The 57,671-nt window shown below is 41.9% G+C and carries 59 protein-coding genes and 1 pseudogene (2 of these 60 cut by a window edge); 16 read left to right on the forward strand and 44 right to left on the reverse strand.

Annotated features, from left to right (window positions below; genetic code table 11):
- The 4 genes from essC to ID12_RS00660 all read right to left on the reverse strand — a co-directional run.
- Positions 1–3,585, reverse strand: the 5' portion of a protein-coding gene (essC, locus tag ID12_RS00645; RefSeq protein WP_050826569.1) for a type VII secretion protein EssC. It extends 891 nt beyond the left edge of the window; only the first 3,585 of its 4,476 coding nucleotides appear in the window; its start codon is at positions 3,583–3,585; the stop codon falls past the left edge of the window.
- Positions 3,586–3,636: 51 nt separating this feature from the next.
- Positions 3,637–4,950: a type VII secretion protein EssB gene (gene essB, locus ID12_RS00650; RefSeq protein WP_007500453.1), complete on the reverse strand. Its 1,314-nt coding sequence runs from the start codon at positions 4,948–4,950 to the stop codon at positions 3,637–3,639.
- Positions 4,951–4,964: 14 nt separating this feature from the next.
- Complete coding sequence (gene yukD / locus ID12_RS00655; RefSeq protein WP_008345897.1) at positions 4,965–5,204, reverse strand: ESX secretion system protein YukD; 240 nt, start codon at positions 5,202–5,204, stop codon at positions 4,965–4,967.
- Between the two features lie 95 nt (positions 5,205–5,299).
- Entirely contained in the window at positions 5,300–5,593 is a 294-nt protein-coding gene (locus ID12_RS00660) for a WXG100 family type VII secretion target (RefSeq protein ID WP_003213769.1), read from the reverse strand.
- A 407-nt stretch (positions 5,594–6,000) separates the two neighbouring features.
- On the opposite strand from ID12_RS00660, the gene ID12_RS00665 reads away from it, so the two are divergent.
- The 3 genes from ID12_RS00665 (at position 6,001) to ID12_RS00675 (ending at position 9,190) form a co-directional block, all read left to right on the forward strand.
- Positions 6,001–7,230 (forward strand): sporulation transcriptional activator AdeR, encoded by a 1,230-nt coding sequence (locus ID12_RS00665; protein ID WP_008345900.1) that lies wholly within the window; start codon positions 6,001–6,003, stop codon positions 7,228–7,230.
- 110 nt (positions 7,231–7,340) lie between these two features.
- Positions 7,341–8,477: an alanine dehydrogenase gene (gene ald / locus ID12_RS00670; RefSeq protein WP_050826570.1), complete on the forward strand. Its 1,137-nt coding sequence runs from the start codon at positions 7,341–7,343 to the stop codon at positions 8,475–8,477.
- A 116-nt stretch (positions 8,478–8,593) separates the two neighbouring features.
- Positions 8,594–9,190 carry a biotin transporter BioY gene (locus ID12_RS00675; protein ID WP_008345905.1) on the forward strand — a complete coding sequence of 199 codons (597 nt, stop codon included), beginning with the start codon at positions 8,594–8,596 and terminating at the stop codon, positions 9,188–9,190.
- A gap of 47 nt (positions 9,191–9,237) precedes the next feature.
- On the opposite strand, the gene ID12_RS00680 is transcribed toward ID12_RS00675, so the two are convergent.
- Positions 9,238–10,566, reverse strand: coding sequence for a Na+/H+ antiporter family protein (locus ID12_RS00680; RefSeq protein WP_008345907.1), 1,329 nt, complete (start codon positions 10,564–10,566; stop codon positions 9,238–9,240).
- A 139-nt stretch (positions 10,567–10,705) separates the two neighbouring features.
- Positions 10,706–12,196 (reverse strand): leucyl aminopeptidase, encoded by a 1,491-nt coding sequence (locus ID12_RS00685; protein WP_008346787.1) that lies wholly within the window; start codon positions 12,194–12,196, stop codon positions 10,706–10,708.
- Between the two features lie 326 nt (positions 12,197–12,522).
- Here ID12_RS00685 and ID12_RS00690 point away from each other — a divergent pair, with 326 nt between their 5' ends.
- Positions 12,523–12,999: a divergent PAP2 family protein gene (locus ID12_RS00690; RefSeq protein WP_008346791.1), complete on the forward strand. Its 477-nt coding sequence runs from the start codon at positions 12,523–12,525 to the stop codon at positions 12,997–12,999.
- Positions 13,000–13,039: 40 nt separating this feature from the next.
- On the opposite strand, the gene ID12_RS00695 is transcribed toward ID12_RS00690, so the two are convergent.
- From ID12_RS00695 to ID12_RS00705, 4 genes are all read right to left on the reverse strand, one after another.
- Entirely contained in the window at positions 13,040–13,684 is a 645-nt protein-coding gene (locus tag ID12_RS00695) for a 3D domain-containing protein (RefSeq protein WP_046526543.1), read from the reverse strand.
- Between the two features lie 99 nt (positions 13,685–13,783).
- Positions 13,784–14,104, reverse strand: a complete 321-nt coding sequence (locus ID12_RS00700; protein WP_003212933.1) for a YuiB family protein — start codon at positions 14,102–14,104, stop codon at positions 13,784–13,786.
- An 81-nt stretch (positions 14,105–14,185) separates the two neighbouring features.
- Entirely contained in the window at positions 14,186–14,311 is a 126-nt protein-coding gene (locus tag ID12_RS19300; protein WP_008346797.1) for a YuiA family protein, read from the reverse strand.
- A gap of 135 nt (positions 14,312–14,446) precedes the next feature.
- The gene (locus tag ID12_RS00705) at positions 14,447–15,664 is read right to left on the reverse strand and encodes an NAD(P)/FAD-dependent oxidoreductase (protein ID WP_162149727.1); all 1,218 of its coding nucleotides are present in this window, start codon (positions 15,662–15,664) and stop codon (positions 14,447–14,449) included.
- A 390-nt stretch (positions 15,665–16,054) separates the two neighbouring features.
- Between ID12_RS00705 and yumC the strand changes: the two genes are divergently transcribed.
- Complete coding sequence (gene yumC / locus ID12_RS00710) at positions 16,055–17,053, forward strand: ferredoxin--NADP reductase 2 (protein ID WP_007500433.1); 999 nt, start codon at positions 16,055–16,057, stop codon at positions 17,051–17,053.
- A 46-nt stretch (positions 17,054–17,099) separates the two neighbouring features.
- Here the strand turns inward: yumC and ID12_RS00715 are convergent, their stop codons facing one another.
- Positions 17,100–17,306, reverse strand: coding sequence for a hypothetical protein (locus ID12_RS00715; protein WP_008346803.1), 207 nt, complete (start codon positions 17,304–17,306; stop codon positions 17,100–17,102).
- Positions 17,307–17,508: 202 nt separating this feature from the next.
- Here ID12_RS00715 and ID12_RS00720 point away from each other — a divergent pair, with 202 nt between their 5' ends.
- Complete coding sequence (locus tag ID12_RS00720) at positions 17,509–17,928, forward strand: hypothetical protein (RefSeq protein WP_046526542.1); 420 nt, start codon at positions 17,509–17,511, stop codon at positions 17,926–17,928.
- 102 nt (positions 17,929–18,030) lie between these two features.
- Here the strand turns inward: ID12_RS00720 and erpA are convergent, their stop codons facing one another.
- The 3 genes from erpA to ID12_RS00735 form a co-directional block, all read right to left on the reverse strand.
- A complete protein-coding gene (gene erpA / locus ID12_RS00725; protein WP_008357254.1) occupies positions 18,031–18,393 on the reverse strand; it encodes an iron-sulfur cluster insertion protein ErpA in 363 nt (120 codons plus the stop codon).
- A gap of 73 nt (positions 18,394–18,466) precedes the next feature.
- Complete coding sequence (dapF, locus tag ID12_RS00730) at positions 18,467–19,321, reverse strand: diaminopimelate epimerase (protein ID WP_008346809.1); 855 nt, start codon at positions 19,319–19,321, stop codon at positions 18,467–18,469.
- Positions 19,322–19,591: 270 nt separating this feature from the next.
- Positions 19,592–19,828 carry a YuzB family protein gene (locus tag ID12_RS00735; RefSeq protein WP_008346813.1) on the reverse strand — a complete coding sequence of 79 codons (237 nt, stop codon included), beginning with the start codon at positions 19,826–19,828 and terminating at the stop codon, positions 19,592–19,594.
- Positions 19,829–20,083: 255 nt separating this feature from the next.
- Between ID12_RS00735 and ID12_RS00740 the strand changes: the two genes are divergently transcribed.
- On the forward strand, positions 20,084–21,151 hold the full coding sequence (locus ID12_RS00740; RefSeq protein ID WP_017367978.1) for an NAD(P)/FAD-dependent oxidoreductase: 1,068 nt from the start codon (positions 20,084–20,086) through the stop codon (positions 21,149–21,151).
- Positions 21,152–21,199: 48 nt separating this feature from the next.
- Here ID12_RS00740 and ID12_RS00745 read toward each other — a convergent pair whose 3' ends face one another.
- Positions 21,200–21,430 (reverse strand): WYL domain-containing protein, encoded by a 231-nt coding sequence (locus ID12_RS00745; RefSeq protein ID WP_017358919.1) that lies wholly within the window; start codon positions 21,428–21,430, stop codon positions 21,200–21,202.
- Positions 21,431–21,530: 100 nt separating this feature from the next.
- The gene (locus ID12_RS00750) at positions 21,531–21,860 is read right to left on the reverse strand and encodes a YuzD family protein (protein ID WP_008346819.1); all 330 of its coding nucleotides are present in this window, start codon (positions 21,858–21,860) and stop codon (positions 21,531–21,533) included.
- Positions 21,861–21,981: 121 nt separating this feature from the next.
- Here ID12_RS00750 and ID12_RS00755 point away from each other — a divergent pair.
- Positions 21,982–22,281: pseudogene (locus ID12_RS00755) on the forward strand (NifU family protein).
- Between the two features lie 232 nt (positions 22,282–22,513).
- On the opposite strand, the gene ID12_RS00760 reads toward ID12_RS00755, so the two are convergent.
- From ID12_RS00760 to yutH, 6 genes are all read right to left on the reverse strand, one after another.
- Entirely contained in the window at positions 22,514–24,484 is a 1,971-nt protein-coding gene (locus ID12_RS00760; protein WP_050826571.1) for a S9 family peptidase, read from the reverse strand.
- A gap of 102 nt (positions 24,485–24,586) precedes the next feature.
- The gene (gene thrB, locus ID12_RS00765) at positions 24,587–25,519 is read right to left on the reverse strand and encodes a homoserine kinase (RefSeq protein WP_017358917.1); all 933 of its coding nucleotides are present in this window, start codon (positions 25,517–25,519) and stop codon (positions 24,587–24,589) included.
- A complete protein-coding gene (gene thrC, locus ID12_RS00770; protein WP_008346825.1) occupies positions 25,516–26,577 on the reverse strand; it encodes a threonine synthase in 1,062 nt (353 codons plus the stop codon). Before thrC ends, thrB begins: the two co-directional genes overlap by 4 nt.
- Complete coding sequence (locus tag ID12_RS00775; RefSeq protein ID WP_019743822.1) at positions 26,577–27,878, reverse strand: homoserine dehydrogenase; 1,302 nt, start codon at positions 27,876–27,878, stop codon at positions 26,577–26,579. The genes thrC and ID12_RS00775 overlap by 1 nt, the downstream gene beginning before the upstream one ends.
- A gap of 222 nt (positions 27,879–28,100) precedes the next feature.
- Positions 28,101–29,069 carry a 2-hydroxyacid dehydrogenase gene (locus tag ID12_RS00780; RefSeq protein WP_050826572.1) on the reverse strand — a complete coding sequence of 323 codons (969 nt, stop codon included), beginning with the start codon at positions 29,067–29,069 and terminating at the stop codon, positions 28,101–28,103.
- Between the two features lie 74 nt (positions 29,070–29,143).
- Positions 29,144–30,184 carry a spore coat putative kinase YutH gene (yutH, locus tag ID12_RS00785; RefSeq protein WP_050826573.1) on the reverse strand — a complete coding sequence of 347 codons (1,041 nt, stop codon included), beginning with the start codon at positions 30,182–30,184 and terminating at the stop codon, positions 29,144–29,146.
- Positions 30,185–30,297: 113 nt separating this feature from the next.
- On the opposite strand from yutH, the gene ID12_RS00790 reads away from it, so the two are divergent.
- The gene (locus ID12_RS00790; RefSeq protein WP_029575457.1) at positions 30,298–30,798 is read left to right on the forward strand and encodes a phosphatidylglycerophosphatase A family protein; all 501 of its coding nucleotides are present in this window, start codon (positions 30,298–30,300) and stop codon (positions 30,796–30,798) included.
- A gap of 42 nt (positions 30,799–30,840) precedes the next feature.
- Here ID12_RS00790 and ID12_RS00795 read toward each other — a convergent pair whose 3' ends face one another.
- The 3 genes from ID12_RS00795 to ID12_RS00805 are packed head-to-tail and all read right to left on the reverse strand — an operon-like array spanning position 30,841 to position 32,362.
- Complete coding sequence (locus tag ID12_RS00795; RefSeq protein ID WP_050826574.1) at positions 30,841–31,611, reverse strand: TIGR01457 family HAD-type hydrolase; 771 nt, start codon at positions 31,609–31,611, stop codon at positions 30,841–30,843.
- Positions 31,612–31,632: 21 nt separating this feature from the next.
- Positions 31,633–32,067, reverse strand: a complete 435-nt coding sequence (locus ID12_RS00800) for a DUF86 domain-containing protein (RefSeq protein WP_050826575.1) — start codon at positions 32,065–32,067, stop codon at positions 31,633–31,635.
- 19 nt (positions 32,068–32,086) lie between these two features.
- Positions 32,087–32,362 carry a YutD family protein gene (locus tag ID12_RS00805; RefSeq protein ID WP_003213192.1) on the reverse strand — a complete coding sequence of 92 codons (276 nt, stop codon included), beginning with the start codon at positions 32,360–32,362 and terminating at the stop codon, positions 32,087–32,089.
- A 120-nt stretch (positions 32,363–32,482) separates the two neighbouring features.
- Here ID12_RS00805 and ID12_RS00810 point away from each other — a divergent pair, with 120 nt between their 5' ends.
- Positions 32,483–33,118, forward strand: a complete 636-nt coding sequence (locus ID12_RS00810) for a YhcN/YlaJ family sporulation lipoprotein (protein ID WP_008346841.1) — start codon at positions 32,483–32,485, stop codon at positions 33,116–33,118.
- A 39-nt stretch (positions 33,119–33,157) separates the two neighbouring features.
- On the opposite strand, the gene lipA is transcribed toward ID12_RS00810, so the two are convergent.
- Complete coding sequence (gene lipA / locus ID12_RS00815; RefSeq protein ID WP_008360456.1) at positions 33,158–34,054, reverse strand: lipoyl synthase; 897 nt, start codon at positions 34,052–34,054, stop codon at positions 33,158–33,160.
- 323 nt (positions 34,055–34,377) lie between these two features.
- Between lipA and ID12_RS00820 the strand changes: the two genes are divergently transcribed.
- On the forward strand, positions 34,378–35,322 hold the full coding sequence (locus tag ID12_RS00820) for a M23 family metallopeptidase (RefSeq protein WP_231583249.1): 945 nt from the start codon (positions 34,378–34,380) through the stop codon (positions 35,320–35,322).
- Between the two features lie 70 nt (positions 35,323–35,392).
- Here ID12_RS00820 and ID12_RS00825 read toward each other — a convergent pair whose 3' ends face one another.
- Positions 35,393–35,623 carry a hypothetical protein gene (locus ID12_RS00825; protein ID WP_050826576.1) on the reverse strand — a complete coding sequence of 77 codons (231 nt, stop codon included), beginning with the start codon at positions 35,621–35,623 and terminating at the stop codon, positions 35,393–35,395.
- 223 nt (positions 35,624–35,846) lie between these two features.
- On the opposite strand from ID12_RS00825, the gene ID12_RS00830 reads away from it, so the two are divergent.
- On the forward strand, positions 35,847–36,311 hold the full coding sequence (locus tag ID12_RS00830; RefSeq protein ID WP_050826577.1) for a DUF2691 family protein: 465 nt from the start codon (positions 35,847–35,849) through the stop codon (positions 36,309–36,311).
- 78 nt (positions 36,312–36,389) lie between these two features.
- On the opposite strand, the gene yunB is transcribed toward ID12_RS00830, so the two are convergent.
- The 4 genes from yunB to ID12_RS00850 all read right to left on the reverse strand — a co-directional run bounded on the left by yunB (position 36,390) and on the right by ID12_RS00850 (position 39,891).
- On the reverse strand, positions 36,390–37,160 hold the full coding sequence (yunB, locus tag ID12_RS00835; RefSeq protein WP_007500406.1) for a sporulation protein YunB: 771 nt from the start codon (positions 37,158–37,160) through the stop codon (positions 36,390–36,392).
- Between the two features lie 69 nt (positions 37,161–37,229).
- Positions 37,230–37,535, reverse strand: a complete 306-nt coding sequence (locus ID12_RS00840; protein ID WP_007500404.1) for a YunC family protein — start codon at positions 37,533–37,535, stop codon at positions 37,230–37,232.
- A gap of 67 nt (positions 37,536–37,602) precedes the next feature.
- Positions 37,603–38,976, reverse strand: a complete 1,374-nt coding sequence (locus ID12_RS00845; RefSeq protein ID WP_050826578.1) for a bifunctional metallophosphatase/5'-nucleotidase — start codon at positions 38,974–38,976, stop codon at positions 37,603–37,605.
- A gap of 63 nt (positions 38,977–39,039) precedes the next feature.
- The gene (locus ID12_RS00850) at positions 39,040–39,891 is read right to left on the reverse strand and encodes a DUF72 domain-containing protein (protein WP_050826579.1); all 852 of its coding nucleotides are present in this window, start codon (positions 39,889–39,891) and stop codon (positions 39,040–39,042) included.
- Between the two features lie 317 nt (positions 39,892–40,208).
- Here ID12_RS00850 and ID12_RS00855 point away from each other — a divergent pair, with 317 nt between their 5' ends.
- Positions 40,209–41,381, forward strand: a complete 1,173-nt coding sequence (locus ID12_RS00855) for a PucR family transcriptional regulator (RefSeq protein ID WP_050826580.1) — start codon at positions 40,209–40,211, stop codon at positions 41,379–41,381.
- Between the two features lie 64 nt (positions 41,382–41,445).
- On the forward strand, positions 41,446–42,603 hold the full coding sequence (locus tag ID12_RS00860; protein ID WP_050826581.1) for an oxalate decarboxylase family bicupin: 1,158 nt from the start codon (positions 41,446–41,448) through the stop codon (positions 42,601–42,603).
- A 48-nt stretch (positions 42,604–42,651) separates the two neighbouring features.
- Here ID12_RS00860 and ID12_RS00865 read toward each other — a convergent pair whose 3' ends face one another.
- Both ID12_RS00865 and ID12_RS00870 read right to left on the reverse strand, forming a co-directional pair.
- Complete coding sequence (locus ID12_RS00865; protein WP_050826582.1) at positions 42,652–43,845, reverse strand: MFS transporter; 1,194 nt, start codon at positions 43,843–43,845, stop codon at positions 42,652–42,654.
- 163 nt (positions 43,846–44,008) lie between these two features.
- Positions 44,009–45,244 carry a pyridoxal-phosphate-dependent aminotransferase family protein gene (locus ID12_RS00870; protein ID WP_050827627.1) on the reverse strand — a complete coding sequence of 412 codons (1,236 nt, stop codon included), beginning with the start codon at positions 45,242–45,244 and terminating at the stop codon, positions 44,009–44,011.
- Positions 45,245–45,417: 173 nt separating this feature from the next.
- Between ID12_RS00870 and ID12_RS00875 the strand changes: the two genes are divergently transcribed.
- On the forward strand, positions 45,418–46,296 hold the full coding sequence (locus ID12_RS00875; RefSeq protein ID WP_048002229.1) for an endonuclease I family protein: 879 nt from the start codon (positions 45,418–45,420) through the stop codon (positions 46,294–46,296).
- Positions 46,297–46,416: 120 nt separating this feature from the next.
- On the opposite strand, the gene ID12_RS00880 is transcribed toward ID12_RS00875, so the two are convergent.
- The 10 genes from ID12_RS00880 to ID12_RS00925 form a co-directional block, all read right to left on the reverse strand.
- Positions 46,417–46,875, reverse strand: a complete 459-nt coding sequence (locus ID12_RS00880) for a hypothetical protein (RefSeq protein WP_050826583.1) — start codon at positions 46,873–46,875, stop codon at positions 46,417–46,419.
- A gap of 124 nt (positions 46,876–46,999) precedes the next feature.
- Positions 47,000–47,719 (reverse strand): IucA/IucC family C-terminal-domain containing protein, encoded by a 720-nt coding sequence (locus tag ID12_RS00885; protein ID WP_050826584.1) that lies wholly within the window; start codon positions 47,717–47,719, stop codon positions 47,000–47,002.
- 21 nt (positions 47,720–47,740) lie between these two features.
- Positions 47,741–48,778, reverse strand: a complete 1,038-nt coding sequence (locus ID12_RS00890) for a FecCD family ABC transporter permease (RefSeq protein ID WP_039963820.1) — start codon at positions 48,776–48,778, stop codon at positions 47,741–47,743.
- Complete coding sequence (locus ID12_RS00895; protein WP_048002542.1) at positions 48,771–49,787, reverse strand: FecCD family ABC transporter permease; 1,017 nt, start codon at positions 49,785–49,787, stop codon at positions 48,771–48,773. The genes ID12_RS00890 and ID12_RS00895 overlap by 8 nt, the downstream gene beginning before the upstream one ends.
- Positions 49,788–49,859: 72 nt before the next feature.
- Positions 49,860–50,813, reverse strand: coding sequence for an ABC transporter substrate-binding protein (locus ID12_RS00900; protein ID WP_050826585.1), 954 nt, complete (start codon positions 50,811–50,813; stop codon positions 49,860–49,862).
- 139 nt (positions 50,814–50,952) lie between these two features.
- Positions 50,953–51,855 (reverse strand): alpha/beta hydrolase, encoded by a 903-nt coding sequence (locus ID12_RS00905; RefSeq protein ID WP_050826586.1) that lies wholly within the window; start codon positions 51,853–51,855, stop codon positions 50,953–50,955.
- Positions 51,856–51,926: 71 nt separating this feature from the next.
- Positions 51,927–52,838: an alpha/beta hydrolase gene (locus ID12_RS00910; protein ID WP_050826587.1), complete on the reverse strand. Its 912-nt coding sequence runs from the start codon at positions 52,836–52,838 to the stop codon at positions 51,927–51,929.
- 483 nt (positions 52,839–53,321) lie between these two features.
- Entirely contained in the window at positions 53,322–53,750 is a 429-nt protein-coding gene (gene psiE / locus ID12_RS00915; protein WP_008346998.1) for a phosphate-starvation-inducible protein PsiE, read from the reverse strand.
- Positions 53,751–53,788: 38 nt separating this feature from the next.
- Positions 53,789–55,096 (reverse strand): HAMP domain-containing sensor histidine kinase, encoded by a 1,308-nt coding sequence (locus tag ID12_RS00920; RefSeq protein WP_050826588.1) that lies wholly within the window; start codon positions 55,094–55,096, stop codon positions 53,789–53,791.
- The gene (locus ID12_RS00925; protein ID WP_046526621.1) at positions 55,083–55,778 is read right to left on the reverse strand and encodes a response regulator transcription factor; all 696 of its coding nucleotides are present in this window, start codon (positions 55,776–55,778) and stop codon (positions 55,083–55,085) included. Before ID12_RS00925 ends, ID12_RS00920 begins: the two co-directional genes overlap by 14 nt.
- Positions 55,779–56,014: 236 nt before the next feature.
- Here ID12_RS00925 and ID12_RS00930 point away from each other — a divergent pair, with 236 nt between their 5' ends.
- Positions 56,015–57,220 carry a DUF418 domain-containing protein gene (locus ID12_RS00930; protein WP_050826589.1) on the forward strand — a complete coding sequence of 402 codons (1,206 nt, stop codon included), beginning with the start codon at positions 56,015–56,017 and terminating at the stop codon, positions 57,218–57,220.
- An 80-nt stretch (positions 57,221–57,300) separates the two neighbouring features.
- Here ID12_RS00930 and ID12_RS00935 read toward each other — a convergent pair whose 3' ends face one another.
- A protein-coding gene (locus ID12_RS00935; RefSeq protein WP_050826590.1) for a helix-turn-helix transcriptional regulator crosses the window boundary here: on the reverse strand, positions 57,301–57,671 show its end. 562 nt of this gene lie beyond the right edge of the window; the window shows 371 of its 933 coding nt (coding positions 563–933); the start codon falls outside the window, past its right edge — the gene reads right to left on this strand; it ends in the stop codon at positions 57,301–57,303.

The raw sequence follows: 57,671 nt of genomic DNA on the forward strand, positions 1-57,671 counted from the left end.
TTCTTTGTTGATAATGACTCGTCCTGGAACTGGCTCTAAGCTGAATTTCGGTCTGCCAATAATGGAGTATGCCTCTCCTTGATCCATTAAGTAATGGACAATCTTTGTTTTCAAGTTGTTCATAAGAGATTGACGGACTGCGTTGACACGAGTCGCTGTGATTAAGAAATAAATGCCTAACGATTGTCCATCACGGCTTAACTGAATAAATTCAGATTCGAGCTCATGCATTTCGTCTTTCACAATGTCAAAGTTGTCAATCACGATAAATATGAATGGAAGCTTTTTCTCATTTAACGCATTGTACATTTTGATATGACTCATTTCCTGCTGTCTAAATAAACGCTTGCGATATTCAACCTCTTCACGAAGACGCTTCATCGACTTTTGAATCTTTCTCATTTGATCCATTAAGAAATAATCAGCCGTATGCGGAAGTTTGGCAAGCGGTAGCAAGGTGCCGTTACCGAAGTCATAAATATATGCATGCCATTCTTCAGGTGAATATCTTTCTGCGAAGCTCATGAGCAGTGTTGTTGCAGCAAGTGATTTGCCGTAGCCGGATGAACCGAAGATGCCAATATTTCCATCCTCCATCATTTGATAAGAAAGTGGATGCTGGCTTTGCTGATCTGGCTCATCGACAAGAGCGAAATGGAAGACGTGCTCTTCACTTGATGCATAACGTGTTTTTGGAATACGCTCTTCAAGCGGTGGAAGCCATGGACTCGGAAGCTTTTCAATTCCAAGCTCCTGCTGCATACGTTCAATTTCATCCACAACAGCGGAAATTTCCGTCACTGTCTCTTTTTTCACAGCTGGCTCTGTACTTACCCCTGATAATGGGATCAGTCCAGTGTCCGTTACAATGGCGATGTCATCTTCTGATCCGTAGCCATCTTCCATATACGGTGCACCACTCCAAGCCGATTGGAATAATTCATAGATTTCATTGTTCCCCACTTGTAAATATCCACGACCTGTCACGGTAATCGACGCGGCATCACTATTTTTCAAAATTTCCTTACTGTCTGATGCATCTTGTACCTTTAATGCGACTTTAAAGCGGGAGTTACTCCAAATTTGATCATCAATGACCCCGCCGGGCTTTTGTGTCGCCAAAATGAGATGGACACCGAGACTCCGTCCAATCCGCGCGGCACTGACAAGCTCTCTAATAAAATCTGGCTCTTCACTTTTTAATTCAGCAAACTCATCAGAGATTAAGAACAAATGAGGCATCGCCTGTTCCGCCTTTTTCTCTTTATAGAGTTTCGTATAGTCATTGATATGATTCACATGATACTGATCAAACAAGCGCTGTCTTTTCTTCAGTTCACTTTTAATAGAGGCAAGCGCTCTTTCACTAAAGTTTTTGCTGCCTTCAATGTTTGTGATCGTACCAAGTAAGTGCGGAATATTTCGGAACGGCTGCGCCATTCCGCCCCCTTTGTAATCAATGAGCAGGAACGCCACTTCATGCGGGTGAAAGTGTACAGCCAAGGATAAAATATACGTCTGTAAAAACTCACTTTTTCCTGATCCCGTTGTTCCTGCTAATAGACCATGTGGGCCATGTGCTTTTTCATGCAGATTCAGATCGACAATATCGTTTTTTCCTTTATAACCGATAGGCACAGATAATGACTTTGCTGTTTCAGATGTCAGCCATTTTTCGCGAATGCCAATGTCATCTACCTGTTTGGCATGAAACAGATCAAGGAAGGAAACCGTTTCTGGAATCGAGTTGGTCATCCCGACTTGATGATCTAATGTTCTTAAGGTTCTGGCAAACAGCTCATTGTCCGCTCGCTCATGTGCATCCAGCTGAAATGGAATTCGTACGGCCTTCTTATGCTGAATGAGAATATCTCCTTCTTCTTCGTTAATGTAACGAACAAGCGTTGAAATATTTTCAGCCAAGCTTTCCTTTGTTTCTGCCGCAAAGATAATTGAGATGCCTAAATCCGTCCGGCTGCCTTCTAGGTATTCTAAAATCACATGTTCCGCAATGAGTTCATGGTTTGTCACGATAAACACGAAGTGAGGCGTAAAGATTTTTTTCTCTTTTTCCTCTTCCAGATCACGCTCTCGTAAAATTTCATAAATAGAAGACAAAAGCTGATCACGTGTTTGTTCGTTGTATATAAACCCTTTCCCGTATGTATGAGGAAGTTGGAAGTGCGGCAGCCATTTCATCCATTCCCAGTTCTCATACTCCTGTTCATTAAAGATAAAAACAAATCTCAAATCATGATAGCTGTGTGAGAAAGCAAGCTGACCGACAAGCTGGTGAAGTTCATTTTTGACAATTGCCGGTTTTCCTATTAATCCGGTTGGACCGTCCGCAAGACCGAACGTAATCGGTACATCTTTTACCTCGCGATAGACGTTTTGCATATGCTGGGTTTGTTCCATTAAGTCATCGATGTCACGATTGGCCATATCGCCGCCGCTCGTCGATAATTCATAACTTGAAGGAACTGCACCTGTCCCTAGACGCAGCTGTAAAAAATCATCACTGACAAGCGTCTTTTCCCAAATACGCCCGCTGATTTCTGACGTCAAATATTTCATTTGTTCAAAGGACGGATAATGATACGTTAAAATAAATTGTTGACGGTCATACAGCTCTTGCAGCTCTTTCCGCTTATTTTCTAAGTAAAGAGAGTAAACGCGTTGCCGCTTCTCTTCTCGTCTTTTGCGCTGTGATTTCTCTTTAAAATATTGAACGGACGAAGTAATTAACGTCATAATAAACATCGCCATCGACACGACAATAAAGATACCTCGCGGCTGTACAAGGGCCACGATCCCCATGACAATCAGCATGACAAGCGGCGGAAGAACCACGAGCCAAAGTCCTCTGCCGTTATTTTCACTCTCCTGTGAAGGAAAGCTGAAAGACACCCGGTCATCTGGCAGATCGTAAATCAAACGTGGTGTTCGTCTATATAAAGGATATTTTTGTTTCGTTTCGGTACTCGGCGGCCTTGTTTTTTCTAAACGTGTTTGAAATGGTTCAAATGCTGTTATTTGCAATAAATCATCATCTTTCAATGACAGCGTCAAAAAGTTCCAAAACAGCTCATCTCCAGCAAGAAGTTGCTGTGGACCGTGCAGCTGTTTCCCGTTCACATAGATCGTTTCATCTTGGGGAATGACATACCAAGTGCCTTCTATTTTTTCCAACGTGAAGGATTTGGCATCTTGAAACATTGAATGGGCTTGTTCCTTCCACACATCCGCTTCATCTATTTCTTCACTTGAAATAGTCACTTCGACTCTATTTCCTAGGTAATAAATGATTTGATCATGATGTGAATCCATCAACATGAGTGTGAGTGAACCAACCTGATATGGTTCATGTGGAAGTAAGTGACCTTTCTTTTTTTCGCCCTGATAAAGAGAAAAGCCGTCATTCGTTTCATCTGGAGATAAACGAATCAATCCTTCATCAAACGAAAGGGAAGGAATCGTTACTGTATGCTCTATTTCAGGTCCAATCACAGCTTCCCGGTTGAACTGCTCATCTAAACGGACGGTTTGATAATCTTCCTCATAAAAAACCCATAGAAGACTCAAACGCTCCACCTCCTCATCGGACAGCACCAACTGTCAGTTGTATCGAAAGAATTATTTTTTCTCATCTTTTTTCGTCTGAGAGGTTTTCTTTTTTGCATCAGATTCTTTCTCTTTTTTCTCCTGATCGGCTTTTGACTGCTCTTTTTGTTCAGCTGTTTCATCTGTTTGGCTTGCATCTGAGGAGTCATTGGTGCTCGTCTCCGTTGTTTCTTTTTCTTCATACTTCGCCATTTCCTTAATGATTGGGTCTAGCTGTTTTTGTTTTTCTTCAGCAGATAGGCTGTCGTCATTTTGAATTTCATTGCGGTAGGCGACGAGTGCTGTAAATATGTATCGGTCGTCCCCGAGCACCCTTGCAATATCCAGAGCTTCCTTGCTATTGCCTTGTCCAATATGAATCCAGAACAGGAAGTATTGCGGGTCTGTCTGCAATGTGTACGTATCCGTGATTTCTTTTTTGTGCTGGTCAAGCAATAGATTCCCTTGATTCGTTTGCACATACGAAATGGCCAGTTCATATTGAAGAGAGACTGGCATTTGATCGGCTTTGTATTTTTCGAGCGTATCCACCACTTGGCTGTACTGTTTGTTGAGATAATATTTGTTCGCTTCCACATACGCTTCTTGTTTCGGCATGGCGAAAAAGAACGTGTAAATGGTATACACCAATGCAGGAATCAAAAGAACAAGGAGACCAAGTCCAATGTATCGTTCAATCTTCCATTTCTTTTTTGGAATGGTTAAGAGCGTCTTTTCTTTTGCTTCGATGGCTTCTATTTTTTGTTGAATCAAAGCAGACAATTCTTCCAGCGACTGTGTATCACTTATTTCCTTTGCCTGCTCAGATAATTTCAACGTATCATGATAAGCCAAATATTCTTGAAACTGATATTCATGGTCCACCACTCGAAGAATGACGGCTTTGACCTCTTTTAACAAACGTTGTTGGTCGGTTTCATATGGCGGGATGCTTTCTTTGACCCCGTAATGCAAAAATGCAGGCGCTAAGCCTTGATGAAAAACAATGTTTTCAGGAGAAACAATAGGATGCAGCCGCTTCACGTCGTGTTTGCACACTGCATCGACAAGCTGGTATGAAAAAATCCATTTGCTTTTTTCATCCTTTGCATGGATGAAACGAAATTCCTGATAGGCAGGAGGCGGTTGAATCGAAATGATGACCTCACCTTCGGTTAATTGGATCTCTTTTTTAAATGAAGGATTGATGTCTTTAATCGGTGCCGCTTCTAAACCGTCTAAGAGTTTAATTGTCTCTCTTTGAAAAATGAAGGTGTAAGTGCCTTCCTCTTTTTTCATGACTGCTTCTAATTGTTCTTCTAAATAGGAACTCTTTTTATCTGCCATTTACAAAAGTCCTTTCATAGTATTTCCAGCCTGTCTCCTGTGGTGATTCCACAGTCTGACAGCTTATATTCGCCTGAAAACACAGCTTTCTTATTGACTACACGCACCCATCCGCCATCTCGTTTAGGTAGTGAGATTTGTTTTGCCTGCCAGGCGATATGGATGACTTGTTTAATATGTAAATAATTTGATAGTCTCAAATCAAACACACTGCCATCATAGTTTTTTAAGTCGATGGTAATATCGATATACACAAATTTCCACCTCACAAAATAGAAAGAGCGCCGGCATCAACTGACAGACTCGGCGCTTTTTCTGCTTTTCACACTTAGAAAGGAAATCCCTTTGATTAGCCGCGGATTTGGCTAGCGATGTCTTGGTCAGTGCTTTCAAGTGTATTTGCAGTTTGATCAAGCTGATTGCTGACATCTGTTAATAGATCAGACATTTTGATGAATGAAGGTTTTAGCTGTTCGTATTGATCAGCGAATGCTTCACTAGAAGCACCTTCCCACATTCCTTTTAGGTCAGAGATCATTCTATTTAGACGATCAACTTGGTTTAACACTTCTTGACTTTCAACACCATATTGCTTAGCGGTCGCTCTTAGTTCTTCTGGGGTTACGCGAATAATTCCTGACATATTCCTCATTACCTCCCGTGCATAGCCGCCATATAATGGGCTAATCCACTTATTTTTTGACGTTATTATTATAAAAACAGAAATGATACACAGTCAAACAAATCTGTTTTTATTTTACAAAATGAGTCTATAGAATTACTGTTTTTTCGCTCTTTATCTAGTATTTAACAATTTTTTGGTCATATATTCTTAATAAAAGGGCGTGCACTTCGATGAACCTTTCCGCCTATTGATTTTTTACTACATTATTATTGTACTATTTCTTTTTGTGATAAACGCATGACCAATGTGCTCATTTCTCAAGCTTTTTGTTTTTTTAATGATTATGGCATTTTCTTGTTGATTTACGTACCTGATTCTCTTCATAATGTAAGTACGTGAAATATTCGAAAAAGCAGGGGTTTTTTATGACAAAAAAGACAGATCCATTTAAGTATAGCCTTGATCGTTTAGAGGATGTGGCAGACCAAATTAGTGATGTGCTCAATTGCCCTATTACTATAGAAGATACTCATCATCGATTATTAGCCTATAGCACACATAATGATTTCACTGATCCCGCCAGAACTTCAACCATTATCTCCCGCCGTGTACCGGAAAAAGTCATTAATCGGCTTTGGAAAGACGGTATCATTCCTACACTCCTTAAAACAGATGAACCGCTTCGCGTACCTCAAATTGCAGAAGTCGGTCTATCCAGCAGGGTTGCCATTTCCATATGGAAAGACAAAGAGGTGCTCGGTTTTATCTGGGCAATTGAATCCACGCAGCCTTTTTCAGATGAAGAAATGGACCTTCTCAAGATGGCAGCACATGCTGTGAAAAACAAATTACTCAATTTACAAATTCGAAAAACGAAAACAGAAGAACGCAATCAGGAGCTATTTTGGAAGATGCTCACAGGACATATTCATGAAAAGGATGAGATGCTTGATCTCTTCTTGAGGCTTGGGATGAGGTGTCCAGACACGTATGCGATTATTATTTTTCGCCTTCGTGATGAACTGACAGAAGATACGGAAAAGAAGCTCTCCTATCTGCTTGAAACAACGCAGCAAGTGCAGGTGCTGTTAACGACTGTTGATTTTAACGAATTCATTATTCTTGTCTCGCCAAAAACAGAACATCCGCTTCAAGATATTAAACAATTCACAAGCGGCATGCTAAAGCAGTTGTCTGATCGGTATCAGCTCCATGACGTTCAAGCGGCCATTGGTGGAATTTACGATCACATTACTCATATTCAGCCATCCTATAAAGAAGCACTGGCCGTCTTAAAAACAAAAGAACGCTTTCCTGTGGAAACAGAACAATTAAACAGCTTTTCTGAACTGGGTATTTATCAATACTTAGATGTGCTTGCTGAAAAACGAAAGGGATCGTCTTATTCCAGTTACTCTTTATCAAAGCTTGAGGATTACGACCTCAGGCATCATTCCAACCTCGTCGAGACCCTTGAACGATTTATTGATTGTGACAGCAACGCCAATATCGCCGCAAAGCAGTTAAATATTCATATCAACACACTGAATTACAGACTGAAGCGGATTACGGACATTGCAGAAATTGATTTAAAAAACATGAATGAGAAAATGACCATTTATCTTGATATGAAGCTAAAAAACGTCCCTTTGTGAAATTTCACAAAGAGGCGTTTTTTAATTTTTTCATTCAACCGAAGAATTTTCTAAACTTTCAGGATACACTAGACATACAATATCAATAGATAAGCATAGGAGGAATTGATATGATCATCGGCATTCCGAAAGAGATTAAGAACAATGAAAACCGGGTCGCATTAACACCAGGAGCAGCATCTCAATTGCTTTCAGCTGGACACCAGATTTTAATTGAAACGAACGCTGGTTTTGGAAGCGGATTCACTGATGACGATTATGTATCTGTTGGTGCAGAGATTCTTGATCAAGCGAAAGATGTGTGGGCATCTTCTGATATGATTATGAAGGTAAAAGAACCATTACCAGAAGAATATTCATATTTCAGAGAAGGTCTGATCTTATTTACGTACCTGCATCTTGCAGCAGAGCCCTCCTTGGCTGAAGCATTAAAACAAAAAGGTGTGACAGCCATTGCTTATGAAACGGTAACGGACGGAAAATCACTCCCTCTATTAACGCCAATGTCTGAAGTTGCAGGTAGAATGGCTGCTCAAATTGGTGCTCAATTTTTAGAAAAGCCAAAAGGCGGAAAAGGCATTCTGCTCGCAGGCGTGCCAGGAGTATCGAGAGGGAAAGTCACCATTATTGGCGGCGGTGTCGTTGGAACAAATGCAGCGAAAATGGCGATCGGACTTGGCGCAGATGTCACTCTTATTGATGTAAATGCGGAACGATTACGCCAGCTGGACGATCAGTTTGGTCATCAAATGAAAACGTTAATGTCTAATCCTGTTAACATTGCAGATTCAGTGAGCGAGGCAGACCTGCTCATTTGTGCGGTTCTCATCCCAGGTGCCAAAGCTCCAACCCTTGTCACAGAAGAAATGGTGAAACAAATGAAGCCTGGTTCTGTCATTGTCGATGTAGCCATTGACCAAGGCGGGATTGTGGAAACAATCGATCATATCACAACACATGATCAGCCTACTTATGAAAAGCACGGCATTTTACATTATGCTGTTGCCAATATGCCAGGAGCGGTTCCGAGAACATCGACAGTTGCTTTAACAAACGTCACGGTCCCATACGCACTGCAGATTGCAAATAAAGGCGCTGCAAAAGCGATCAAAGAAAACAAGGCGATTGCTGAAGGCGTCAATGTGATGAACGGACATATCACCTATGAAGCTGTCGCTCGTGATCTCGGCTATGATTATGTGCCTGTTAGTAAAGCCCTTCAAACCTCTTCCATGACCGAAGCTTAATATCTAGCCCGCCCTTTTCAGGGGCGGGCTTTATTGTTAACCTAAAATAAAAATGAGTTGACAAAAGAACCTCTTCCCCTTAATCTATTTGTACAGATAAGACAGGGGGAAATATCATGCAAAAGAAGACAAGAACAGCTGACTTTGTGCTCGTCGGGATGTTTGCTGCACTCATGGCTATCGGAGCCAATATCACATCCATTGTGCCATTTTTACAGGTCGGCGGAATCCCACTTACGATGCAGCCGTTTTTTTGTGTGCTTGCTGGTCTTTTGTTGGGCAGACGACTTGGCGCATTGGCCATGATTGTCTATGCTCTTGTTGGGATCGCTGGTGCACCTGTATTCGCACAGTTCTCGGCGGGTCTCGGCGTTATTTTAGGAAAAAGCGGTGGCTTTGTGTTATCATACATTCCTGCTGCTTGGCTTGCCGGATTCATTCTTGAAAAAAGACAAAACCCTGGTTTTGGCCGCTTTTTATTTGCAGCCATTGCAGGAACGACCGTGATGTATGTGATCGGGACAACTTATACATACATCGCATTAAATGTATGGCTGAACGCACCAATCTCTTATCAAACTACATGGTTCTTCATGATTTGGTTTATGGTAAAAGACTATGCGCTGACCATCCTCCTTGCGATGCTGGCACCTAAAATTTATCGATCGGTTTCAAAAGCCACATCCTTTCGAAAAGAACAAACAGCTTCCTAATATCAGAAAAGGTTCCTTTACTCTATGAGTAAGGAACCTTTTTTCATTTATAGCATAATTGCCGCAAGCCAGCCGAACAAGACGAGCGGGATATTATAAAAAGCGAATGTTGGGACACATGTACCCCAAATGTGGTGATGCTGTCCATCCATATTCAGTCCAGATGTTGGTCCGAGTGTACTGTCGCTTGCAGGTGAACCTGCATCTCCTACCGCCGCAGCTGAACCAATAATCGCAATAGTCGCCATCGGGCTGAATCCTAAGTGTAAACAAAGCGGGACAAAGATCGTCGTAATAATCGGAATCGTTGCAAATGATGAGCCAATGCCCATTGTCACTAGCAGACCCACCAGTAGCATTAAAATAGCCGCTAAGCTTTGGCTGTTTCCGATAAATTGAGAAGACGCCTTGACGAGAGATTCAATATCTCCTGTTTTCGTTAAAACATTGGCAAATCCAGCTGCAACAAGCATGACAAATCCGATAAATGCCATCATGTTCATGCCAGATGTAATCAGCGCATCTGCTTCATCGCGTTTCATCATTCCCGTTACAAACAAGACAAGCAAGCCTGCAAGCGCACCGAAGATCATCCCTTCGACTCCAAGGCTTTGAGAGAGATATAACTGAACAATAAGTGATACAAGGATCGCAAGTCCAGCAAAGAATAAGCTCTTTTTTGTATATGCTGATTTTTCTACATCCGTAATGTCACGATTCTCATATGTTTTTGGCTTACGATAGACAAAGAGTGAAACGATCAAGCCAAGAACCATGCCGCCTACAGGAATCAGCATCGCATACGGAATGTCTGCTAAATTCACTGTTAAACCTGCATCTTTCATGTTGTCACGAAGCATTCCGTGAAAAATCTGTCCAAAACCGACCGGAAGCAAAATATATGGTGCAGTAAGTCCGAAAGTCATCACACATGCTAGCAGTCTGCGGTCAATTTGAAGCTCGTTAAACACCTTTAATAATGGCGGGATTAAGACCGGAATAAAGGCAATATGAACAGGAACAACGTTTTGAGAAAAACAAGATACGATCAAAATGACCAGAATAATGAGCACTTTTGATAATGTTTTTCTTCTTGAATCGCCTTCTTTTCCAAGAAGCTTCACAGCTCCTTCGACCATGGCATCAGGAAGACCCGTTTTCGTCAGTGCGGCTGCGAATGCACCTAATAGTGCGTAACTAATCGCCACTGTCGCATTTCCGCCAAGACCGTCAGTGAACGCTTGAACTGTTCCCCCTAGACCTAATCCACCTGCAAGTCCGCCCGCTAAAGCGCCAAGTGCCAGCGCAATCACGACATTGACCCGCAGCAAGCTTAATATCAACATTAAAACAACCGCTAAAACAACTGCATTCATGGTGAAACCTCCGAAATCCTTTAGTTTACTAATGTAGTAGATAATTAAAGTACCAACGTATGTTACCATAGAAAATTTACTTCGTCAAATGGCGTATGTCCTACATAAAAAGCTCTGCCAGTTGGCAGAGCTTCCGTCGTTATTTCTTCGGTTCAAATCGTTCCACAAATGTTGCTAATGATCTGACCATCACACCTGTTGCTCCTGTTGGACCAAAGCATGAAGGCTTTTCTGTCGTGGCTGTTCCTGCAATATCTAAGTGAACCCAAGGGGTGTCTTCAGCGAATTCCCCAATGAATGCACCTGCCATGATCGCATGACCATCACGACCTGGTGAGTTATTCAGATCAGCCATTTTGCTGTTTCTTACTCGTTTTTTATCTTTTTCGGTGATTGGCAGCTGCCAAATCATTTCCCCACATTCTTCTGATGCCTCTTTAAACTGGGCATACAGTTCATCGTTATTGGTCATCACGCCTGTTGTTTCATTCCCAAGTGCCACAATGACACCGCCTGTTAATGTCGCAACATCCACAAGCACAGAGGCACCATGCTGCTTCGCATAGGTCACACCATCTGCTAAAACAAGACGACCTTCTGCATCCGTGTTAAGCACTTCGATTGTTTTGCCGCTTAGTGAGACAATGACGTCATCTGGCTTCATCGCATCTGCTGAGACCATATTATCTGTTGAGGCGATGACCGCAATGACATTCTGCTCTGGACGAAGTTCACCGATGATTTCCATTGCGCCTAAAACAGAGGCTGAACCGCCCATATCTGTTTTCATCCCCACCATACTTGCTCTTGGCTTTAAGGAATACCCACCTGTATCATACGTAATGCCTTTACCGACAAGGCCGATGACGTCTGTCCATTCTTCCTTGCCTTGATATTTCAATACAATCAGCTTCGGTGGTTCTGTTGAGCCTCTATTAACGGCTAGAATACCGCCCATTCCGAGCTCTTCCATTTGTTCTTTATCTAAAATTTCAATCTCGAATTCATATTTATAAGCAAGCTCTGCCGCATAGGATGCAAGATCAGAGGACGTGAGCATGTTCGGCGGCATATTCACAAGTGTACGAGCCGAATTGACCGATTGTCCGTAGACTTCGCCCACTTTCAGACTTGCCTGAATTTCGGCAGCATCATGATCCGTTGTTGCATAAACAAATTCGATAAAGCGATCCGGTTCATTCGTTTTATGTTTAAAATCTTGTAATTCATATGTAGCTAAAAGGCAGCTTTCAGAAAGGGCATGGGCTGCATCTTGAACAGGCAGATCCTTTCCTGTAAATGTATCAAGCAAAACCGAAACTGCTTGCTTTTTATCTTGATGAAGCTTTTTAAATAAATGCGCAAACACTTCCTTTGCCTCTTCAAACGTGTAATCTGACTCCTTCCCAAGCCCGACAAAATAAATGCGTTTAATGCCGGTTTCAGGGGATGGGAAAAATTTCGAAAGCTGATTTCGTTTAGATGAAATATCGCCTTCTTTTAGTAATTCAGTGATTCTTCCTCCATGTAATTCATCCATTTCTTTTGCTTTTCCTGATAGTTGGCTCTTTTGAAAAAGTCCGATGGCCAGTGTATCTTTATGTTGCAACTCATTTGTCGAGAAAAACATATTTATCACACGCTCCTTCAATGAACTCCATATTTCACATTGGAACTTCTATTATATCAAAATTTATGTGCTGATACGATCATTGCCAGCCTGTCTTCCCTTGAAGAACATTTATATTTTGGCATGCGGAAGGGCATCATGAAAAAGCGGCAGCGATCCATAGCAGCCTGTCCATGGTCTCCTCGTTCCACATCTACTTTCTTTAATGTTATAATGAACATGGACTTGGCAACAGTTCTTACTGCCATCATTTTTTTATCTTACTAGGGTAAATACTTTATCATTTCGCACGTTATTTTTTCTTAAAGAGAGGATGTTTCTTGTTCATGAGCGTACTGACGAATTTTCCGCTGCTTGCCAGCCTTGCAGCCATCTTTTTTGCACAATTTGTAAAAGTACCGATTCAATTTATCATTTCTAGACGACTAGATTGGTCGCTCATTACAAGCACAGGCGGAATGCCAAGTTCACACTCCGCAGCAGTAACAGCACTCTCAACAGCAGTTGCTTTAGAGCACGGGCTAGGAACATCTATTTTTGCCATTTCCGCCATCTTTGCCATTATTACGATGTTTGATGCGACAGGTGTTCGCAGACAGGCAGGAGAACAGGCAACTGTCCTGAACAAACTGGTCACAGATTTTAACCGGTTTGTTGCCGAGGCAAAGAACTTCCCAAATGCGGAAGAAAAAGAGAAGCAAAAGAAATTGAAAGAGCTTCTTGGGCATAAGCCGATTGAAGTCTTCTTCGGCGGCTTAACAGGAATCTTGCTCACACTCATCTTAGATTATTACTTCATGTAGAAACGAAAAAGCTTTGGACCTTTTGAGATCCAAAGCTTTTTTATTCTTTATTGGCTTGAAACTGCTGCCGGAACACTTGCATCGATTCTGCTTCATTCAACTGATTTAAGTCTTTTTCTGTCAGCGTTCCTTCACCCTTTTTAATCACATAAACGTCCAGCACTTTTTTACCCCATTCTCTATACACATCATCAACCGTTTCATAATATAAATCAAGCTTATGACCTTTAATCGCTTTCCCAGTATCTGCGACTACACCATAGCCATAATTGGGGATAAACAGGACAGTTCCAATCGGAAAGACAGATGGGTCCGCTGCCACGGTTGAATATAAGTCACGTTTTACTTTGACGCCTGAATATGTAATGCCATATGCACGATGTTCTTTCGTCTTGCCTGTTGATTCTACTCCTGCTGTATAACCTGTGGCGACAACCTTTTGCTTCGGATAATCGTTCCAATTAAATGCTTCTTCGAGAGAAACAGCACGCAAATCGTCACTTTTCACCGCCATCGTCTGCCTTTTTGGATGCTTTAAAAAAGAAGATACGTGCTTACCGGCATCGTTCTCTTTCACCCATGCAGCTAAATCACTTGGTTCTACGCCAGATATGCCCGTAAAGCTTGTCATCAAGGCAAGCATAAACAGAACTGTCATGAACAATCGTTTCATCCATGTTTTCATTTCTATTTGTCACTCCTCTACCCATCTATTTGTTTCCAAACAAAATGGAAACTATGCAAAGGAGAAACAAAAAAACCCACTTGCGTGTAGACAAGTGAGTTAAAACATTTGATAGCCTCTTTTACGAAGGGCATTGATGACAAAACCTGAGGCAATGGCACCAATCAGACCGCTTAATAAAATGATGATATCTGCCGCAGCAAGAGAAACGATGCGGTCTCCTATCCCGGAAAAAGCAATGCCTGGTTCTCTTACATAAGCGATCATCTTTTGATTATTGATAATGAAAAGGCATACAATTGGATATAAAATTGCCATAATCCATGACATTCTCAGCAGCATATTCAGCAAAAAGCCAATGCCGAAGAATAACACGAAAAATAAAATAACTGAAATGATAACGACTGGTAAACTGATCACTTCATCTCCACCCCCAAATATCCCATCATTAGTTTAACTTGGAAATAGAGATGAAGTCAATCAATGGAAAAAGCCGTAAGATTAATGCTTCTTTCCTGTCCCTTTACATTCCTCACATGTTTCTGATCCGCCGAGCAATAACTGAAAATATCCTTTTCCTGAACAATACTGACAAGTTGACTTTTTTTCTTTCGTTTGTGCATTCATATTGCCCACTCCTTAATCTAAATTTTCTGATAATTCATCATAACATATTTTTCTGTCCAGTACCAAGTGAGAAAATATTCCGTAAAACATGAAAAAACGTGTACCACAGGGATACACGTTTTTGTCTATATCGGTTTAGAAGAACTTGAATTTTCCTTTTTTCAGAACAAGTCCTGGTCCGCCAACCATGAATAATGAACGGTTGTCGATGATTTTTTTCATTGCAGAAGCTTTTGTTCCTTGAAGTTTTTTACCAAACGCAACACCTACAGCGTCGTGTTCACCAAGAGAAGCAACTGTTCCTTTGATGTCTGGCTTAAAGCTTTCAAGCGTGCCACCTTTTACTAGTGCTGCAAGGTTTTTCGCTACTGTTTCACCTTGCTGCATCGCAATTTGTGCAGTAGGTGGGTATGGACGATTAATTTCTTCATTGATGATTAATGAGCAGTCACCGATTATGAATACATCTTCATTTTCTGGTACACGAAGATCTGGAGACACTTTTACGCGGCCGCGCATGTTTTCAAATCCAGCTTCTTCAACGATTGGGTTACCACGTACACCAGCAGCCCATACAACAGTTTCAGCTTTGATTTCTTCTGTATCATCGTCTTTTCCAACAATGATGCCTTCAGGCGTACATTCTTTGATCGCTGTACCGATTTTGAACTCAACACCTTTACCTTGAAGGTAGTTCATCGCATAGTCGATCAATTCAGGATCAAATCCTGGAAGAGCTGTTGGTGCAGCTTCTACACAGATAATACGCACGTCTTTTTGATCAATATCATACTCTTTGCAAAGCTCAGGTACACGGTTTCCAAGCTCACCAAGGAACTCAATACCTGTGAAGCCTGCACCGCCGACAACGATTGTCAGACGCTCTGGACGCTTTTCAGCATCTGTATTATAAGTCGCAAATTGAAGCTCAATATGCTCACGAAGCTGACGAGCAGAGTTAATGTTAGAGATTGAGAATGCATATTCTTTCAGTCCTGCAATACCAAATGTTTCAGGAACAGCACCAAGCGCAACAACAAGGTAGTCATAAGAAAGTTCGCCATCTGATGTCACAACTTTCTTCTCTTCCTTATTAATGCTTTCAACTGTTGCTTGTACAAAGTTGACACGGGAACTGTTAATCACATCTTTGATTTGATAACGACAACGGTCATGATGAAGAGTACCTGCACTTGCTTCATGTAACCATGTTGTTTCGTAATGATAATTATGCTTGTTCACAAGAGTAATGTCCGCATCATTTGTGCCAAGCTGTTTTGTTAATCTTGTTACAGTCATTAATCCGCCATAACCTGCACCTAATACAACGATTTTCGGTTTATTCACTGGAATCACATCCACCTTTTTTAAATTTGCTGTAAAACGGATAAAGAATTACATATCGTTATTCTCAACCGCTTTGCGGCATTTTATGAAATTTAAACAAAAAAATAAGTATGTGAAAATCTGAACTTTCACCTACAAAAAACGAAAGCATTTGACCGTATCCGACAAAAATTCATAAAAAATTAATATTTAGTTCCCTTAACAATAATAGCGAGTTCTGCTCCTTTTTTCAAGGCTTTAAACTGAAAATCCTTAGGATAAACGGTCTTTCTCTCTTTTTTCCCCTTTTCACAGCATCGGCATCAAAAAACGACAAGTTTTTCAAAACAAGTCAAACGACGATATGTGGTATGATATGATATAGTGATAACAATTTTCATTTGGGAGGATTAAGGAATGCAAGAAGATTCTAAGGTATATGACATTACCGTTATCGGGGGCGGCCCAGTCGGATTGTTTACTGCGTTTTACGGAGGCATGAGACAGGCAAGTGTGAAAATCATTGAAAGCCTTCCTCAGCTCGGCGGTCAACTATCCGCTCTTTACCCTGAAAAATACATTTATGATGTGGCTGGTTTCCCAAAAATCCGCGCACAAGAATTAATTGATAATTTAAAGGAACAAATGGATAAATTTGATCAAACCATTTGCTTAGAGCAAGCTGTGGAAACGGTTGAAAAACAAGCAGACGGTATCTTCAAACTCGTTACGAATCAAGAGGTTCATTATTCAAAAACGATCATCATTACAGCTGGTAACGGTGCATTCCAACCGAGAAAGCTTGAGCTAGATGCAGCAGAATCATTTGAAGGAAGCAACCTGCATTACTTCATCAATGACCTGAACCAATTCGCTGGCAGACGTGTCGCTGTTCTTGGCGGTGGAGACTCTGCGGTCGACTGGGCACTGATGCTTGAGCCAATCGCAAAAGAAGTATCGATTATTCACCGTCGTGATAAATTCCGTGCACATGAGCACAGTGTAGAAAACTTGCACAACTCGAAAGTCAATGTGCTGACACCATTTGTCCCAACGGAGCTCATTGGGGAAGACCGCATTGAACAAATTGTGCTTGAAGAAGTCAAAGGCGATAAAAAACAAGTACTAGATGTGGACGACGTGATCGTCAACTTCGGTTTTGTTTCCTCCCTTGGACCAATCAAACAATGGGGCCTTGAAATCGAAAAGAACTCTATCGTGGTCAAATCCACAATGGAAACCAACATCGAAGGCTTCTATGCGGCAGGAGACATCTGTACGTATGAAGGAAAAGTCAAATTAATCGCAAGCGGATTTGGTGAAGCACCAACTGCTGTGAACAACGCCAAAGCTTACATGGACCCGAAAGCCCGTGTACAGCCGCTTCATTCCACAAGCTTATTTGAAAATAAATAAGAACGGATCAAAAAAAGGAGTCCCATCTGCGGAACTCCTTTTTTGTTTATTTAAAAATCCCAATATAGGCATTCGCCATTCCAAGTACCATTGCAGCAAGTAGCACCACAACAATTCCTGCCACAACCAAAATCACCCGATCCTTCACACGTTCCTTTTTCGGAAGCGGCTTGTCTATCCCGCAAGATGGACATGTTTTTGAACGATACGGAATCAGTTCATGACAGTTCCTGCAATTGATTTGTTCACTCAAACCTCAGCAACCTCTTTTCTGATGACAGTTTATGTTTGGTTCTCATGATACTCTTTTCGAGTAGAAATAGCCAGTTGTGAGGACAAGCTGTAACAAAATTGAGCGATTTACAAATTGTTTAAGAAGGAATGGAATGAATGAAGGTTTGATTGGTTCAACCGATATAAGAAGTAGAAGATTGTCATGAAGGATAGGTGGAAAGATGATAAAGCGTTTCATGATTAGTTTGAGCTTGTTACTGATGATTGGCGGCTCAGTAGAAGTGTTCGCAAAAGATTATAACAAACATTATGCTCAATTCGCTGCCGGATCGAATATGGATGTTGATCAGCTAGAACCTTTTTTAACACATGTGTCCACTTCGATTTTAGATGCTGGTCTGAGTGATCAAGAAATCAAACAGATACTCACCAACGTTCAAAAAATGAATAAAAACAACGAAACAAAAAGAATGAGCACTTTTAAAGTAATGTATCTTGGAGAACCAGCCAATATGAAAATTGAGGTTGAAGTTCATGTGGAAGATGGCAATAAAGAAGTGGTGATCTATTTGTTTAGCACCGAAGAGTTGGTAGATGTCTTGGATAAAGAACTATTGAAAATAGAAGAAGCAATGGAATAAGAGATGCTGAACGAGCATCTCTTTTATATTTGTCTTTAAAAAAAGCCTTCTTGTTCATAAAGCAAACAAACAAGAAGGCTTATCTTTATCCATGATCAGATATTAACACTCTTCCGGCGTACCGGTATTCGTGGCTGTTCTGAACGAAGAACCGCATCCGCATGATGCGATCGCGTTCGGATTGTCAATCGTGAAACCGCCGCCCATTAGTGATTGTTTGAAATCAATGATGGTGCCGTTCATGATGTCAAGGCTTTCGGAGTCGACAAGAACCTTGATGCCGTGCTGTTCGAACTGCGTGTCTTTCTCTGAGACTTCATGGTCAAAGCCCATCCCGTATGAAAGACCGCTGCAGCCGCCACCTTTTACGCCAACTCGCAGGAACGCATTTTCTTCTTCATGTTCTTTCATCATATCTTTAATCTGCAATGCAGCAGCTTCTGTAATCGTTACTGGTGTACTCACGATCATCCCTCCTTTTGACTGGATGTTTCTTTTCAATTATAAACGTGATGTTGCCTTTTCTCAAATAAATGGTTTAGAGATAGAATGTGCCGTCACAAATTGTTTCAGCAGGTCCTGTCATCAGCACATGGTCATTGTCTTTCCAGCGAATGATGAGGTCTCCGCCAGCTAGATGAACGGTCATATCCGTTTCTTTTTTCGCATGTCCATTCACAATCGTTGATACAGCCGCAGCACATGCTCCTGTTCCGCACGCTTGCGTAATCCCTGATCCTCTTTCCCACACGCGAAAATGCAGTTCCGTTTCACTGACACGTTCCACAAATTCTACATTGACGCCTTCTGGAAACATGTCATGCTTTTCAATAATTGGCCCAACTGAATCAAGCGGCGCCTGTTCAATGTCTTCTAAATAGAAAACGATATGGGGATTCCCCATTGAAACAGCTGTTCCATTTAAGGTCGTCGTGCCAAAATCAAGCGGTTCATTGATCGTTGTACTGGCCGGTTCACCAAGCATTGGCATCGCTTCTTTTTCAAAACGAGGTTTACCCATATCAACTGTCACTAACTGAACGTGACCATCCTGCACATGAACGGTCGCCTCAACGAGTCCTGACAATGTCTCAATCTGGAACGTTGTGTCTGTTACGATTTGATGCTCATACACATATTTTGCCACGCAACGCAGACCGTTACCGCAGTTTTTCCCCTCTGATCCATCATTGTTGAAAATGCGCATCTTCACAGGCGCAACATCTGATGGGCAAATGAGGATCATTCCGTCTGAACCGATACCTGTATAAACAGAAGAAACGCGGATCGCTATCTCTGACAGCTGCTCTTCTGGAAGCTGTTCCTTCATCTGATTGACGTATATATAATTGTTTCCTAGTCCGTGCATTTTCGTGAATTGAAATGATGTCATGAGCGTCCTCCAAAAATGTTGTTTCTTTATAGTATAAAAGGAGTCGATTCAGGAGACAATCTTATCATCCCCCGTTTTTCATACATAGAAGCTCTTTGCTGCCATGGCAAAGGGCTTTTATTATGCATATGCCTCTTTTTCTCTCGTGTGATGCTTCATTTTGATGATATTTTATTAGCATAACATATTGGATGCGCTTTCTACATTTTTTCCTGAAAAATGGAAACTTAATATATGAAAAAAATGCACCTCATGACCCATGTGGTGCATTTAAAACATGTCGTTTTCCTCTATAAAAGCATAAATACGCTCGACTAGCTGCTCTGCATTTTCTCCAGAAACAAATTCTCCATTCACAAGAGCAAATGGGGAGTCCATACATTTGCCGCAGTAGCTTAAACAGCCGTATTCCATTACATCTAAGTTTGGGTCTTTTTCTAGCTTCTCTTTTGCTTCTTGAGACCCTTGTGCAAGATTACTTACACAAAATTCGATCAGTGGAAACACTGTGCTTCACCTCACATTTGCCTTACTATCCTACCGAAATTCCTTCTATTAGTCAAAACATGAGCTTCAATAAATCGTTACGCCTATTCCCCGTAAAATGTTTTACTATTTAGGACTAAGTAATGAATATGTAGGTTATTTTGAAACAATTATTGTGGTTTCACAGTAAATTCGATATAATTTTATTTGGTATTTTAACTTAAAGTTTTTTAGTATAAGTGTTTTTCAATGTCTAGGGGGAAAAGGAGAATCGTCATGAAAAATTTAGTCTTGATCGGCGGAGGTTACGGGAATATGCGGGTTCTCCACCGCTTATTGCCAAATCAATTACCTGATGATGTTACTATCACATTAATTGATCGAAATCCTTACCACTGTTTAAAAACAGAATATTATGCACTTGCTGCTGGAACGATCTCTGATCATCACATTCGAGTATCTTTTCCAGAGCATCCGAAGCTGGATATTCAATACGGGGAAGTAGAAAAAATTGATATTGAAAACAAACAGATCTTATTTAGCGACCGTGAACCGATTCCATATGATGATACGGTAATCGGACTCGGCTGTGAGGACAAGTATCACAATGTCCCTGGGGCGAAAGAACATACATACAGCATTCAAACCATTGATCAGTCAAGGCTTGCGTATAACAAATTAAACAATTTGAGTGCAGGTGCAACGGTTGGTATCGTCGGTGCTGGACTTAGCGGGGTAGAGCTGGCCAGTGAACTGCGTGAAAGCCGTTCTGATTTAAACATCATTCTTTTTGACCGCGGAGAACTGATTCTTTCCAGTTTCCCAAAAAGATTAAGTTTATATGTACAAAAATGGTTTGAAGAAAACGATGTAAAGATCATTAACTGCGCCAATATTACGAAGGTTGAAGAAGGAGTTGTGTACAACCATGACGATGCCATTGAAGCAGATGTCATCGTGTGGACAGCAGGAATTCAGCCAAGTAAAGTCGTGCGAGATATGGATGTTGAAAAAGATGCACAAGGCCGTGTCGTCTTAACTCCTCATCACAATCTCCCTGGAGATGAGCATGTCTATGTCGTAGGTGACTGCGCAAGCTTGCCTCATGCACCAAGTGCACAGCTTGCCGAGGCACAGGCAGAGCAAATTGTGCAATCTCTACAGAAACGCTGGAAGAACGAACCGCTTCCTGAGGCTTACCCACAGTTTAAGTTAAAAGGCGTACTCGGCTCTTTAGGGAAAAAAGCCGGCTTTGGCTTAGTGGCGGATCGTCCACTTGTTGGTCGTGTTCCAAGACTCTTAAAATCTGGACTTCTTTGGATGTACAAGCATCACAATGGATAAAATGATGTGAATTTTTTCTCAAAGCTCCTTCTAATGAAGGAGCTTTTATTATGAAACGGCATGTACCGATGAATGGTTCACTTTGATAGGAGCAAGCGCAAGGATGCAGTCTTTACGAAACGTTCTGATCGTCTTCTTCGATAAACAATACGCTTGTATGAACTGTTCAGTTTGACGATGTACAATGATTTTTCGTTTCGAGCACTCTCCATTTTTCTTCATATAAATCATATCAATCGGTATTTGTTGATGAAGAGATTGTTTTAGTAAATAATTCATGATGCTCACGCTCCTTTCATCTCATTATAAACGAACAAACGTTCTAAATCAACCTAAAAAGGAACGTTTGTTCTGTTTATTTTCCTAAAAAAAGAACAGCTCATTCACTGCTCTCTTCGTACCCGTATTTCTCCATTTCTTGATAAATATCTTTTAATTTCGGATTGCCCTCTCCAACAATTTGATCCTCAACAAGGACAAGCGGATAAAAGAATTCATCATCAAGAATTCGTTCAGACAATTCTTTTTGGCGTTCGTTTTCAGGCGGGTGCTCAATATCGATATATGTGATGCGAAACGGCTGATTTGGATATTTTCGTTTTAATGCTGCATCTAGCCACTCAAATGTATCTTTTGAAGAAGGCAGATTCACGCAACTAGCGCACAGGACATCTCTTCCATATACATAAAGGTCAACGGTTTTGTTCATTTGACAAGCCCCCTATTCTTTCTTTATTTTAGCTGAATTTTCTGTATGAAAAAAGTCAAAATCACTTTTTGTTTCAAGATGAGATTGTGCTATAATGAGAAGGAAACTTTGAAACCAATCAATAGATTTTTATCGTCCAGATGAATATAATGGTGATATGTTGTGAAAGGAGCGATTATATCTAATGACTGAAGTCGAAATGAAAGACCAAGTACAGGAAGTACTGGACAAACTTCGTCCATTTCTATTACGTGATGGTGGAGACTGTGAGCTTGTAGACATTGAAGATGGCATTGTGAAATTACGCCTTCTTGGTGCATGCGGCAGCTGCCCAAGTTCAACCATTACATTGAAAGCCGGTATTGAGCGCGCATTATTAGAAGAAGTACCTGGCGTTGTAGAAGTTGAACAGGTTTTCTAATTCATATATGACATGAAAACGACCCTTACTGGGTCGTTTTTTAATTGTTGACAAAGGGCTAATTTTAGCCCTTTGTCTTCTTTTCAGTGTGATAGAAAACCTTTGCAGTCTAGGAAGGACGAGTACTGGCGCAGAGCGAATTTGACATTCGTGAGCACCGGAACGCAGGACTGACACCGAATGCGAGGGTTTGTCTACACGCTGAAACGACCCAATCAGGGCCGTTTTTTGATTAGGATAACTTCTCTCTAAACCATTCTTGAATAAAGGTCAGTCTTTGAATACGCTGCCCAGGGTGGCCACTTCTGGATAAATCATGAGAAGCCTTAGGAAACTTGATTAATCTCGTGTCTTTTCCAAGCTCCTTCAATGCCACAAAAAGCTGCTCTCCTTGATCGACTGGGCAGCGGTAGTCTTCATCACTGTGCAGGATGAGGAGCGGTGTGTTCACCTGTTTTACATACTTTAGCGGCGAACGATCCCATAGCTTATCAACCGAATCATAAATATCCCCATCCACCTGCCATTTTGTAAAGAAATAGCCGATATCACTGATGCCATAAAAGCTAATCCAGTTTGAAATGGAACGCTGTGTAACAGCTGCACGGAAACGGTCTGTCTGTCCGACAATCCAATTGGTCATAAAACCGCCATAGCTGCCGCCTGTTACGCCAAGCCTTGTTTCATCAAGAAAGTCATAGGCTTCGAGCACATGATCAACAGCCAGCATGACATCCTCATAATCAACGTCACCATAGCTGCCTCTTACCCGGTCTGTAAACATCTGTCCGTATCCATGACTGCCATGAGGGTTTATGTAAACAATCGCATACCCTTCAGCGGCGAGCATTTGAAATTCATGAAAATACGTATGACCGTACATCGCATGCGGCCCGCCATGAATTTCTAAGATAAGTGGATATGTCTTCCCCTCTTCCATCTGAGCAGGCTTCATAAACCAGCCATGTACAACGTCTCCTTCTTTTGACTGGAAAGAAATTGGTTCAGGTTCGGATATGACATGTTCCTTTAGAAAGTCATCATGCTCAAACGTGATTTGCTTGAGTGAGGATTCCCCTAAAGTCAGCTCATACAGCTCACTAGGCGAGACAGGTGAAAGACGGCTGATCAGCATTTTTGATTCATCTGGATGAAGACTGAAATTCGTCACATGTTCTGCCTCTAAACGAACGGGATAGGCTAAACCTTCAATAGAGAAATAATAAATTCCGGTACTCCCTTGATCAGAAACAAGCGCATAAAACCCCTGACTATCCTTTGTCCATTGTGGAAGCTGATTGGCTTCACCCATGACACTATCCCCTGCCATACAGTTACCAACATACATATCGAGCATTTCTGACAGTTGAACGGTCTTTTTCTCCTTCAGATCATACAGCCACAATGATGGGAAGGTTGCATTCTGAAATTCACGCTCGTGTCCAATGTACAAAAGGCTTTCTCCATTTGGAGAAAATGATACGGTCGAGTAAGCGCCTGTTGATTGGGTGATTTTCTTGGATGTACCGTCCTCTAATGACAGGAGACAGATATCACTTATGTAAAACGTCTGCGGGTTGGATTGAATATAGGCGAGCCACTTCCCGCAAGGAGAGACGACATGATTCACATGATGCTGCTGCTCACTCGTAACCGTCTCTACCTCCCCTGAGCAGACATCGATTTGCACAATTTGCGTCAGCCGCCCGTCTAAAAAACCTCTGCCATCTGCTTTATAAGTCAAATCATCATATACTGCCGGAGCAAAGTCATCGCACTCTTCCTTTTTTTCATCATGAACAGATTCTTCTTGTTTTAATGAGACTGCTGCATAAATGAACGCTCCATCCGGTGAAAATACAGGATGAGATACGCCGTAAGGAATATTCGTTAAAGTACGAATGCCGCCGCCATCGCTCTGAATGAGTGCGAGCTGAGGGACTTCCTTTGGCTTCTGCAAAATAAACGCAAGCTGCTTCCCGTCATTTGACCACACTGGCTGATGATGCTTTCCATCATCGAATGTCCATTGTGACAGCTCCCCTGTCCCTTCATCTCGAACCCATAAATGAATATTGTAATCATCCTTTTTTTCATTCACCGATACTTTTGTAAAAACAGCCTTTTTTCCATCTGGTGAATAGACTGGATGAGAAACAGACACGATTTGTGTTAAATCCTCTGCTGTTATCAATTTCTTCATCAATAGATCTCCCCCTTTTATGTATCAAAAATAGTTCGCTTCTCTAAATAATAATCCCTGCTTTTGTTGTGAAAAACAAGGATAAAAAAAGAACGTGCTCATTTATAGCACGTTCTTCATTTGATTCACAGAATGATGCTCGACGATGACACCTTCTACCGGCACCGTCAGCACATCTACTTCACAATGCGGGAAATTTTGGGCAAGCTGTTCTTTCAACGCTTCTCCCTTCCCTTTTTCCACTAAGGTCAAAATGGTCGGCCCAGCACCGCTTAATGCTGTTCCATACGCGCCTTTTAATGAAGCAACGTGCTCCACCTTTGATAGCTCTGGGACAAGCATCGTACGGTATGGCTGATGAAATAAATCTTTATTCATCATTTCCCCTACAAGCGGCCAGTTCTGCGTCATTAAGGCGGCGACAAGGACGTTACTCACTGCACTCGCGCTCACGGCCTGTTTATAGGAAAAATCCTCTGGCAGGACATCACGGGCATCCTTTGTGAGTACTTCATAAAAAGGAATCACGACGACGACATCTACATCCACATGCTGCACTTTAACGGCATGTGTCTTGTCTTCTTCATGAAGACCGATGAGTAAACCACCGAATAAAGAGGCACCCGCATTATCTGGATGACCTTCTACCTCACTTGCAAAAAAGAGCTTCTGATCATCGGTCATCTTTAATTCAAGCAGCTGATTGGCGAGCTCAATAGCGGCGACAATGGCAGCAGCGCTGCTGCCCAGCCCCCTTGCTAATGGAATATCACTCCACACTTTGACATGAACAGGCGGGAGTGTTTTTCCAAAGTCATCTGCGACCTTTTTAGCTGTTTGGTAGATCAGGTTATCGGTGCCTGATGGAATACCAGACACGACATCTGTTTCTGCTTCAAACAGCCAGCTATCATGGTCATAGACCGATAGCTTTAAATAGCGGCTGAGCGCCATTCCGACTGAGTCAAAGCCTGGTCCTAAGTTGGCAGTGCTTCCCGGTACTGTGATTGAAAAAAGCATGGAGGCGTTACTCATACGCGTGCGGCCTTTTCTAAATGTTCCAGAATTTGATCTTCATCTGCATCCAGTGTGACCGGTTTGATGTGCGAAATATCAATCGCCGTATTTGGATCTTTTAATCCGTTTCCTGTCAGTACAGCGACGACTTTACTGCCTGGCTTAATTTCTCCAGATTTCACTTGTTTGAGTACACCTGCAATTGATGCACAAGACCCTGGCTCTGCAAACACACCTTCTTCACGTGCGATCAATTGATAGGCATGAAGAATTTCTTCATCTGTCACTTCATCAATTTTCCCGTTCGATTCATCTGCCGCTGCTACAGCTTGCTTCCAGCTTGCAGGGTTTCCGATGCGAATGGCTGTTGCGACTGTTTCTGGCTGCTCAATGACTTCATTTCGAACGATGGCTGCAGCACCTTCTGCTTCAAAACCACGCATGACTGGCAGTCCAGTGCCTTTTTTCTCATGATATTCTTTGAAGCCTTTCCAGTACGCTGTAATATTCCCCGCATTCCCAACAGGAATCGCCAGTACGTCCGGTGCGGAGCCTAGCTGCTCACAGATTTCAAATGCCGCTGTTTTTTGTCCTTCAATTCGGTATGGATTGACGGAGTTAACAAGTGCGATCGGTGCTTTTTCACAGATGCTGCGGACAATTTTAAGTGCATCATCAAAGTTGCCGTCAATGGCAATGATCTCTGCTCCGTACATGACAGCCTGCGCCAGCTTACCGAAGGCAATTTTTCCATCTGGAATGATGACAATACATTTCATATCAGCGCGCGCCGCATAAGCTGCCGCTGCTGCAGACGTATTCCCTGTCGATGCACACATGATCGTATCATTACCTTCTTCTTTTGCCTTTGCGACGGCCATGACCATCCCGCGATCCTTAAAAGAACCTGTAGGGTTGACGCCTTCTGTTTTCACATGAAGTTCAATCCCAAGCTTTTCAGATAGCTTTGCGAGATGAATCAGCGGTGTGTTTCCTTCATTTAATGTTAGTTTAGGTGTTTGTTCGTTTACTGGTAAAAATTCTTGAAATTCTTCAATGAGTCCATTCCACTTCATCAGCTTAAACCGTTCCCTTCTACTCGATACGTGCTCTTCACTTGAACCACCACGTCGAGATCGTTTAATGTTTGCAGGATATTTGAGAAATCTTCTTCTGATGTCTGATGTGTAATAATCACAATTTCAGCCAGCTCATCATGCCCTTTGACAGGAAGCTGAAGGATCTTTTCAAAGCTGATGCCTCTTTCAGAAAAAATGGATGTAATGCGGGAGAAAGCTCCGACTTGATCTCTCACATGTATTCTTAAAAATTGCTGAGCAAATACTTCGGATGATGATTTGATTTTCTTCTCAAATTGCGGTGCAATAAATCCACTGCCATTCACACCAAGACGCATGTTTTTCATAACAGCGACTAAATCAGAGACAACAGCTGTTGCCGTTGGCAGGCTGCCTGCTCCAGGTCCGTAAAACATCGTTTCTCCGACAGCACTTCCGTAAACATAGACAGCATTAAATTCATTGTTGACGGAAGATAACGGGTGATGATCAGGAAGTAAAGTTGGCTGTACGCTGACCTCCACTTTCTCTCCGTCCCTTTGGGCAATTCCAATCAGCTTCATTGTATAGCCAAAACGTTTACTGAAATTAATGTCCTCATCCGAGATGTCCGAGATGCCTTTCACTTTCACATCCTCTAAGTCTACATTCATGGAAAAGCCGAGTCTTGCCAGGATGGCCATCTTTCTTGCCGCATCCAGTCCTTCTACATCCGCCGTCGGATCTGCTTCTGCAAAGCCAAGATCCTGCGCTTCTTTTAATACATCTTCATACGCGCTTTTATCGACATTCATTTTTGTTAAAATAAAGTTCGTTGTCCCGTTCACGATTCCCATCATTTTTGTGATGCGGTCAGAGGCTAAACCTTCCTCTAGTGTACGCAAAATCGGAATCCCACCTGCGACACTTGCTTCATAGTAAAGGTCACAGCCGTTTTCTTTTGCTACATGTAAAAGCTCTGTGCCATATAGCGCCATTAAATCCTTATTGGCTGTAATGACATGCTTCTTCTCATTTAATGCATCTATTAAATATTGTTTTGTCTCTTCAATGCCGCCCATCACTTCAATAATGACGTCGACCTCTGGATCTCGAATCACATCGTATACTTCAGTTGTGAAGACCTCTCTTGCCACATCCACATCTCTTTTTTTATCGGGATTGCTCACAAGCACTTTTTTTATTAATACCGGACAGCCGATTTGGTGCATTAATTTATCCTGATGATCTTGAATAATCTTAACGACACCGCTCCCCACTGTTCCTAATCCTAGTAGTCCAACTCGAATTGCCTTCACCTGAAATTCCACCTTTCTCCGTAAATGTCCTCTCTAAAAAGACATTTGTTAACCTAACACAGACATTCAATGTACACACATTATAAAGGGGTATCCTCATTTTGACAAGGTAATAAAATAAGAGAATATGAGAATGAAACCGCTTAACAGCTATTTATATCAAGATTCTATATTTTCAAAATATTTTTGTGAGAAAAGCTCCCGAAGCCGGGAAGCTTGAGATTACGCCTGAACTGGCGTTTTGGCTTGCTGATCTTGCAGGACAAGCGCAATATTTTCAGCACATAAATGCATCATGTTTTTTCTCGTTTCAACACTCGCACTTCCGATATGAGGAAGCACTGTCACATTTGGTAATGTCATTAACGGGTGATCCGGATTGACAGGCTCCCTGCTAAATACATCCAGACCTGCTCCTGCAATTTTTCCTGTCGTGACAGCATCATATAAAGCATCTTCGTCTACCGTCTGCCCTCTGGAAACGTTGATGAAGTAAGCCGTGTTCTTCATCTGCTCAAATGCTTTCTTATTAAACATTTCTTTCGTTTCAGGCGTTAAAGGCGTCAAACAAACGATGAAATCAGACTGCGTAAGCAGCTCATCAAATGCGGCATAGGTCACACCTAGCTGCGCTTCTGCTTCTGGCTTTCTTGAACGATTATGATAAAGAACATTCATATCAAAACCTTTTGCCCGCTTGGCAAGTGCGGTTCCAATACTGCCCATTCCGACAATCCCTAACGTTTTATGATGAACATCCGCACCGGCTAGAAGAAGCGGCCCCCAGCCTGTCCAGTTCCCATCCTTAATCCAATCACTCGCTTCGACAATTCGTCTTGCTGACGCCATCAAAAGCGCAAAGGCTAAATCAGCTGTCGATTCTGTTAAAACGTCCGGTGTATGACATACCGTGATCCCATGCTTTTTAGCTGCTTTTAGATCAATATTGTCATAGCCGACCGCGAGATTCGCGACCACTTTTAGATTTGGAGCATTTGATAAAAGTGCCTCATCTACTTGATCTGACAGCATCGTGAGCAGCCCATCTGCTTGAGCAGCTTGTTTTTCTAACTCTTCTCTTGGACACGGCTCATCCTCGCTCGTCCACATGTCAATATGAGCGACTTCTTTTAATGGTGTAAGTGTTGTTTCATCAAGCTTTCTTGTGATATAGACATACGGTTTCGTCAAGAAGAACACTCCTTTGATTGATTTCTTTAAGCATAACGAAAAACGCCTCAAGAGAAAAGAGACGTTTCGTCTGTTCACTGAAACTTCAAATCAGCGGATTGATGAATCCATCCAACAGAAGGAATGAGATGCCCACCGCTGCGCATGGCACTCAATTCTTGAAACACCTTGAGAAAATATTCGTAGCGGTTCGCATCATTTAAAACATAATCTAATCGTTCTTCATAATAAGATTTTTCATTTTCTCCTGACATATAATAACCTTCGACAATTTCAAAATAATGAAGCGGAAACAGAAGACGGCTGTACAGCAGACGCTTTGAAAATGATGAAAGAGGCGTAACCTGCTCATATTGCTGCAAAAAGGAAAATCCCTCTTCAATTAAATCCTCCTTATGCTGGACAAAGGTTTCTCTTAAATATTCTGCGATGTCTCTTGTTGGATGGTCAAATACCCAGTCAACAGGTAAACGAAGCGGCTGCTCATGTGGCCAGGTCATACGTGAAAAGCGCTGATGACAAACAGTACCTGAATCACATTCTTTTGGTTCATCATCAAGCTCTGTATCCACTAAATATTGAATGGCATTTTCCGTTAATCCAAGATAATACGGAAAGGATTCAATAAATTTCTTTTCAAATCGTTCAAGTGGTTTTTGATGCATTTGCTGCATCCAAAAGCCTTCCAGCTGGTCTAACCGTTTTGCCCATAATTCCTTCCAAGCTCCGACACGTTTTGTTTCAGACACCTCATAAGGAAACCCTCTCCCCCTGACATGAAAGGCCGCCAGCTCTGGTGCGTGCTGAAATGAGCGGCTTGTGACCCGCGGTGCTGCCTTTAATAGAGAGTACAGTTCTTTTCCATGGGTAAAAGTCGGTTTCTCTTCGTTTGTTAATTCAAACACGGCAACGTATGGGTCACCGTCATTCAGTAAATACTGACTGATATGATAAAGCTCTGTGAGTTCTTCTTCTCGCAAATGAGACACGGGAACAATGATGAAGAGAGCTTTCGCCGTTTGAAAGCTCTGATAACTGCCATATGGCATAAATTGACGCACATCAATACCAAATGTGTGATAAATGGTTTCTTTCATGATTTCACCTGCGTTCATAAAATCAGTCTCTTATCATATCGTAGTCGCAGGTTGAGGGATTTATGAATACTATTTACTATCCGAAGCTTTTTCACACGTTGTGGACAAATTACGAGGATTGGGTGAGGAACATGCCGCATCATCATGAGATGAACGAAGTAGAAAAAACAGCAAGACGCCGTTTACAAGAACGAGGCGTAACCATTCAAGATATAGCAGACCTTGTCTTCTTTTTACAGGAAAAATATCATCCTGGCTTAGACATGACAGAGTGCATCCACAATGTGGAACGTGTCATCGCAAAACGTGAAGTCCAAAATGCCATCTTAACAGGCGTTGAACTAGACGTTCTCGCTGAGCAAAAAAAGCTGACAGAACCGCTGCAATCCATTCTTGAAACAGATGAAAGTCTATATGGTGTGGATGAAATTTTATCCTTTGCCATCGTTAATATTTATGGCTCCATCGGCTTTACGAATTACGGATATATCGATAAAGAAAAACCAGGGATTCTTGGGAAACTCAACGATAAATCCACAGGCGAATGCCACACCTTTTTAGATGACATTGTCGGTGCTATTGCTGCGGCAGCATCAAGCAGACTGGCACATAGTGCGAGAAATGCAGAATAAAACAAAAAAGAGGACGTGCGTCTGACGCTTGTCCTCTTTTCATTAAGATAATCGTTCGATCCACTCAGATAATGAATCAATGACATAGGTTGGCTGTTTGTCATATTTCTGAAGTAGCTCTTTTGTCGTGACGCCTGTATGAACAAGCAGTGTATCCATCCCTGCGTTCATCCCTGCCATAATATCGGTATCATAGTTATCGCCCACCATGAGCGTCTCTGACACATCTGTCCCGAGCACCCGCATGGCCTGTTCCATAATGATAGACTCTGGCTTTCCGATAAATGTTGGCTGCACTGTTGTCGTAACCGTCAGCACAGATGTTAACGATCCATTTCCAGGTAACAGCCCTCTTTCTGTCGGAATGGCAATATCTCCATTTGTTGAAACAAATTGTGCACCTTGACGGATCGCAATGGCTCCTACCGCTAGTTTTTCATATGTAATGCTGCGGTCTATTCCAACGACAACGAAATCAGCGTCTTCTTGACCAAACGACAGGCCTTTTTCTTCGATGGCCTGCTGAATGCCTTCTTCTCCGATCACATACACCGAGGCATCTTTCTTTTGTTCTGCGATATAGTTTGCCGTTGCCATACTTGTTGTAAAGACTTGCTCTTCCGTTGCTGGGATATCGAATGAAACGAGTTTCTCTGCTACTTGCTTCGGTGTGCGCGAAGAGTTATTCGTGACAAACAAATAAGGGATGTTCAACTCATTTAACTTGTGAACAAATTGCCCCGCCTCTTCAATCTTTTCTGTTCCTTTATACATCGTCCCGTCTAAATCAATTAAATAGCCTTTGTATTTCATGCTGCTTACAACTCCAATGGTTTATTTAAACGCTGATACTGGTCCAAGCTCCTGCTCCAAGTAAGTGCGAATTCGATTCGGGAAGACTTGCAGCGCCTGTTCTACCTCACTGATGACCTGCAACAAATCTTGATGAACCACTTCTTGGTATTGCTGAACAAGTGTTTTACGACACGAGACCAGTTTTTTCAGGTGAGTGCCTTCTTCTGTTGGTACAACCTTTTCGTCCACAAGGATATCCATGATGTCATCATAGCTTCCTGGGTCCCGCATGATAAAGCCGTCAATCATATCATTTCCTGTATCAAGAATACATTCGACGAGCAAATGAACAATTCGTTCCAGCGCTTTTTTTTCTAAAGGACTTGACCATGTTTGATGGCTGCGCATCAAATCATATTGCTCCTCAAAAAAACGTAATGTCTCTTCAATCTTCTTTCTGTCTACGAAATACATCATGACGCTCCCCTTTGCGTTATTTTCTAATCCGCTTTAAGACAAAATAGGCACAGCCAAAATTACAGTATTCATAAATGTATTCATCGAGTGTACTGATTTTTGTATCGAATGTGGCCTTTTGGTTTTGGTCATCAAAAAACCCCTTCAGCCTAAGCTGGTTATAGCCCCAATCCCCCACAATATAATCATACTTATTTAAAATATCTGAGTACCTTGCTTTAAACGCTTCCTCATCAAAGCCGTCTTTGATATCTCTTACAAGATCAAAGGTAGCATTCTGAATGACGATCATCTTCTCACCTCTTTTTAAACGATCCATCTTTAATGATAATTCATTGGAACAACTCCATCAATTGCTAAAGCATGTTTTTTCCGATTTAGCCGAAGCTAAAGAAAAAAGGAGGTCACATTTATGATGAAACAACTGACAGCCACTATTCTCCTATGCATGCTTTTAGGCGGATGCGGCTTTCAATCAGGAATGAACCGGCAAGTGGATGAAGACTCTTCCAGCAAGACAATTCGCCTGTCTGATCGTCATGAAGGAAATAATTCCAACATGCCAGAAGCAGATACGAATCGAGCAGGCTATGTTCGTTATCAGCGCCAGCAAGTAACCGATCAAAAGGAAAGAACCCCTGCTTTAAATCGTGAGCACCTTGCCCACGTGATTACAAGTTTAGCCATCCAGCTGCCAAATATAAAGGATGCAGCAACACTTGTCACAGACGAGGATGCCCTCATTGTGTATCGAACAGGCAACAAAAACCGAGATGAATCAGCCGATCAAGTGAAAAAAACAGCGGTTTCTGTTCTCCCTCGTTATTATCATGTGTACGTCTCTGATAACCCAGAGCACTTTCAATCCATTGCCAATTTTTCACGTCTTCAAACCAATTCACGTGATTTTGATCAAATTTTAACGAAAACGATTCAACAAATGAAATACTCTCCTCAAGGCGGAGATATTTCAACGAAAGAAGATGCCAATGGCATGACGAATTCCGATCGGACCATGAGACGAAACACACCTTACGGCCAAAATTAACACGAGAAAAAACGCCAGAGAGCTCTGGCGTTTTCTTTGTTATGCTTGCGCCTGACGCTTCTTAGACGCTTCGTTTACTTGTTCGTCTGCATGGTAAGAAGAACGGACAAGCGGTCCAGCTTCACAGTGGCTAAAGCCTTTTGACATGGCAATTTCCTTCAGCTCTGCAAACTCATCTGGATGGTAGTATTTTTGCACTTTCAAATGCTTTTTCGAAGGTTGTAAATACTGACCAATTGCCATGATGTCGACGTTATTAGCAAGAAGATCATCCATAACTTCAATGATTTCTTCCTTCGTTTCACCAAGTCCAATCATAATGCTTGATTTCGTTGGAATGTCAGGCTGCATTTCTTTTGCACGACGCAAGAATTCCAATGAACGATCGTATGTAGCCCGTGCACGAACTCTTGGTGTTAACCTGCGTACTGTTTCAATATTGTGATTTAAAATATCAGGGCGTGTATCCATTAACGTTTTCAAATTATCATAATTGCCACCCATGTCTGAAGGGAGAACTTCAATTGTTGTGAATGGACTTTTTCTTCTAATGGCACGAACAGTTTCAGCAAATACACCTGCTCCGCCATCTTTTTGGTCATCCCTTGCAACCGCTGTTATAACAGCGTGCTTTAAATTCATCAAAGCCACTGAATCTGCCACGCGTTCTGGCTCTTGCAAGTCTAACTCAGTAGGAAGTCCGGTTTTCACCGCACAGAAACGGCATGCGCGCGTACAAACAGATCCGAGGATCATAAATGTAGCAGTTCTTCTCACTGCCCAGCATTCGTGAATATTCGGACATTTCGCTTCCTCACAAACGGTATGCAGGTTGTTTTCCCGCATCATTTTTTTCAAACCGGTATAGTTTTCATTCGTATTCAGCTTAATTTTAAGCCAGTCCGGTTTTCTTACGTGCTCTTCCTTCTTTGCCAATTCCATCATCTCCATATGAATTCGTTAAAGGTGCATATACAATCATCTTCCTGCTATATACGATGGATGCAGCTATTGCCGCAAAAAATTGAATCTTCGGCCTAAGGCCTTTTCTTTAGACACTTTAACATAGTACAGATTGAACAACAAGGGAATGAGCTGCAAAAATACCCAAAAGCCTCCTAAAATAACAGAAGAAAATTACTAACATTTTCTTCTTATGAAATAACGTGATCAAACCACACTAAACGGTAGAAGAGATGTTCGAAGAAAGGAGATGGACGTTTGTGAAAGTGGTTTTAGCGATCATCATCGCTCTTTCAATGATTCCCGCACCAGTCCATGCACAAGGGGCAAACAAACAGCCTGATGAATTAAAACAGCGAATGGCACTGTATGAAAAGATCGCCATCACCACACAGGTTCCGTGGTATGTACTTGCTGCGGTTGATCAGTATGAACACAATATACGCAAAAGCAGAAGAGATTTACCAAAACAAACAGGTGTGATTGGCATCTACATTCCCCGGGAAATGTGGATAGGACCAGAAAATCCAAATAAGCAAGATACCTCACCATTAAGCATTAAAGTGTTCGACGGTATTGGGCTTGATGGAAATGGGGATGGAAAAGCGGAAATCGATAACGATGAAGATGTCCTGTTCACGTTTGCTCAATACTTGCTTCATTACGGCAGCAGCATCGACCAATTAAAAATCGCGCTGTGGGATTATTACGGACGTGATCAAACCGTTGGAATCATTTCATCTTTTATGAAGCTCTATAAGCATTACGGCCATCTTGACCTTGGAAAGCATGCGTTTCCTCTTCCGGTTGGCGCTGACTACAGCTACAGGAGTACATGGGGTGATGCGAGAGGCTTTGGAGGCAGAAGAATTCATGAGGGCACTGATCTTTTTGCTCATTACGGTCTTCCTGTTCGTGCGACATCGTACGGCGTGATTGAAATGAAAGGCTGGAATCGCTTTGGCGGCTGGCGGATCGGCATTCGAGATATTCATAATCATTATCATTATTTTGCCCACTTAAATGGCTTTGCAAAAGGACTCAAAGCTGGGCAGATTGTAGAACCTGGTCAAGTCATCGGATCAGTCGGAAGCTCCGGTTACGGTCCACCTGGCACAGCAGGAAAATTCCCGCCACACCTTCATTATGGCATGTATAAAGACAATGGACGAACTGAATGGTCGTTTGATCCTTACCCTCATTTAAGGGCATGGGAAAGAGCCGAGCGGAAACGTCGATAAATAAAAGGAGAAGTTTAGCGATACCGCTTGCTTCTCCTTTTAATATGTATCAACATTTCCTTGTCTACTGTTACTGCTTATGCTTCTCTTTCAATCCTAATACTAAAAAAAGAATACCCATGATGAAAAAAAGGAGGTACACAACTGTTACTTCAAGTGGAATCATGTCAAGCATCCCTCTAAATAAGTCGACACTCAAACTGTCACTCCCAGCTAATAATATCGATGCTGACATATATTTAGCACTAAATACAATGGCAAATACTAAAAAACAAAATCCGCTTACATGAATTTTCTTCATATCATTCAAATCCTCCTCTCACTTTCATAACAGACGATCGTAAAAAATCAGCCTTCAGGATAGCTACACTATCCAAAAAAGGAAAACAATGAACATTTATCATGGCACGTGATTCGTATGGAATCAAGTGGTTAATTAGGATAAGATGAACAGATCACATAAAAAAGTCTAAGCATCGCAGCCAATGAATAATTACTTCACAAAGAGTTAGGGGGGCTGTTTTTTGAAAAGAGGAATGACCTTTACCATTCCAAATGAATACGGAGTCTTCCTTGGAGAAGTGCTAAAACCGATCGACATCACCAAATTCAGCTGGCGAATCGATACCGAAGACTCGAATATACTAGTTGATGGCGAAAAAGATGAAGAACTTTTTCCTGAAGATAAAACAGAAATGGACGGTATAGAACTCAAACACCTCATTGAAAACAAGACGTATTATATGATTTTCGCCGATTTACAAGCATATCCAAAAGGGACATTGTCTCATATTAAGACCTATGAAGAATTTATTGAAAGCCAATGCGAGCTTGTTCTTTTAGTAGCCGATTGCTCCTATGTCACGATCTATTGCAAAAATAAGGGAACACTCGAATGGCTATACAAGAATGCAGTTGAATGTGGATTTGAAGACGTGACCTATATCACCGATGAAAATGATACAAGGACAAGACTGTCTGTTTCGTAACAACAAAACGTTCATCACAAAAACACTATATGCAATCACAGCATATGAAAAAAACAGCCCAATTCGTCCATTGGGCTGTTATTCTTTCTTCTCCTTTTTCTCCGGCAGAACAATCGATGGAGCGCCTGAATTTGTTCCGCTGCCATTATAATAATCTGGGACGTCTCCTTGAACGGCTTGGATGGAGACAGGCACGGAATTTTTGACGACGATGGTTTCTGAGGCGAATGGGATGATGACTCTCACCTTCACCTCAATGAGCACACTAATATCAATCAAGGCATTGTTAATGCCATATGGCTTGATGTTTTTTTCAACGTCTGTATGCGGGTCACCAATGACACTAAATCGTACAGGTACTTTTGGTCCTAGGTTGGCGATAAGTGCATTTCCGGACGCTTGCCCAAGCGGAATGTTATATATAATGCCGTCATGTCCATCTGTTTGATCCTTTAATGCTTCTTTTGCCTCTTTTTGAAAATTCCCCTTTTCAATGTCCTCTAGATTTTTTTGAAGGTGACGTGACAGGTCAGCCATTGCTTTCGATGTTGCTTGCGCATTGAAGTCGATAGTTGTCACTTTTCCGTTCTCACTTGTATTCATCACAACCATATCTTTCATATTCTCCTGATCATCTGCAAAATCCTGAACAGAATATTGGATGAGATGATTGGCGATTCGTTCTGTTTCTAGTTCAGCAATGTGAATCAACGTTGGTTTAATGGAACGATTGATGAAGAATAGGCTAATGACAGTTGAGAGCACAAAAAATAATATGGCAAGCAGCATGACATAACGAAATGGCAGAGGGCCCTTTTTATAGGGGCGATAACGGCGGTTTAATCTCAATAAAAAATCCCCCCTTCTCCATTACAAGTGTATGCAGACAGGCGGGGGGATAGGAATCATCTGTTCATTTTATTTCACCATTTTTAATAATGCATCTCTTCCAATTGTGCCAGCATGAATGCCGAGCGACTCAGCGGCATATGTCACAGATTCTAAAGGTGCATCCAGCAATTGCTCGATGGTTCTTACACCGACTGCTCTTCCTGCGATGATTCCTCTATCTGCAAGCTTTTCATTTAGGAGCCCGACATCAAGTGCACCGCACATAATATAACCATGCTCATTTGTCACTGCCATGAAATTGGTCTTTGGCAGTTTGACGGTGACGGCTGTAAAGGAATGGCCATCAATTGTAATAGGTGTTAAATTCACCATATCCCTTCACTCCCTTCAACACAATCTATGTGAAGGGAGGGCAAGTGTTGTTAGGCTGGAGCGGATTTCACTTTGCGTCCTTCAATCGCCAGCTCAGGACATCACGTAAAAATTCCGGCATGAAATATTCAATGTGTTCATGGTCACGTATATGAGGAAAAAGAGAGCCAAGTGTATACATATCCACTGTGCCAACCGTATAGGAATCATCTTCTTTGACGAGTTGATCGTTTACATAGACCTCTTTTACTCGTTTGGTTTCGCCCTCTTCTAATGAATAAGTCAGACCGCTGTATAGCATTTTCCCCATCAGTTCGCCTCTAAAGCCAAAGCCTTTGATGCGTAGCTGTTCCATTTTTTCTTCACAGCCACGAGACACTGTTTCGATCAATTGCTTCCCAGTAAGTGTCACCCTGATTGGATTAATTGGATGCGGGCATATCCGGTGAATGTCCTCTCTTGTGACGATGCCAGCCTCTAATGAATCAAGCACCATCCCTGCATTCATCATGCCGATATCTGCCTCGCACCATTCTTTAATGGCATCTGTTAAAAGCTGCGGAAGCGGGGAGTCATCAAACCACTTTGTTTCGAGCTTTGATTCAATGGATGTCACTTTTTCCTGCATGAGTGACTTCGCTCTTCTTTCAGCTTTCTGTAAAGTCGTGATCGCTTCATCGGATTCACTGATCAGCTGGTCCACTGATTGCACCGTCGCTTTTTTCTCGATCAGCTCGCTACTCGCTGTATCAATGGTCAGCTCGACACAGCCAATATAATGCCCATACTTTTCAGCACATGCAAGAAGAACGCCATTATCCATCTCGCCCTGTTCTAAAAGATGATGCGTATGTGAGCCTAAGATGATGTCGATTTCCGGGAAGTCATGGGCTACCTCTCGATCATGGATGATGCCTAGATGGGAAAGAAGAACAATGACGTCGGCTTGTCCTTTCACTTCTTGCAGCATTTCCCGTATGCTCTCAAATGGGTCTGTAATGTCCCAGCCCAGCTTTTCATAGACAGGTGTATACGCAATGGTCACCCCTAAGACGGCGATTTTCAGTCCATTCTTCAATGTGATCACTTCATAAGGCTTTGCCCACGATGGTCTTTTGCCTTTTTCAAATAAATTAGATAAGATCACCGAAAATTGTGCGTCTTTGTACAATTGGTCGAGCTGCTCATGAGGCAACGTAATGCCTTCATTATTACCAATTGTGACTCCATCATAGCCAAGCTGATTGAGGAGTTTGACATTCACTTTTCCATAATCCGCTTCTGATACAAGGTTTACTCGATCCATATGATCGCCAATATCAAATAAGAGCATCTGATCGTGAACTTGACGCTTTTCTTCAATATAAGCTGCGATTTTTGGCCAATTTTCAAAGTGGCTGTGCAAGTCGTTTGTATGATATAACCATAGCTTCTGCAGCATGTTGATCTCTCCCTCAAGTTGTCACTGAACCGTCTCGTTCAAGTTGAAAGCCGCAGCTCTCGTTTAACTAAATAAATCTAACTGCTTCGGGGATAAGCTTGAATACGTCAAATCCAGCAAATCAATCATTTGCTGGCCATTCGTCGCCGCATCTCCGCCTGAGTTATTATTAAATACGACATATACATCTTTCGACTGCTGATGCAGGATGTCGAGGTTCTTTTTCCATTCCTTTAGTTCAGCTTCATTATATAAATATAAGTAACGAACTTCACGCCAGTTCTCATGATCTGCCGGGTGAAGCCAGCCTTGTTTATTTCTTCCGTGGAAACGGACCAATGTTTTGTCACGGTGTGTGGCTTTTATGACTGGCGGTATAGACCCTTCTCCGACTTGCGGTTCATCACAGACGGAATGAATCCACCCTTCTTTCTCCATAAAGGATAAGGTTTGTTCATAAAACTCGTCTGAAAACCAAGTACGGTTTCGGAATTCAAGTGCACAAGGAATATCCCCCATCTTCTCCTTACACCATCTTAAATAGTGGACGTGCTCCTTTTTGCAATCAAACCATGGTGGAAATTGAAACAGAACCATCGCCAGTTTCCCTGCTCGAATGAGAGGAGTCAGTGAAAGAATAAAGGCATCAAACATTTCTTCCTTTGAAGCAAACGGGATCTCGCCTCTTTGATGCCCGGTCATTCCTTGATATGCTTTCACGACAAATTGAAAGGCGTCTGGCGTATCTTTTATCCATTTTTCATGGTTGCGCTCAGGCTGAACAGCATAAAAGCTTGCATCCAGTTCCACAATGGGAAACGTTGATGCGTAGTGAAACAGCTTTTGAGAGCTGCCGATTTTCGGCGGGTACAGACTGTCATGATCTCCCCAGCCAGTTAATCCGATATAAATCATCTATCTCACCTCTTGCCACTTGCTTGTCTAAACGGATTTTCCCATTGAAAGTCTTTGTTTCTTGGGATACCCATCTTTCTGAAAGAAATTCTTCTGTCTACAACATATCATATTTACCCATTTTTCTGAATGAAGATGACTGATGTGACGTGATTTTGCTCTGCCATCTTTTTTTGTGATATTAAATGACAACTTTCTATCTAAATTGAATGGAGCTGATAACATAACATTTATATCAGAGACTTTGACAGCGATTGTCCATTTTTTTATTCATCTTCACCAAAGGCTTCAGCTCTAAAAAAGGAGAATGAGTGGATATGAACATTGTCGATCATCATGTTGAAGTATTGCAAAAAGTGGCCCAAAGAATTCATCAGCCTGTCTATTTGATCAATCAGTATGGACGTATTCTTTTCACCTCATCCCAAGGTATGACAAACCCAGATTGGATACAAATGCTCCGCTTGTTTCACAGTACGCAGCAGCATTATTTTTCTATGGTTCATTCAAAAGAAAGCGTTTCTGTTTTTCCTATCTATATAAACGAACAAGCTTATGATTATTTAGTCGTTCCCGCCTTCATTCATCCTCAAGACGATATGGAGCTACATTTGACCATTGTACAAGCTGTAAATGCCATGTCCATTTCACGTATCAAACAACATGCCATCAAGCAATCTACAGGGCGAGCCAAAAATGAATGGTTTCGCAAATGGATGGAGGGAACGATTTCCTCAGAGCAAGATGTCGCCTGCCTGGCACGCATGTTTGGATTAAACACAACGATTCCCTATATATGTATCGTCTGTCAACTTGATCAGAGCAGTCATTTCACTTGTTTCCTTAAGCAGCAAACCCTTGTAGATGATGTGTTTGCTTTACTTGAAAGCACCCTTTCGCACTGTCCATTTCCCGCCTTTCTTTTTGTCAAAGGAGATATCGGCATCTTCCTTATAGAAGAGACTGGCGGCTGGCTGGCAATGAACAAATCGATCTGCTCTTTTTTAAAACAAATGCAGATCCTTATTAAACAACATGTGAATGCCACCATTTCCTTTGGTGTGAGCTTAAGCGGTTATCTCATCACCGATCTGCCAAAAGGATTCAGTGAAGCTGTCCATGCTCTGCAATCAGGCCAGCTCTCATTAAGAGCTGAATATATTCAGTTCTATCAAGCAAAAGATGTGTCAGATTTACTGAAGCTCATCCCACCAAAAGATTTAACAACATTCTATGAGCAGTACCTCCACCCATTATATGAACAACCACAAGTCGATCCAAACCTTCTCCACACCTTATCTGTTTATGTCGAAACACATTGCCATATTTCAGAAACAGCCAAGCGTTTATCTGTTCATCGCAACACCGTGATATATCGACTGGAGAAATGTGAAGAACTGCTTCAGATCAGCCTAAAAGATCCTGACGCAACATTGCGCTTGCGCTTAGCTTTGCGTATTCAAAAGCACCTTTCATCCGATTCGGATTGAATCTTTTTTTCTTACGCCTCATATATTTTGGAGGAGAAATGTGAATGACAAGGAGTGGTGTCAAATGGATGAGGAGATTCGTCACATCCCGCAACCGATTCGAGACGATGGAGCCGGCGCAACCGATTTAGGCCCGCGAGACGTTCTGCGCGATATGGAGAACCCAGATATGTTCGTTCCCCCTAAAACGGATGCGGGGACGATTCCTAATTTAAAATTTTCATATTCTGATACACATATGCACTTGAATCATGGCGGCTGGTCGAGGGAAATTACCGAGCGAGAGCTGCCTGTATCAACAACTATTGCTGGTGTGAACATGCGGCTTACGCGCGGAGGTGTTCGTGAGCTTCATTGGCATAAGCAGGCGGAATGGGCGTATATGATTTTAGGTAAAGCCCGGATCACATCTGTAGATGCAGAAGGACGGAATATGATCGCTGATGTAGAAGAAGGAGACTTGTGGTATTTCCCGCCCGGTATTCCGCACTCCATTCAAGGTCTTGAGGATGGCTGTGAGTTTCTCCTTGTGTTTGATGATGGTGCTTTTTCTGAATTTGATACGTTCACCATCACAGACTGGTTTGCTCATACACCAAAAGACATTCTTTCTGCTAATTTCGGCGTGCCAATCAAGCTATTTGACCACATTCCACATAAACAACGCTATATGTTTCAAGGCTCTTCACCAGCATCCATTGAAAGCCAAACAGTCTCTGATCCATACGGCGGCATCAAACCGCCATTTACCCACCAGCTCCTTCGTCAAAAACCAATCGTGACCTCTGGTGGAACCGTGCGAATCGTCGACTCACGCAATTTTCCAGTATCGAAAACGATTGCTGCTGCACTTGTGGAGGTAAAACCTGGCGGGATGAGAGAAATGCATTGGCACCCGAATAATGATGAGTGGCAATACTATTTAACCGGTACAGCCAAAATGACGGTTTTTGGAGCAGGCGGGACAGCTCGCACCTTTAATTACAGAGCAGGTGATGTTGGTTATGTTCCTTTCGGAATGGGGCACTACATACAAAATATCGGACAAACGAGCCTTTGGTTTCTAGAAATGTTTAAAAGCGATCGATTTGCAGATATTTCATTGAACCAATGGATGGCCTTAATCCCTCCTCAATTAGTGAAGGAGCATTTGCATGTAGACGATGCATTGATTCATGCGTTGCATAAAGAAAAATCACCAGTCGTGAAGTATGAGCGATGACGAAAAAAACCGATCCATTTGTGCTGATCGGTTTTTTCTATGCTGTCTTTACGATACGGCATGGGAATGTTGCTGCACTTTTTTCGCCCATAAAATAGAAGCAATGAAACTCATACAAAGCACCAGCGTTCCAAACATAAAAGGCAGCTCAATATTCACATCAAATAAAATACCCGCAAGACTTGGCCCGACGATATTCGCAAGGCTCATAAAGGATGTATTGAGGCCGCCTGCTACCCCCTGCTGATTCCCTGCCATTTTAGAAAGTAATGTATTGAGAGCTGGACGAACAAACGAGGTGGCTGATAAAAATAAAATGGAGCCCGTAAAAATGAGCCAAAAGGAAGGAGCAAAGCGGCAGGCGATCAGCATAAACGCCGCAGCTAAAAGGGCATAACGGACGACACGCATTTCGCCAAATCGTTTCACAAAGGTATTTACTAAAGCACCTTGAACGATGACACCCGCAAGTCCAGCTACTGTAATGACAAATGCAATATCCTTCGGTGTAAAGCCATGTTTTTGGTCCACATATAAGCCAAAGATCGATTCAAAATGAATGATTCCGAAATTCAAAACAAAGGCCAAGATAAACAAAAAACCGTATGGTGTTTTTAAAGCTTGAATCATCTGCGTAAAAGGATTGAAATGAAGCTCTTTATTCAATCGTGCTTCTTCCTGCTTTTCCTTTGTTAAGGTTTCAGGTAAGAACAAGAAAGACAACAGCGTCGACAGGGCTGCAAAAGAACCAGCGATGAGGAAAGGAAAAGCAATTCCAAACTCAACCAAATAACCGCCCACACCCGGTCCAATGACAAAACCAAGTGTCATCGCAGCACTAAAAAGACCCATCCCTTTCCCTCGGTCCTTTTCACTTGTGATATCAGCAATGTAGGCAAACATGGCGGGCATCAGCAGCGCACCAGCAGCTCCGCCTAAAAATCGAGACACAAACAGCATCCAAAGCTGATCGGCAAATGCAAAAATAAATTGAGCTACCGTAAAGCCGGCAATCCCGGCAATAATCAATTTTCTGCGTCCAAATCGATCAGTCAGCGCTCCGGCGACGGGTGATAAGGCAAATTGTGTGAGGCCAGTTGCAGCGACGAGAAAACCAAGTGTTTTCCCAGTTGCACCAAAGGCTTCAATATAACTTGGCATGACAGGAACGATCAGACCAAATCCAAGCATGGCAATAAAAATATTGAGCATCAAAATGTATAATCTGCCCATTTTTTTCATATCAAAACCTCTTTCTTCAAAATAAATGAAAATGATGACAAAAATGATAAGAACTTCTTCAGTATAGCGATATCGCTCTCTATAAGTCTAGTTTTTCAAAAAACAGCGTTTTTTCCCAAATAAAAAATACCCGCAGATGGCGAGTATTTTGAGTATCCCTTTTTTATTCAGCTTGTTCATAGATGGAGAGAGCCGCCTGCAACCCAGCGCCACAATTGATGGCTGCGCCGTATTTCATCAAGATGGCTTCAAGGCCTGCTAAAACAAATAGAATATTTTCCTTTCGGCAGCTATAGCCCATTGAGCCAATTCTCCATATCCGTCCTGCAAGCGGCCCAAATGAACTCGCAATTTCAATTCCAAAATGATGAAGAAGATCAGCCCGGACCGCTTCTCCGTCGATATCACTTGGAATGACGATACACGTCACGACTGGCATTTTGCAGTCTGGATCACCAAATAATTCGAGCCCCATCGCTTCAAGGCCTGCCATTAAAGCCTTTTCATGAAACAAGTGGCGCTGAAAACGTTCCTTCAGGCCTTCTTCCAGCACAAGACGAACCCCTTCTCTCAGTGCATAAAGCATCGTCGTCGCTTCTGTATGATGATTTAACCGCCTCGGGCTCCAATAATCTTGCAGCTGGCTTAGATCAAAGTAATTGCTTTTGATTGGAGAAATGTCTACCTGTTTCTGCAGTTCGTCCTGTGTTGCAATCCCTTTTTCGACTTTCTTTCTCGATTGTACGACGTCTGCCACCCGATCATTATATGTGATCGGTGACATCCCTGATGGAACAGACAAGCATTTCTGCGAGCCCCCAATTGCCGCATCAATTTTCCATTCGTCAACCTTGACCTCGACACCACCAATTGTCGCCACAGCGTCTACAATAAAAAGCGCATCAAGCGCTCGGCATGCTTCTCCAATTTTCTCAAGCGGCTGTAATCTTCCGGTAGATGTTTCACCGTGAACCATCGCAACAATTTTCGGCTTGACTTGATGCATCTCTGCGATGATGTCGTCTTGCTTAAAAACCGTTCCCCATTCACATTCCATTGTATGTACCTCAGCACCATAGCGCTGTCCAATTTCAATCAGCAAATGACCGAAGCGTCCAAAGACCGGAACGAGCATGACATCTCCGGGCTCGATCACACTGGCAAGCACAGCTTCAAGTCCTGAGCGGGACGTCCCATCAATTGGATAAGCCCATTCATTTTCTGTTTGAAAAAGTGATCGTAATAAGGTCATCGTTTCATTCATGATCTCTGTAAATGCAGGATCAAATTGACCAAGAATTGGTGTACTCATCACCCGAAGGACTCTCGGATCTACTTCGACAGGTCCTGGTGTCATAATGGTTCTAGTAGGTGTGTGTAGTTCTTTCACGTTATCCATCCTCTCCCTTGCTGTGTCCATCCTTATATGCCCACTTATACAGCAATGCTGATAAAATAGCAATCTCTTTTCTTACGAATTGATTACATAAAATTTACGATAAATCCATTTATTACTTTATGGCAATATGATAGAACTAAAGAGTATACATTCCCTATGAAGGAGGAAATAGAATGAAAAGATCTTTATTTGGAACTGTGGCCGCCGGAATCATGATTTTCGGTACATTTGCCGCTCCGCTGCCTCCCGCTGCAAATGCTCAAGGCTTTACTCTGAATGAACCTAGTCAAACCATCACCTTTTCCCCGTTACAGCTTCAAACCGAAACATCTGCTCAACAAGTGAAAACAACCGCTTCAAGTCAAATTGATTCCTATTACCAATCTGCTGCTGGCAAATCTGGTCCTGCTCTTAAGAAAGCATTACACGATATTATTGATGATCATACACAGCTATCCTACAGCCAGGTTTGGGATGCATTAAAGAAAACAGATGAAGATCCAAAAAATCCAAGCAATGTGCTCTTGCTCTATAGCGGTATCTCCAGGTCAAAGCAAGCAAATGGAGGAAACGTGGGACAGTGGAACCGGGAGCATGTGTGGGCTAAATCTCACGGCAATTTTGGGACGAGCCAGGGACCTGGTACAGATCTCCATCACCTTCGGGCAACAGACGTACAAACGAATAGCACACGAGGAAATTTAGATTTTGATATAGGCGGAAATGAATACAAGGGAGCGCCGGGCAACTTCTACGACAACGACTCATTTGAACCTCATAGCCGGGTGAAAGGAGATGTAGCAAGAATGCTCTTTTATATGGCCGTCCGATATGAAGGCGATGACCGCTTCCCAGATTTAGAATTAAACAACAAAGTGAATAATGGAAGCGCCCCTCTTCACGGCAAAATGTCTGTCCTATTAAAATGGCACAAGCAAGATCCAGTCGATCAAATCGAACGAAATCGTAACGAAATCATCTATCAAACGTACCAACACAATCGCAATCCTTTTATTGATCACCCTGAATGGGTAAGCGATATTTGGGAATAAAAAAGAGAGGCACTGCTATGAACAAGCAGTGCCTCTTCCCATTACTACATCTATAAAAGATGATCATGCAACATCAAACACACTTCTCAACTTATAAAGATTCTGATCATTATGTTATGTTTATTCCCCCAATTTACTAATAATAATTCTTTCTACATTGCGATCTAAACAGAAAAATTCTATTTTGATATCATGCTTTGAATCCTTATAGCCTAAAATTTCATATCCCTGATCGTCATTTCTACGATAATAATTTTCACCTAAATAATCATAGATATCTTTTTTAGTTGAATGAATATTTATTGTGTTGTTTATATTACTTTGATTATTTTCTAAAGAGATTGCCACTATTTCTTTGCTACTATTCACTTTAAAATAATTTGAATTTGAAGTTTTAATCCACTCGTTTTCACTATAGTTTCTCTTTATTAATCCCAACTTCAATTCTCCTACCTTTAATTCAGTAAGATTTGTACTTTTTACTTTAAGAAAAGAGATGTGGTTTTTAAGTGGTTGAATGAAGAACAAGCCAATGATGATGATGAAAATAAAGATGATATATATGATAATTTTTTTCATATCAGTTCCTTCCATAAATGATGATATAATGAAACAATATAACATAAATATCATATTTAAATTTACACATAAATATTTAAGAAAAATCTAATCTAATAAAAAAACACCTTGCATAAGGTGTTTTTTACTTTAGCGGACAGACGAGACAATAATCAAGACTCTCTGATTTCTTCTCAAGCTTATAATACATACAGCAAGTCTTTCGATTTGATGTGTCTAGCAAACTTTCATCTAAATTTAAGCTGTGCTGGAAAGGATTTTGCTTCGCTCCGAAAAGATCACCCGACGCCTTCTTCAGAAACAAATAATCCTCCCGTATGCGCTCTTTCATTTTAGGCTCTTCCGTTTCTCGCATCATGCTACGGTAAAGAGAATTGATACGTACCGCTACATTTTCCCATAAAATTGAATACGGAAGTCTTGAAGTACGTTTCAATACATCTAAAAGAGGTGTGACACACTGCGTAAATAGCATGCGGACGACCTGCTCTCTCCACTCATGACGATCTCCTTCTGACTGAACAAATGAACAGAGCGTTTCATCTAGCTCAATTTTACGATCTTCTCTAAAGACACACGCCTCTGGTGAAAACCGATAGACAGCATCATACATCGTCATCAAGTACAAAGTAGAACTAACAGCTAAATAGGCATAGCGCTTTGAAAACATGGATGCCGCCACTGCTATATTCGGGGCATGCATCGCTTCCTTTTCAGCTTCTAATAAACGTCTGATAGATGCTTCTGAAACAAGCGCAGCAAGTGTGCGATCAGATGTCATTGGTCCATTTGTGATGTGTACCCCGAAATCAAGTAATTCTCTCTCAACCCACTCTGGCCTCATATCAAAACCCCCATCTTTCGTTTAGCGATTTCGCTGTTGATATAACAAATAAATAAAGAACGGTGCACCAATTGCCGCCGTAAAAACGCCTGCCGGAACATCTAACGGAAGAAAAGCCGTTCTCGCAACTAAGTCTGCCAGCATCACGAGAATACTTCCAACAAGCGCAGATGCTGGAACAAGCGCAATAAAGGAACGACCGATGATCATCCTTGCCACATGCGGCGCCATCAGTCCAACAAATTCAATACCACCTGCGAATGCAACGGCAATACCGGCTAATGTCACACTCATCAGCAGAAAGAATAACCGCTTCGCCTGAACCTTGACTCCGAGACCTGTTGCAAGATCATCTCCAAGCTCCTTCACATTCATCGTTCTTGCCAGCACCATGACAATCGGTAAAATCATCAATACCCAAGGAAGCATTGCGGTGACGTCCTTCATTGTAGAACCATATAAACTACCCGTCAGCCAGATGTATGACTTGGTCGTGGTCATCGTATCGCTGAGCACAAGAGTAAACGTCACACACGCCTTCATAATGGCGGAAATCCCAATCCCCATCAAGACGAGCGTGATCGGCTTGACGCCTTTTTTCCATGAAAGCAAATAAATCAGGCATGATACCGCAAAAGCGCCTGCAATGGCCCACAACGACTGATAAGCAATAGGCACAGTGCCCATCCAAAAGACGATGAACATAATGGCGCCAAACGACGCACCGCTCGTAATTCCTATGATGTCAGGCGATGCAAGCGGATTTCGAATAAGACCTTGTAAAATAAGCCCCGATACCGCAAGTGCCGCTCCCACTAAAACCGCAAGCAGGGTCCTTGGAATCCTCAGCGTATTTAATACAAACGTATTTCCCTCGCCTTGTCCGAAGATATGCAGCAGCACATCCGTAGGCGGAATAAAACGGCTGCCCATACAAAGGCTCAGAATAAATAAACCAAAGGCAATGCCTGTCAATAATAGTAAAATCAAAAACGTCCGCTTTGAAAATTGAAATGAAATGCGTCCGCCCTTTGAACGCACTGTATATGTTTTAGCCACCTGTCTTCAACCCCTTGCGCACGAGATAAACAAATAGAGGCGCTCCTGCTACCGCCGTCATGACACCAATCGGTACTTCTTGCGGCATGATCAGAAAACGAGCAGCAAGGTCTGCGACAAGTAAAAGCGACGCCCCTACAACGGCACAATACGGCAGTACCCAGCGGTGGTCAGGTCCAACGAGCTTTTTCACAATATGCGGCACAAGAAAACCAACAAATCCAATGGATCCTGCGACAGCGACGGAACCACCTGCTAAAAAGACGACGAGTACCCCCATCGTCATCTTCAAAAGAAGCGTACGCTGGCCAAGCCCTTTCGCAATATCATCACCCGATAAAAGGACATTGATCGAGCGGCCAAGAAGCAGCGCCACAACAGTCGCCCCTAGAATATAAGGCAACACAGGCAACAGCATATCTATACTTCTTCCTGACACTGAACCAGCCATCCAGAACAGGATGCTTTGAATGGACTGTTCATTCACGATTAAAAGTCCTTGAGTAAAGGACGCAAACAGAGCAGATATCGCAGCACCTGCGAGCACAATTTTGACCGGTGTCAGTCCGTCTCTTCCAATGGAGCCTAGAAGAAAGACGAGCATACCTGCAATGGCAGCGCCTAAAAAGGCCGTCCACATATAACCTGTTAACGACTCTGTAGAAAAGAAAACAATCGAAATCACAATAAAAAAGAGTCCACCTGCATTAATACCTAAAAGATCTGGTGCAGCCAGCGGATTTCTTGTCAATGCCTGCATGAGTGCACCTGAAATCGCTAGACTTGATCCAACGACCGTTGCAATTAAAGCTCTTGATAATCTGGATGTCATGACAATCACACTGTTTGGATCTGACTCATCGAACTGAAGAAACGCATGGATGGTGGCTTTGAGGGGAATAGAGGTTTGCCCAAGAGAAATACTGAGCATAAAAAAGACCAACATCAACACGATGAATCCAGCAAAAAGCAGTGCCTTGCTTGAATCCTTTTTTAATAAACTTCTCATCTGATTCCCGCTTTCAATCTGTTATGGAAAAAAGGAGAAAATGGTATGTTCACATTTTCTCCTCCGCTCTACTTATTGATCAATTCCTAGACGATCATAAATATCATCAAGCATCATGTTTGCAGCAATGATTCCGCCTGCCATGTTCCAAGTGATTTCATCCACTTTATGCACTTCTTTTGCTTTGACTGCGTCAAGCTGTTTCCATAAAGGATGACTTGTCCACTCTTTATATGTTTTTTCAGCAGCCTTGTCTTGTTCACCTATGAAATAGTAGATCACATCCGCATTCATTTGTGGAATGCTTTCCTTGTCTGTTAATTGGACAACATCTAGTTTTTTATCTTTAATATTCTTAGGCCCTTCAAATCCTAACTCTGTCAAAATCGAACCTGCAAATCCAGTTTGGTAGATTCGCGTATGATCCGCTCGGAAATTAACAACTGCGACATTCAATGGCCAGTTTTTAATGTCCTTTTTCGCCTTTTCTTTGAAATCAGCGACACGGTCATCCCACTTCGTCAGCAATTCTTTTGATTTATCTTGCTGATCTAGCGCTTCACCCATTAACTTTACTGTATCTTTAAAAGTATACACTGTGTCAGTTGCAACAGTTGGCGCGATTTCTTTCAGCTGATCAAATATTTCTTCGTGGCGAATCTTTGATGCAAAGATGACATCTGGCTTCAGCTTTTCAATTTCTTCTAAGTTTGGTTGTGTTTCCTGTCCAACAATTTTGACACCCTTTAAATCATCTCTTAAATATTTATACGTAGGTGCTTCAAGCCAAGATTCTACAACACCCACTGGTTTAATGCCCATAGCAACGGCTGCATCCGTTGCTCCTTGATACAACGTCACCACACGTTTAGGCGATCCTTTAATTTCAGTTGAACCGATAGCGCTTTCAATGGTTCTTGTTTTCTCATTACTATCTGACTTGCCTTCACTGCTATTACTGCCACAAGCCGCAAGTAATACGATGGAGAGCACAACTAATAGCGACCAAAAAGATTTTTTGAACATGTACCTCACCTATCCATTCTATATGTAGTCACATCGTTTGATAACGATTCTCATTATCACAATTTGATTTTATCATAGAAAAGGATGGTGTCAATGTAAATTTTTAAGAAAAAGGTAGAGTGTTGACTAGTTGTTCAGGTTAATTGGAACTTTTCCACATTTGGATGGTACGCCCAATCTTTTTTCCCGATTCTAGTAAAATGGACAAATGAGTATGGTTTTCTATCACTTGGTAAACAGATTGATTTTTCACCTGCTGATTTGGAAGCGCCAGATATGGATGAAATTTGTCTACGTCGTATAACTCATCCTCGTTTCCAACAAACATGCCATAAGGCTGGTCCAGCCTTGCAAATTGTTTTTGAGGTGCAGATGGCGTTAAGGCAAGAGACATATTGATGGTAATGCCTGTTAAAAGAAGTGGATCTTGTGCAATCACCCATGCTGGGTAGTGAAATCGTACAGCTTCTGAATGCCCCATCAGCCTTCCTTTTGTCATCGCAGATAGCACGAATTTCCAAACTTGAACTGTGGCAAAAGGGACTTGATTAGACTTCGCTGTGTCAGATTTGTAGCCAAATTCAGGAGCAATAAAAAAGTAACCGTCTACTTTTCTTTTTTCATCCCAAGATAGATATTGAAGCAGCAATCCAGCTCCAGAGGAATGACCACAAAGATAAAGTGCTCCTTCGTGCTGCTGTTTGATGACATCCACAACTTGCGAAATATCTTGCCATACGTCAGTGACTTTGGGTGTATCTCCCTTTTTTCCTCCAGAATGTCCGTGACCTCTCAAATCCAGCAAAAACACATTCACGTGAAAATCATGTTGCAATGTATAGGCAATATGCTCATAACCAGCCAAGCTGTGAGCGCCTCCGCCATGAATGATGATCACATTGGTCTGCGTGTTTGTTTCTGATAAAAACGGATAATAAGCAAGACGTATGCCGTCATGTGATTGAATGAACTGTCTTTCTGGAATAGCTACAGGAGCTACTTCCTGCATACTTGTAAATGAGAACGGTTCTGTTTCGTTCATAATTAACTTTTGATCCTCCAATTAGAAACGAGAATGACTAGAGCATTGCTGGCCATCCTCATGTTCGCATCCTATTTTGTCATATCCCTCAAAGGGAACGTCTTACTTTCAATAATAGCGACAATTTGTTTTAACGCTTGGTTCGCTTCGGGAATAGGGAAGACAGGAAAGACGTGATTCATTTTTGGGTATTCGATATAGTTGATGGGAACACCCTGCTTGTCTGCCATCTCTTTGAATTTCCGGGCATCTGGGAGAAAGAATTCATGAGTGCCAATAAAAACAGAAATTCGTCCTAACGATTTGATTTCTCCATAGATCGGGCTGATCAAATGATGTGTTTCATCTGTATCACCTGCATAGGCTTTGCCCGATTCGATCAGTAAATCTAGGTTGAGCATTGGCTCTTTTGGAACCATTTTAGCGATATCAGGATGACTTAATGTCACATCAAGCCATGGTGATAATAGAATCATGTTTCCAGGCTGCGGGAGACCTTTTTTTGCTAAGTATTGAGCAAAGGCGAGCGATAAACCGCCGCCAGCAGAATCACCCATGATGACGATTTTTTCTGGTGTTCCTTTTTCTAAAAGAGCTTGGTAAACTGGGAGAACACTCTCGATTGCATCCATATACTGATGATTCGGTGCTTTTGGATAAACTGGCACATACACCGTACTATTTAATTGCTTCGTCAATCGATCCAAGAAACGCCAATGCCATACGAGCGGCTGCTCAATATAGCCTCCTCCATGTAAAAATAGCACCTGATGATCATCTGGCTGCACATCTGATTTCAACATGTACGTATCGACTGAAAACGTGCTGCTTTTGGTGATGTGATATTTCTTTTTCAACTTCTCAGGCAGCACATAAGGTAATTGATTCGCCATTCTTCGTTCTTCTAAATACCCCTCAACATTTAGTTTCTTCCTTGTAAGTACAAGTAACCATTCAACAAATAAACTTTGAATACTTCGCATACGATCGACCCCAATAGATAGAATGATGACAATCAATGTCTAGGAAAAGAATGGTTTCTCTTTTTCTAAAGCATAACATAAGAACTTGTGAATCCGTTAACTGCTTTGGACCTTTTTCTATACATCTATTCATTTATGAACACCTGTCTATTTATATTATATTTTCTAGATACATCATCATCAATTGTCAATCTTGCAATCATTGTTCATTAATCAACACATATTCAAAAACTGTTCATTTAAACATAAAAAAGACGAGTGTTGACCACTCGTCCCAGATTGTTGACAAAGGGCTAAAATGAACTTTATTTTAGCCCTTTGTCTTCTTTTCAGCGTGATAGAAAACCTTTGCAGTCTAGGAAAGACGAGCATCGGCGCGGAGCGAATTTGACATTCGTGAGCACCGAAGCGCAGGACTGACACCGAATGCGAGGGTTTGTCTACATGCTGAGACGAGTGTTGACCACTCGTCCTTCTTCTTCCTCACTTCACTTCCTCATGCTCATGAGCAGTATCTCTTTTGCTCGCGATAAAGAGTGCACAGGTCATCGCAAGAATGGCCAATGCCCACCAGAATGTCGATACGGCCTGTTCATGATCAATGATAATCAAACGGATGACAGCTGTGATGCCAATATAAATGAAATAGCGAAGCGGAAAATGAAAGTTGGATTTAAAGTATTTAATAATTAAGGCGATAAATTCAAAATACATAAAGAAGATCAGCAGCTCGCCAAGCATTCCATAATAGCTTTCTCCTTTGTTAAATAATGTTTTATAGACGAATTGCACGATGTACCATGTTTCACTAATTAAGAGTACGCTTAGAGCAATCGCTAGAAAGAACAGGCAGATATTCAGAAGGGCTTGCAGAAGATCAGGTACCTTTTGGAAATTGTTGAATCGTTTCATCAGATTGTTTCCCCATTCCATGATGTTGTTTTTGCTCTCTACATTTTGGTATTCCAAAATCGCAGTACGATGTAGTAGGTATCGTGTTTTTCTACACTTTCAAACTGTCCATGCATTCGGGACATCATCCGCTTGATGCTTCGTTCCCCGAGTCCATTGCTTTCCGGTATGATGTCTGTCTTTTTTATCGCATTGCTCACATGGATTTCAAAGACATCTTGGTCGGATAAAAAAGTGATCTGAATGTCCTTTTCAGGATCTGCGTATTTACGTAAGTTAGACATCACATTATCAAATACTCTGCCAAGCTCCTCGACATTCACATTAATATAGCTATCCGGCATTTCGCCTACAATATGGACCGTGAAATTCTCCTGATGCAGCAGGGCGACCTGATCTGATAGAAGATCATAAATCACTTCTTTCACTGCAACGGTTTCAAGCTCTGACTCGTGATCTTTATCTAGCAGGAAATAGGCAAATAGATTGTCAGACAGATTCTTTAATTGTAGGGCTTTTCCATACGCACTCGCTATATATTGCTCCTTGCGGGTATCCGCTAGAGCCTCCTCTTTTTTCGCAAATTCCAGATTCATGATGAGTGATGTCAGCGGGGTCCTCATATCATGCGACATTTCGGTCACTAAACTGCGGCTCTCTTCCTGCAGATTATCAATGGCATGAAGCTTGTCCAAAAAGGCTGTTCTTAAATCCTCAATGCTCTTTGCAATCATGGCCAATTCATCATGCCCCTTCACTGTCATCTCATAATCGAGCTCACCGCCTTCAAGAATATGAATCTCTTCACGGATCGTTTGCAAGTAACGTAGGCTTCGGCGAATGCCAACAAGCACAATCAGGAGAAAAATGAGTGTTGCACCAAGCAGTTCTAGTGTAAAGGCGAGATCGTGATATCGAGAGGAGTAAAACCCGTCTACCATAACCCTACCTTCTCCGTCGCTAAATTGAACCGGGTAAGAATGACGCTTTGCGTAGTCGGTCTCCTTTTCTTTCCCATAGGCCGATTCGTCAGCGACAGAGTAAATCGAGTCATATTGAAGCACTTCATCTTTGTAAACAGTGAGATTAATATAATCTTCTTTCTTCACCCACTCACCGAATGCTTTTCGATCCGTTGAAGTCAGCTCATGTTCTGAAACGTAGCGGCTGAATGTTTGAATGTATCTAGCAGATTCTTCCTTATAGTACTCATCCGAACTTAAATATCCTTCAATCAGGTGATCAGTGATCTTTTGCAGTGTCAAAAAGACAACACCACTTACGATAGTAGCGACCAAAATGAGCAGTGACAGCTTTTTGGTCAGCGTATATTTACGATGTGCCAAACCGGTATCCTCTCCCCCATTCTGTTTTGATATACACGGGACGAGCCGGGTCATCTTCAATTTTGGCACGCAGCTTTCGGATATGCACCATGACCGTATTGTTTGAACAATAAAAATAAGGCTGGCCCCACACGCTTTCATAAATATTTTGAGCAGAAAATATTTTGTTTCGTTTGTTCATGAGCAGTTTTAATATCCGATATTCTAAATCAGATAACTTGATTTGCTGCCCACTTTTCCACACTTCATTAAATTCCTCACTCACCCTCAGGCTACCACCAACTAAATAGGTTTCTTCCTGTTCCTTTTTTTCCTGATAGATGGTATATCTGCGCAATTGCGCCATGACCCTAGCGTGAAGCTCCTCTTCTGAAAAAGGTTTTGTCATATAATCATCTCCGCCAGCGAGTAATCCTTCTGTTTTATCCAATGTACTTGATCTGGCTGTCAGAAATAAAATGGGAACGTTTGAGGAGGCTCTTATTTGCTGGCACGTTTCTATACCGGAGATACCTGGCATCATGACATCCAAAATCACCAAATCCAGCGAATCATCTATAACATGCAATGCCTGCTTGCCATTCATGGCTCTCAACACCTCATACCCTGTACGTGTCAGAGATTCCTGCAACAGGTCACCAATATCCTGATCATCCTCTACAACTAATATTCGATGGGTCATATCTCTCTCACCTCATCCTCCATGACTTCATTCTTATATATTATTACTATATATCATCTAGCTATGTGAAAAGATACACCATAAATCTTAAGTGTTTATGAATATGATCAATTGCCATCAAGTTGCCACATTTATTTTCAAAAAATTGGATCTTCATAAATGATTAAGAATTGGCCTGTATATTGATTCATTGAAGGATCTATCTTTAGATCCAATACATGAAAAGGAGCATTAATATGAATGTAAGCAAGGTAGAACATGGACAACCAATGAGTCACAAAGAACGGGTGCATTTCTTGGACATCGTACGAGGATTCGCCTTAATGGGAATTATTTTGGTCAACTATTTTTTGATTGTGGATTCGGTCAAGGGATTTGAGATGGAGTCTAATGATGTATTTCACAACTTGGTGAATTGGTTTGCTTCAGGAAAGTTCATTACGTTATTTTCCTTTCTATTCGGGGTTGGGTTTATGATTTTTATGGATCGAGCTGCTCAGAAGGTGGACAGTCCGAACAAGCTGTTTGCTCGCAGATTAACGATTCTCTTAGGATTTGGTCTTCTGCATGTCACGTTTGTATGGATTGGTGATATTTTGACCTATTATGCTGTCGCGGGCTTTTTATTGCTTTTCTTTTACAAACGCACAGCCAGAACCATCCTGTACTGGCTGATCACACTCTTTGTGATTCAATTGCTCACGCCTCTTTTCTCAATGCTGCTCAACACCATCAGTACAGGATCATCAGGCAAGCCGGATTTTGCTGATTTCGAGCTGACTAGCCACAACAGTCTGACTTATTTAGCATCTATTGGTGACCGGTGGGCCGATATGGTCACGATGGCTTCGAGCTCATTTTCCACCGTCTATTCCATGTTCTTCATGTTTTTACTTGGTGTGTATTTTGTGAAAATGTCGTTTTTCAAAAACATGGAGACGAAAAAAGCGATTTGGAATCGTATTTGGATGATTTGTACAATCGCTTTTCTTATCACACAAGGCAGTACGATTATGACAGCGGTCACCCCTTTTGAACATACGCCATGGATGAACATTGTCTCTGCACTTGAGCAAAACGGAGGATTAACTGGCAGTATGTTCTATATGAGTTCACTTGCGATGCTGTTTTTGCACGTTCCTCAGCTGCGAGGTGCTTTGATGGTTTTTACCAAGGTCGGACGGATGTCCCTGACCTGCTATTTGCTTCACTCGATCATTGGAACAGTGCTGTTTCTGAAATATGGAGCCGGACTTGCAGATCATCTTCAACCCGCTGGTACGTTCTTCATTGGCATTGGCGTGTATGCCTTCCTTGTCCTTTTCAGTACGTTATGGTTAAAGCGATTTAAGTCTGGACCGATGGAATTTATCTGGCGTCAGCTGACGTATGGAAAGATCAATGACAAATCGAAAACAAATACATTTCAGGCGGCGAAGTAATAGAAAAAAGGCGAATTACGACAGTTCGCCTTTTTTTAATGTGTTAAGTTTTTTGTGATTCAGATACAATCCGTTCATTTTTAATATTGATCCATCATTTCTTGCAATTGAGTCAAATAACTCTCTTTTAATTCATCGGGGTATTCAATTTTCACATGTTTCCCAAATGAGATCAAATAGTGAGTCATATACGATAATTCTTCCTGGTTGTATCCCCCTACAATATAAGGCGTATCTTCAATGATCTCCAATCTCATATTCGGATAATGATTCTTCAAAAACTTCTCTTTCCCTTGTTCCGTTAATCGACATTTAAAAGAGATATCATGATAGGTTTTTTCGTATTCGAGCTGCAGTGCTTTTAATTCTTCCTTCGTAAAAGTGTCCTTCGTTTCTTCTTCGATCATCATGTCCGTCATACAATCACATCTGTAGATGCCCCACTTTTTAT

It is taken from the genome of Bacillus altitudinis, from assembly GCF_001191605.1.
Taxonomy (GTDB): domain Bacteria; phylum Bacillota; class Bacilli; order Bacillales; family Bacillaceae; genus Bacillus; species Bacillus altitudinis.

Bases quoted from the DNA above. Each gene is read 5' to 3' on its own strand.
- essB (WP_007500453.1), bottom strand. From the start codon at position 4,950: ATGGCAGATAAAAAGAGTTCCTATTTAGAAGAACAATTAGAAGCAGTC.
- ID12_RS00660 (WP_003213769.1), bottom strand. From the start codon at position 5,593: ATGTCAGGAATTATTCGCGTAACCCCAGAAGAACTAAGAGCGACCGCT.
- ID12_RS00665 (WP_008345900.1), top strand. From the start codon at position 6,001: ATGACAAAAAAGACAGATCCATTTAAGTATAGCCTTGATCGTTTAGAG.
- ald (WP_050826570.1), top strand. From the start codon at position 7,341: ATGATCATCGGCATTCCGAAAGAGATTAAGAACAATGAAAACCGGGTC.
- ID12_RS00675 (WP_008345905.1), top strand. From the start codon at position 8,594: ATGCAAAAGAAGACAAGAACAGCTGACTTTGTGCTCGTCGGGATGTTT.
- ID12_RS00680 (WP_008345907.1), bottom strand. From the start codon at position 10,566: ATGAATGCAGTTGTTTTAGCGGTTGTTTTAATGTTGATATTAAGCTTG.
- ID12_RS00685 (WP_008346787.1), bottom strand. From the start codon at position 12,196: ATGTTTTTCTCGACAAATGAGTTGCAACATAAAGATACACTGGCCATC.
- ID12_RS00690 (WP_008346791.1), top strand. From the start codon at position 12,523: ATGAGCGTACTGACGAATTTTCCGCTGCTTGCCAGCCTTGCAGCCATC.
- ID12_RS00695 (WP_046526543.1), bottom strand. From the start codon at position 13,684: ATGAAAACATGGATGAAACGATTGTTCATGACAGTTCTGTTTATGCTT.
- ID12_RS19300 (WP_008346797.1), bottom strand. From the start codon at position 14,311: ATGAATGCACAAACGAAAGAAAAAAAGTCAACTTGTCAGTATTGTTCA.
- yumC (WP_007500433.1), top strand. From the start codon at position 16,055: ATGCAAGAAGATTCTAAGGTATATGACATTACCGTTATCGGGGGCGGC.
- ID12_RS00720 (WP_046526542.1), top strand. From the start codon at position 17,509: ATGATAAAGCGTTTCATGATTAGTTTGAGCTTGTTACTGATGATTGGC.
- dapF (WP_008346809.1), bottom strand. From the start codon at position 19,321: ATGACATCATTTCAATTCACGAAAATGCACGGACTAGGAAACAATTAT.
- ID12_RS00740 (WP_017367978.1), top strand. From the start codon at position 20,084: ATGAAAAATTTAGTCTTGATCGGCGGAGGTTACGGGAATATGCGGGTT.
- ID12_RS00745 (WP_017358919.1), bottom strand. From the start codon at position 21,430: ATGAATTATTTACTAAAACAATCTCTTCATCAACAAATACCGATTGAT.
- ID12_RS00750 (WP_008346819.1), bottom strand. From the start codon at position 21,860: ATGAACAAAACCGTTGACCTTTATGTATATGGAAGAGATGTCCTGTGC.
- ID12_RS00760 (WP_050826571.1), bottom strand. From the start codon at position 24,484: ATGAAGAAATTGATAACAGCAGAGGATTTAACACAAATCGTGTCTGTT.
- thrB (WP_017358917.1), bottom strand. From the start codon at position 25,519: ATGAGTAACGCCTCCATGCTTTTTTCAATCACAGTACCGGGAAGCACT.
- thrC (WP_008346825.1), bottom strand. From the start codon at position 26,577: ATGAAGTGGAATGGACTCATTGAAGAATTTCAAGAATTTTTACCAGTA.
- yutH (WP_050826573.1), bottom strand. From the start codon at position 30,184: ATGAACGCAGGTGAAATCATGAAAGAAACCATTTATCACACATTTGGT.
- ID12_RS00790 (WP_029575457.1), top strand. From the start codon at position 30,298: ATGCCGCATCATCATGAGATGAACGAAGTAGAAAAAACAGCAAGACGC.
- ID12_RS00795 (WP_050826574.1), bottom strand. From the start codon at position 31,611: ATGAAATACAAAGGCTATTTAATTGATTTAGACGGGACGATGTATAAA.
- ID12_RS00800 (WP_050826575.1), bottom strand. From the start codon at position 32,067: ATGTATTTCGTAGACAGAAAGAAGATTGAAGAGACATTACGTTTTTTT.
- ID12_RS00805 (WP_003213192.1), bottom strand. From the start codon at position 32,362: ATGATCGTCATTCAGAATGCTACCTTTGATCTTGTAAGAGATATCAAA.
- ID12_RS00810 (WP_008346841.1), top strand. From the start codon at position 32,483: ATGATGAAACAACTGACAGCCACTATTCTCCTATGCATGCTTTTAGGC.
- ID12_RS00820 (WP_231583249.1), top strand. From the start codon at position 34,378: ATGATTCCCGCACCAGTCCATGCACAAGGGGCAAACAAACAGCCTGAT.
- ID12_RS00825 (WP_050826576.1), bottom strand. From the start codon at position 35,623: ATGAAGAAAATTCATGTAAGCGGATTTTGTTTTTTAGTATTTGCCATT.
- ID12_RS00840 (WP_007500404.1), bottom strand. From the start codon at position 37,535: ATGGTGAATTTAACACCTATTACAATTGATGGCCATTCCTTTACAGCC.
- ID12_RS00845 (WP_050826578.1), bottom strand. From the start codon at position 38,976: ATGCTGCAGAAGCTATGGTTATATCATACAAACGACTTGCACAGCCAC.
- ID12_RS00850 (WP_050826579.1), bottom strand. From the start codon at position 39,891: ATGATTTATATCGGATTAACTGGCTGGGGAGATCATGACAGTCTGTAC.
- ID12_RS00855 (WP_050826580.1), top strand. From the start codon at position 40,209: ATGAACATTGTCGATCATCATGTTGAAGTATTGCAAAAAGTGGCCCAA.
- ID12_RS00860 (WP_050826581.1), top strand. From the start codon at position 41,446: ATGGATGAGGAGATTCGTCACATCCCGCAACCGATTCGAGACGATGGA.
- ID12_RS00865 (WP_050826582.1), bottom strand. From the start codon at position 43,845: ATGAAAAAAATGGGCAGATTATACATTTTGATGCTCAATATTTTTATT.
- ID12_RS00870 (WP_050827627.1), bottom strand. From the start codon at position 45,244: ATGGATAACGTGAAAGAACTACACACACCTACTAGAACCATTATGACA.
- ID12_RS00875 (WP_048002229.1), top strand. From the start codon at position 45,418: ATGAAAAGATCTTTATTTGGAACTGTGGCCGCCGGAATCATGATTTTC.
- ID12_RS00880 (WP_050826583.1), bottom strand. From the start codon at position 46,875: ATGAAAAAAATTATCATATATATCATCTTTATTTTCATCATCATCATT.
- ID12_RS00885 (WP_050826584.1), bottom strand. From the start codon at position 47,719: ATGAGGCCAGAGTGGGTTGAGAGAGAATTACTTGATTTCGGGGTACAC.
- ID12_RS00895 (WP_048002542.1), bottom strand. From the start codon at position 49,787: ATGAGAAGTTTATTAAAAAAGGATTCAAGCAAGGCACTGCTTTTTGCT.
- ID12_RS00900 (WP_050826585.1), bottom strand. From the start codon at position 50,813: ATGTTCAAAAAATCTTTTTGGTCGCTATTAGTTGTGCTCTCCATCGTA.
- ID12_RS00905 (WP_050826586.1), bottom strand. From the start codon at position 51,855: ATGAACGAAACAGAACCGTTCTCATTTACAAGTATGCAGGAAGTAGCT.
- ID12_RS00910 (WP_050826587.1), bottom strand. From the start codon at position 52,838: ATGCGAAGTATTCAAAGTTTATTTGTTGAATGGTTACTTGTACTTACA.
- psiE (WP_008346998.1), bottom strand. From the start codon at position 53,750: ATGAAACGATTCAACAATTTCCAAAAGGTACCTGATCTTCTGCAAGCC.
- ID12_RS00925 (WP_046526621.1), bottom strand. From the start codon at position 55,778: ATGACCCATCGAATATTAGTTGTAGAGGATGATCAGGATATTGGTGAC.
- ID12_RS00930 (WP_050826589.1), top strand. From the start codon at position 56,015: ATGAATGTAAGCAAGGTAGAACATGGACAACCAATGAGTCACAAAGAA.